A 57,671-nucleotide genomic window follows, 5' to 3' on the forward strand; every position below is an offset into this window, starting at 1 on the left:
AATGTGTCGGGACAGATTCTTCTGGAAGAAAGAAGAAGGCGTATAGCGCATATTTTGCTTCACAAATTTTGGATTGTCAGCCGCATCTGTTGCACTCATCACAAAATACCCGGGTGTTTCCCCTCCTTTCAGCCATTTAAAAAATCCGGAAAACTCCACCGGCGCAATATAAACGTACTTGCCGTTCACTTTCTGGATTTGCAGGTTTCCCAACTGGTAATAACTTGCATTCGGAACCTGGCCGAAAGATTTTTTCATTTTATTGCGCGCAAACTTCGGCGGCACGCTCGCCGGTGTTTCCCGCTCATCAAACGGCTCAATTTCCGTTTTTTGCGCCATTTTCGCTGTATGGTATTTTTCCCCGGCATTCCAAAACGGCGCTGTCAGCATATACCCGGCGATGCCCAGGGAAACGAGCAAAACGAGCCCCTTTGCGAACTGTTCTTTTCCACTGGCGAGAAAAGCACCGGCAAGAGAAGCAAAAAACAGTGCCGGCCAGAAAACGGATGGATTTAAATCCCTTTTCGTCACGTAGAAAAAAACAGCAGAAAGTACCCACAGCAACAGAAATAAAGATAAAAATGTCTTCAATTTTTCTCCACTTTGCGGCTCGCCGGCATGTTTCAATTTTTTATCTGAAAAAGGAAATACCAGCACCGCGGCAACCATCGCAAAAATGGCCGTAAACATGATGAGTAACCCCACATCAACCACCCTTTCTGATCATCTATACGAAAAACCAGAAAAGAAGTTTCATTAAAATAGAAGATGGATGGCATGCGGGGGAGGAATTTCGAGACGGATGTTGTAAATCTCCAGTTTTAAGTCCCTCTGTTTTCCGCTTCTGATCGCAAAATGGATCTCGTGCAGTACAGGCAAAAAACCGACACTCAATCCATGCGGCCCGACAGCAGTAAAACAGCCAGCCAAATCGTCCATAAAAAGACCGGTCCTACCGTAACCGGAATCACGAAATAGCCGAAGTCAAAATGCAGACACGTGATGATGATGCCGAAAAAGGCGAGCAGACCGGACCATCGGGCAGAGGCAGAAAACCATTTCGGAAAGGTGCCGCCAGCCTGTTTCATCGTCATACCGTAGCAGAAAATGCCGATCCAGCTGCAGGCAAAACCGAAATAGCCGGACAACAACCCGAAGGAAAAAACCGCTTCCCACACTTTGACATCTGTGCCTTTGTTTCCGAGGATCGGGAGAATGGTTAATTCCGAAGCAAGGATCAATATCCAGACCGCTAGTGCCACAAATATCATCCCTGCGCCAAAATCAGCAGTTTTATTGTTCCTTGCCATGTATGTTTTACTTTCAGCAAGCCCGGCCAGCCACAAGCTGATCGCAATGAGCATGAGGATATGGTCGCCTATCCAAAACTGTGCATGCTTGAACGCGTGATAAGCTTTTTGAAGGTCATAAGGGTCGACAAGTGGCGGATGCAAAATCGTAGCGACAAGCATCAAAATTGCACCAAGCAAAATGAGCCAACCTTCCGGGTGTGCTTTTTTTAATAGATTCATCGTCAACCTCCACATTCAGGGTACTTTCCATTATTTTCCCCTTCGTGGCTTCGCTTCAAACCCGGCCCACCGTTATATAAATTGAACTTAAGTTTTTACATCAAGCCCGAGCATCCATTTGCATGAGAACTACTTTTGCGGCAGGCAACAGAACGGCAATATTTTGATCATTATTCCTTCACGTAGACGGACTCTACGTGAAGGAAGACCTTCTTTTTCTGCGCTTCCTTAACGTAGAAGCGCTCTAGGTGAAGGACGACCTTCGTTTTTCCACGCTTCCTTAACTTAGACGGGCTCTGTGTTAAGAAAGACCTTCGTTTTTCCACGCTTCCTTGACGTAGAAGCACTCTATGTTAAGAAAGCCTTCGTTTTTTCTTGCTTCCTCAACGTAGACGCACTCTAGGTGAAGGAAGACCTTTGTTTTTGCTTGCTTCCTTAACATAGACGGCCTCTAGGTGAAGAAAGACCGTCATTTTTCCGCGCTTCCTTAACGTAGAGGCGCTCTAGGTGAAGGAAGGCCTTCGTTTTTCTAAGCTTCCTTAACGTAGACAGGCTCTAGGTGAAGAAAGACACTCAATTTTCCAAGCTTCCTTAACATAGACGCGCTCTAGGTGAAGGAAGGCCGTCGTTTTTCCACGCTTCCTTAACGTAGAGCAGAATCGGGTTCGTTCAGCAAGCCCTATTTATAAAGCAGGCGTTGATTTCCCATCAAAGTCAAAAAGGAGGGTGATGCCTGCTCGCGACACCGCCCCTCCTTCAATTCGGATTTTTTAATGGAAGCCTGACATGTTAGCAGCAGTAATTGATCAACTCCCGCTAAACACGGCTTTCTCATCCCTTTTTACTGCGCGATTACAAGTCTATTTTCTTCTCAATCAAATACCCCGTTCCTAAAAATAAAGCGATCATTAACGCCAAGTGATAAACAGAGGATGCGATATTTGTGGCGACATACTTTGAAACTGCATTCAAGTACAACCCGCCGATATGATAATGCATCTGAAGAAGATCATCGTAGGAAGCGGGTGTTACCACATGAAAGGTGCTCAGATCTAAATAATACGGTATCCACTGGCTGATTTCGGTGTCAATATAGCCGAATACACTGCTTAAAATAATAAACAGGACGAACCACAAACCGCCAATCTTTTTATGGCGGAACGTCACTTTGCCAAGTGTCATTGAAAAATAGATAAGCAATAGCACACTGACAACGCTACAAGCCATCGAGAATATCATGTAAATACAGGCTTTTATAGATAGAACTTTTGAGATCATGAAAAAAAGTTGTGATAAATGATAGATATGAAATGGGCTGAAAATCATCATCAACAAGAAATTGATTAGCGCAACAGCGATACCTAGTCCTATAAACCAGATTAAAGCAGCAATAAGTTTAGATCCAAGAATTTGATTTCCTGTCAACGGCAATGTAAAGGTAAGGTAGCCACTGTCTTCATACAATTCTTTTCGAAACGAGCCGACGATGTAGAGGAATGCAGTGAGAGCCGCACCAAATAATAGCATAACGCCAATCGGCATAAAGATTTGCACTGAATGGAACAGCGAGCCTTCCTGATTAGAGGAGGCGTACATGCCGGCCAAGAGGATGAATACCAAAGCCAATATCCCCAGAGCCTCTGCCAAAATAAAAAATTACCCTTGAACGAGGCTCTAGAGAATTAATGATCCTGTTTTTTTCTTTTCTTCCAGGTTTTCAAATTCAGCAGAAATAAAATGGGCATTTTTTTCTCCAAAAAAGGGCATACGTATCCTGCCTTCACAAAATGGGTTTTTCAATGCCCTTTGTGGAAAGGAGACGCTTCATTGGACTTATTCACATATCCACCTGTGAATAACTTAATTTGCTCTTTGTAGTCGATGGCGTGTCCATCCACAATTGGCCTTTCCTGTTTGATGGTACGCCATATTTGCCATGATATGCATAGATATCATACATCGATCTACATGCGCTTCAACTGCCTGTTTTCCACGCTTGTGAACACGACGGAGACTGTATCCGTCTTTTAGAATGCCAAAGATTCGTTCGATGATCGTTCTGGCACTATATAACACTTTAAATTTCCGCCCATGTTGGGGCAACTCGACGTCTACTTGAGGCGTTTGATCAAAGTCCATCCGAAATACTCTTCCTTGTGCTGCTCCATTACAACATTCCACGTGATTCGCCAGAGGGCAGGTGAGTCCTTTTTGCTTGGCATTTGGATGAAATACAGGACAAGTGTAAATATATTGCCCCTTTTCCAAATCAGATCCTCTAAGTTCCATTTTATGTTCACTGATACAGACGGGGATGCCGTACCGATTGATTTTTTCAATTCCCCGGGCGGCAGTTGGTTTATCTTTACGACTCCGTGGGTTGATGGGTGACACCAATTTCGCCTGTAATACGTCCTTTGTCACTTTTTGATTTTCCGGCGTTTGGTAGATTCCATCTGCCAAGATAAAGTCTAACTGCTCAACCATTTCGGGGTTCTCCGCCTTAAACGTCTCCAATGTCGTTTCTAATGTTTTCCCATCAGGTGTATTTCCTTTGAATACTTCCCGTGTCAAAGGCAAGCCGGATTTCACTCCGCATACCATTGATAATTTATGCGCAATATAGGAGACTGCAGTACTTTTACGCATCACCCCTGCGTTATCATCCGTAAGGATTCTAGGGCAATCACAATCTCCTTCGCAAGAACACGTTTTCATTGTTTTATTCAACGTTGCTTCTGCCTCTATATGTGATGTATCCACGGCGGCTGCTTCCTCAACCGTTTCAACCACGCCTTCCCCTTTATTATATTCAACCACCAATAGTCGAGCTTTTTCCCAAAGATCATTTGTTGTCATGATTTGATCAAAGCGAGCAAAGGAACGGTAACTCGGAATTTTCTCCGTAAATCCACACATGGCGGCAAATAGCGGGTTTGATTTCACTTGTAAATAGACACTCTCAACCATCACTTCAATATATTGTAAAGGGGCCAGTTCAAAAGCACGAAAAAAGGGCATGAAAGGATGCGGTTTTCTCCCTGCGGGAGAGGGATGAAATAATAGAGACGCAGACTTATCTTCTTCCTCGGGTATTGAAAATAGTGCTGGCTGGATTTCATCGGAATGATCATGTGCTCTTTCATTTTTTAAGTGCAAGTATAAAAGGGTATAGTAATCTCGTTCAACCGGTTTAAAAATCTCCCATGGAAAACACACGGCTGGAATGACAAAGGGTATATCAGCGTAGTCTTGCCAATTGTGGGGAATCAAATTTTTTTGTATTGATAAATCTCTGGTTTGTGTTAGACTAGAAATAGTCATGAAATCACTCCTAGGATACTTGGATATTTGGTAGTACTTATATCTTAGCAAAGGAGTGGCTTTCATGGCTCTTTTTTTTTCAAAAAAAAATCATTCTTTTCCGTTTTACAATATTTACCATGGGAATGAGTAGCCTAATCTATTAAAACTAGTCTAAAACTGACCGAAATTAAAAAATTTAGATGTTGGTAATAAGCGAATTAATCCATTGAAATCAAAACTCGCCATTTCTTTTTTATATTTATCATAATTTTCTTACCAATATCTGTTTTCTTTAGTGGAATAAATCCACGATATTTAATTGTCTGACTGCCTACTGCTTCAGGGGGTATAGCATTTTGGCAAAGGCTCTTGACAAGTTCATCCATTTGCATGATGATTTTTTGCAGCCGGCAACAAAGTAGCAATGTTTAGTTCATTTTACAAAGGAGCATTAAAATGGAGGTTACCCTCAAACCTTATGTGTCCTATTAAGCATACGGCTTTTGAACAAATATTATTTTGCGGAGGAAGGCAGCAGTATCCGCATATTGGTTTTATGACCAACCAGAACTTGAAAAGTCAGAGGCCGTCTCGTGATCAACATTGGCAAAAAGACGGCCTCTGATTATAACGGTGGAGTAAAAGACGTTGTTAACAATGGATTCTTTGCTCCACTTCCAAAGTCGCTCCCGTTGCAATACGTACATTTGTTGTGTAACCTTTATTAAGAAAATTAATTGTTGTTGCTAATGTTGACGTTGGCGAAATAGGATTTCCATATGAATCATGTTGGACTACGCTAACAGCAGTTGGAGCAACTTCTGAACGAACATTGTCAGTGTTGGTTTCGTTAGTAACTGTTTGGTCTGAAGTCGTGTCATCCTAATGTAAAGGTGTCATCTGTTAAAGCTTGATCAGTTGAAGAACGTTTGATCTTTAGTTGTTGGATCAGTATCGGTATTTCCAATTCCGCTAGCTTTTGCAATTCTTCTTTTCTCCCTTCTTATCTTAGTTCATCCGCATACGTTTCATCGTGCCGCCCTCCCGTTTCAATACCATTCGCCTTATTCTTTTTCCAGCTCCTCCTTTATTTCAAGGATCTTTTTTTCAGAAAAGCCAGTTGCTTTTTTGATAAAATCGAGGGGTATCCCAAGTTTAATAAGGTTTCGGGTAATTTCAATTTTTTCTTCTTGTCTCCCTTCTTCTCTTCCTTCTTGCTTTAGTTCATCTTCATACGTTATCATCGTGCCACCCTCCCGTTTCAAAGCCATCAGCCCTTATTCCTTTTCCAACTTCTCCTTTATTTCAAGGACCTTTTTTTCGGAAAGGCCTGTTGCTTTTTTGATAAAATCGAGGGATGACCCTAGTTTAATGAGGTTTCGGGTAATTTCAATTTTTTCTTCTTGTCTCCCTTCTTCTCTTCCTTCTTTTCTTGCTTCTTGCTTTAGTTCATCCTCATACGTTATCATCGTGCCGCCCTCCCATTTCAAAGCCATCAGCCCTTATTCCTTTTCCAGCTTCTCCTTTATTTCAAGGATCTTTTTTTCGGAAAGGCCTGTTGCTTTTTTGATAAAATCGAGTGGTATCCCAAGTTTAATAAGGTTTCGGGTAATTTCAATTTTTTCTTCTTGTCTTCCTTCTCGTTTACCTTCTTCTCTCCCTTCTTCTCTTCCTTCTTTTCTTGCTTCTTGTTTTAGTTCATCTTCATACGTTATCATCGTGCCGCCCTCCCATTTCAAAGCCATCAGCCCTTATTCCTTTTCCAACTTCTCCTTTATTTCAAGGACCTTTTTTTCGGAAAGGCCTGTTGCTTTTTTGATAAAATCGAGGGATGACCCTAGTTTAATGAGGTTTCGGGTAATTTCAATTTTTTCTTCTTGTCTCCCTTCTTCTCTTCCTTCTTGCTTTAGTTCATCTTCATACGTTATCATCGTGCCACCCTCCCGTTTCAAAGCCATCAGCCCTTATTCCTTTTCCAACTTCTCCTTTATTTCAAGGACCTTTTTTTCGGAAAGGCCTGTTGCTTTTTTGATAAAATCGAGTGGTATCCCAAGTTTAATAAGGTTTCGGGTAATTTCAATTTTTTCTTCTTGTCTTCCTTCTCGTTTACCTTCTTCTCTTCCTTCTTTTCTTGCTTCTTGCTTTAGTTCATCTTCATACGTTATCATCGTGCCGCCCTCCCAATTTTTGATTTCCTGGTTAAACTCCTGTTGGTATTGACTTTCGAGTTTTATCATGTGGTCCATGAAAATGAAAAGTGTCAGTAAATCCTTTTTATCGAGCTGCAAGCGATCTTTCATAACAGCTAAAACCCGGAGCAACTGCTTTTTCAATTCTAATTTGGTTGGCTGTGCAGCTGTTTTTCCATACAGGGCTTTTTTTGTCGCAAGGATTACAAAAGCAAATGGATTAGTCGATTGCAACAATTCATTTTCATCTTGTTCCGCTATTTTATACACATTGTATTCATAACTCAATTTTGTCCCGAAAAAGTTGTATTCATAACGGGGTGGGGTATACGTTTCGGAGTAATCTTCGGTGTAAATCACAAGTGCAAATATCTTTTTATCATACGCGTCAAAAATCCGGTAGAAGTATTGAAACATTCTTTCTGCAAAACCAGTATCTTTCCACCCCTGCACTTCGATATGGACAAGTATCCACTGTTCGCTACCATTTTTCAAATACACTTTAAAAAGCCCGTCTGCTTCCCGGTCACGGCTTTTGCCGTCCGGATTCAGCTTTTGGAACTCCTTATCCAGGTCGTCAGGTGGCTTGTCCCAATCAATCATCTCATACAAGCCTGGTGAAAAAACGCAACAAAATCTTCAAACAGCGAATGAATGACCCGCTTCCAATGACGGTCATATTCATTGCGCCCAGTCCGCTTATCCATCCCATTCCCCCTTTTCAAGTGTTAAAACTATTCTGTTTTTATTATACAACATTTTTGAAATAAAGGGAACACCAATTCGACAAAAATGATGATTTCAAAATTTTTCGTCTTTTGACCCAAAACGTAGATGGGTGTGAAAACGCGACTATATTTCAGAGGTCTCCGCTGATTTCCGTGAAAATAGACGTTACCCATGGAAAACGCCGCAGATTTTATAAACCAGCCTTCTTGAGACCCACTACAAGCCTGTCGAGCATCGATAGCCAAGATTTCTCCTTGCTCAAATTTCATCGGCGAGCGCCAAGCAGCCATGCACGGCGCACCGAAAAACAGGCTGCCTTGTGGGACAGCCTGCGTTAAAAATCAAGATTTATTTTTTCCGGACTGTGATCGTCCATGCTGCTTCATCAAGCTGTTCAAAGTTTGTGACAGTGTGGCCTGCTTCAGCTGCCCAGCGCGGGATGCTTTCCGTTGCTTGCGTGCAGTCAAAGTGGATGACAAGGTCATCTCCCGGCTGAATTTCTTCAATGGCTTTCTTTGCTTCGATTAACGGGAATGGGCAAACCTGGCCCATGACTTCCAATACTTTTTCCATCTTACATTCCTCCTTATGCAGTGGTGACGGCCGTTTTCGCCGCGGTTTTTTGGCGCTTTGTTTGCGGGCGGACAAACATGAAATAGGAAGCCGTCCATGCGCCAAATATCATAAACAGTAGTGCAAACCAGCCCTGCCATGTCATCATTGCCGTTTTGACGAGGCCGTTGCCGATCGAACAGCCGCCTGCGACACTGGCGCCGAATCCCATCAAAATGCCGCCAAAGAAACTGCGGATACCCGTTTTTGCATCCGGCATTCTAAAACGAAATTCGCGGCTCGCTTTTGCGGCGATAAAAGAACCGAGAAAAATGCCAAGCACGAGAAAAACGCCCCAGTTTACAAATGTTTGGTCACCCGTTACAAGGAACTGAAGAAGATTGGCAGTCGGCGTTGTAATCCCGAGGCCATCCATTCTTCCGGTTGCTTCACTTAAAGGCCACGCTAAAATCGCAATAAGTCCGATAAGTACTGCTGTAAAAAACGGGTGCCAGCGTTTTTCAAACAAAAGATGCGCAAGCCCTTTGCGTTTTGCCTTCATCGCCGGAACCGCCACTTTCGGCTTCCGCATTTCCCTGATTAAAATGGTCAGTACAATCAGGGAAAAGACTGCGATAATGATCCAAATGTTAATCCCCAGTGTATCTGCAATCGCGTTTTTCGGAAGCTGTACGGACTGAAGGGAAGTGGTTACCGGTAAAAGCACGCCGGATTTCATCACGGCACTCATGACCATGTAGCCAAAGAGCGCGATCCAGCTGCCCAAAAGCCCTTCGCCGGCACGGTACCATGTCCCGGTTGCGCAGCCGCCGGCCATGACAATCCCTATCCCGAAAATATATGAACCAATGATAGCAGCAACCCACGGGAATGTGCCTGCAGCATATTTGATCATGCCAAGCTGAATAAGTGCGTAAACTCCGATGCTTTGAACGGCGATCGCAATTAACAGCGCATAAAACATGCGATTGTCTTTTGCAATATACATATCACGGAAGCCGCCCGTCAGGCAAAACCTGCCCCTTTGCATCACAAAGCCGAGCAATGCCCCGCAAATTAACCCTGTTAAAAGCATAAAACTCCCCCTTTAATCCTCACTAAATTTATGGGATTAATTATAGTAATATTCCGCCCCATTTTCAAGTGTTAGACACCAAAAAAGGACACCACAAATTTTCCCAGCCCAGGTTTGCTTTTACGGCGTTTACAAAAAGCCCCCTCAAAGTACGCCTCCATATTTTGCGGGTTCCGGCATTAGACCGGCAGCAAAGCCCCTGCTTATTGCCGTTTGCTGCTCTCATATTTGCCGCAAGCGGATCATAAAGTACTTTTTATAAGGAGTGATGCGAAGATGGAGCAAAAATTGCCGGATTTTACATCCACCCGTTTTCTGAAACAGCATATTTTGGATACGGTAAACTTTTATGCACCGCGCTGTATAGACAAAGTGTCCGGCGGATATATCAACTGCTTTCTTGATGACGGCACAGTATGCGATTATGAAACGAGACAACTTGTAGGCCAGGCAAGGTTTGTGTTTATTTTCAGTGTGGCGGCGTTGCTGGAGCCCGGCCAAGCGTACCGGGAACTGGCGGAACATGGCATTTCGTTCTTGCAGCGTCACCAGCGCGACCACAAACACGGCGGGTATTATTGGGAATTAAAGGGCCAGTCTGTATCCCATTCAGTGAAAAGAGCATATGGCCATGCCTTTGTTTTGTTAGCCGCAGCGATGGCAGCGAAAGCAGGCATATCATCTGCTTTTCCGATGATTGCGGAGACGTTTGAAGTATTGGAACGCCATTTTTGGAGGGAAAATGAGGGGCTGTATGTTGATGAAATCTCAGCCGACTGGTCAGAAGTCTCCCCTTATCGCGGACAGAATGCCAATATGCATCTGTGCGAAGCGATGATGACAGCGTATGAAGCAACCGGCAACAAGCGGTATCTTGAAAGAGCAGAACGCATTGCCGAGTCGGTCATGTTTCGCCTTCTCCCCCAGTCAGGTGGGCTGATTTGGGAGCACTATCATGAAGATTGGACGATCGATTGGACGTACAATTACGGCATTACAAAAAGTGAGCTTCATCCTTATGGCTTTATTTTCGGCCATTCGATCGAATGGAGCAAGCTGTTGCTGTTATTAGATCGGCTTGCTCCAGGCAATTGGCGGAAACCGGTGGCACAATCTTTATTTCAATCCGCTATTCACTTGGGCTTGGACCGGAAAAATGGAGGCATTTTTTTCAGCATGGCTCCAGGCGGGCGTATGATCGATTGTGATAAATATTACTGGGTCATGGCTGAAGCGATCGGTGCATCATCCCTGCTAGCCGCATCTGACCGCAATGCCTTGCAACTGTATCGTGATCTGTTTACCTATTGCTGGACCTATTTTGTTGATCAACAAAGAGGCGGCTGGTATCAACTGCTTAATCCGTGCAACCGCCGTTACAGCAATATAAAAAGCCCGCCGCCCAAAACAGATTACCATCCTGTAACGAATTGCCTCATCGCGCTTACGTCTTTTTCCCCATCCGGACTTACCGAATAGGGTTTGGGCACTGGTTCTGCATGTAAAAAAGCTACAGCGTAGCAAAACGGAGGTTAATCCATTTGGCAGCAGGTTTTTTAGGATACGGACAAAAGCTAATCCCGGTTATGAAGCGACAAAACCGCCCCCGTTCACATGAATAGTCTGGCCTGTGATATAAGAACCGTCGCTTGAAGCAAGCAACACATAGACAGGAGCCAGTTCATAAGGCTGGCCTGCGCGTTTCATTGGTACGTTATTTCCAAACGTTTTTACCATATCAGGAGAAAAAGTCGCAGGAATAAGCGGTGTCCAGATTGGGCCCGGGGCTACCGCATTCACCCTAATCCCCTGGTCAACGATGTTATTAGCAAGCGCACGCGTAAAGCTGACGATTGCCCCTTTCGTAGCTGTATAATCAATCAAATCTTTCCGGCCGATATAGGCGTTAATCGATGCAGTGTTGATAATGCTGCTTCCTTCAGCCATATAAGGAAGTGCGGCCTTTGTCATGTAAAAAAACGGATGCAAATTTGTATCAAACGTCATATGCCACTGTTCGTCGCTAATATCCAAAAACCGGTTTTGAACAAATTGAACCGCTAAGTTATTGACAAGAACATCTATTTTTCCGAATGTTTCAAGGGTGCAGGCAATGACATACTGACAGTGATTTTTGTTGCGTAAATCTCCTGGAATCAAAAGGCAACGCTGTCCCAAATGCTCAATGGCCTGCTTCGTTTCCATGGCGTCTTCATGTTCATCAAAATAAGCAATGGCGATATCTGCTCCTTCTTTTGCAAAAGCCACTGCTACAGCCCTGCCAATTCCGCTGTCACCCCCACTAATGATCGCAACCTTGTTGTTCAGTTTCCCGGTTCCAATATAATGGGGGTTGTCATAAACAGGCCGGGGAATCATCAAATATTCAAATCCCGGCTGCCTCGTCTGGTGCTGGGGCGGAAATGTGTTCGAGACTTCTTCACACTTGATTTCTGATCCATAATAAGAAGATTTTGAATCCATGATTACACCTCTTTATCCATTTTCCTTAATGTATTCAGGCGAAAAAATAACGTTAATGCTCTATGCTCGGAACGGCAGAATGGATGGCCCCGATCCGCCGGTATGCGGGAGCTGGGCAAACATGGCCGTGCGGGGGATATAGCACGGTTATATTTCTTAATGGGCAGCTAAAAAATTCTTTTAAAGGGTATAATCAATCATAATGGCACCTTATTGAAGGAGGAATATTATGGAAAATATGACCGTTTACGCCAAAAATGCAACCGATCCATCCCAAATTCAGTTGATCGAGCATGAATTGAAAAAGATGGACGGGATTGAGCGCGTATTGTCTGATACAAATGACGGAGAGATCAAAATTGAATTTAACCCCGGACAATTGACGCAAAGAGAAATCATCACAAAAATGCAGGAACTGAACGTTCATCTGATCCTGGAAGATTAGGGTAATGCCTGGCAGAGTGCAGCAAGGAAAAACCCAATTTGCTTGTATGGATTCAGGCAAATTGGGTTTCATTTTAACGAACTAAAGGTGTTTTTCATACAAATAGTGATTTACCAATTCTTCTATTAGATCATGCTGGGGATAGTCGCCATTAAATTCGAATCGGATTTCTTCAATAAATTTTTCTCCATGATAAACATGAATGGCACCGGTTTGGCTGACCACACTAAACTCCGGTTCGAAGGTATATCCATTATGCTTGATTGCACCCATCCTGTATCGTTTCCTTTCCACCGTCATTTTTGGTTTTACCTATAGGATGCTGGAAATTACAAAATGCATGCATCGTAATCATATGGGCTTATGTTCTTCCCTTGTTTCCCAACTTTTGGTTATGGAGCAAACCCTATTTAAATTGATCAGGGTACATTTCCTTTGCCAGTTGTTCTATTCCATCGAGTGTGTTATAGCTGTAGCCGAAAAGCTCATTATAATCCATCGCGTAAACTTGCTTATTTTTGATTGCTTTCATACTCGATAATTTGGGATTTTCATAAAGAGCCTTTTTGACCTTATCGGCATTGTTTTCCCAATTCAGTACAATCAATACATCGGGATTGGCTTTTACTAATTGCTCTACACTAACAGTCCCCCGCACATTTTGAAATATGTTTTTGAGTTTTAACATGCCAAAAGCATTATTGAAAAAAGTTTCATTATAAGCAGAGTAGATGTTGATTTCTTTCGGATCGGACATGTGTAAATAGGCGAATGTCTTCGTTTCTTGAATGCCTGACAGTTCCGATGTAATCTTCTTCTGGCGCGCCTTTAATTTGTTGGAAAATAGTTTTGCTTTTTCCTGGACATTAAAAATTTTTCCGAGATTGTCAATATCTTTATATATTGAGTCATAGGTCCCGCCCGGAATGGATGATTCAAGAATATAGGTATGAATCCCCATATCATTCAGAGAATCAACCGTTCCGACACCCCAGTCGGCATTATCGAATAAGCCGCCGCGACTGACAATTAAGTCCGGGTTTGTCCCAAGCGCCGCTTCTTTTCCGACATACGAATTACTGAGTATCTTTAATGAAGCATAGTCTTTTTCAACCGATTTGTCCGGGGCGCCAAAATTCCCGCCTACCCCGACAATCTTATCTTTCAGGCCAAGATGAAGGAGCAGTTCCGCCGCCGTTCTTGTCGTAACCATCACCCGTTTCGGGGCTTCCTTGAATACCTGATCCTTTTTCTTATATGTAGTGCCGCCCTCTGCTTTTGTATAGTTATGAATCGTCAGCGGATAATTCGACTTGCTTTTCATATTTTTTTCCGACCCGGTCGTTTCCCTGTTCCCGCAACCCGCAAGGACAAGCAGTGCGATGAGGCAACCGGCAAAGATTCCTTTTTTCATGTCTGTCCATCCTCCTTAAAGTTCGTATGCAAATCCAAGCCGCTTGGTCACAGGATTCACATAAGTTTGACATTTGATTTCATACAATTCCTCAATTAATTCCGAGGTCAGCACTTCTTCCGGTTTTCCATGTGCATATACTTCTCCGCCTTTCACGGCATATAAATAATCGCAATAGGCGACAGCCAGATCCAAATCATGGAGAGCCGCCAGCACACTAATGCCAAACTGCTTGACACAGGAAAGAATTTCGATTTGATGGCGAATATCCAAATGGTTGGTCGGTTCATCGAGAATCATTAAGTCCGGCTGTTGGGCTATGGCACGGGCAAGAATCACCCGTTGCTTTTCCCCGCCTGATAATGACAAATAGCTGCGTGTTTTATATTCAAGCAATTGCGTTTTCCTTAATGCCTCTTCAACAATTTTGTAATCGTCCGGCTGGTCCGATTCCAGTAACTTCTTGTGCGGTGTCCGCCCCAACAGCACCATTTGCTCGACTGTTAAATCAAAATTCATTTCATTGAACTGCCCTACTACGCCTAAATGCCTTGAAACTTTTTTTGCCGAGCTTTTCAGTACATTAAGGTCATCTAAAAAAACGCTCCCATTTTGCGGCACAAGACTTTTATAGATACTTTTGAGCAAAGTTGACTTCCCGCATCCATTCGGGCCTACTAAACCGACAAACTGTTTATCTTTGACAAACACGGACATGTTTTTGATGATCTCTTTCCTGCCTCTTTTTACTTGCAGCTTTTCCGCCGTTAATTCCACTTCCCTCAACCTCCAAATTGATAGCCTTTTTTCACAATCATATAGATAAAGAGTGGGGAGCCGATCACTGATGTAATGATGCCGATGGGCAATTCTACATTTTGGATTAGAATTCGGGACAAAATGTCCGCCCATATTAAAAAGAGCCCCCCTGAAAGGATTGTTGCCGGAAGCAGCTGTTTGTGATCTGCGCCGAAAATACCCCGGCAAATATGCGGAATGATCAGACCAACAAATCCGATTGTGCCGGCATAAGCAACCATCGTACCCGTTATCAATGCTGTGACCACCATGTAGAGCTTGCGGAATAAACTTAAATGAATGCCCAATGTGACGGCAGACTCATCACCGAGTAGCATCGTATTTAACACACGGTGCTGAAAAAGAAAAATCAAAGAGCCGATCAGGACCACAACAGACAAAACCGGCACCTTTTCCCAGCTCGCCGATGCAAGGCTTCCCATTGTCCAGAACGTAACGTCTTTAATCCCTTCTGCATTGTTGGCAAAGTAAATCACAAGGCTGGAAAAAGAACTGCACAATGCTCCGACAACGACGCCTGACAATACCAGTTTTACAGATGTTGCTTTTCCGCCAACACTTGACAAAAGCAATACTGCTACGGATGTTGCCATCGCACCCATAAAAGCGCCAAATGCAATGCTAAATGTGCCAAACAAGGCATTGCTTCCAAACCCGATCAAAATGACAATGGTCGCACCAAGCGTTCCTCCTGAAGAAATCCCGATAATATATGGATCAGCGAGCGGGTTTTGCACAACTGCTTGCATCACAATCCCGCACAAAGAAAGGCCCATCCCAATCAATAAAGCAAAAATAACTCTGGGCATTCTGATTTGATAAATGATATTAAAATAGGAGGAGTTTTCCATCCCTTTAATGTGCCCCATTTTGCCATTTGTCAGGACGTGCAGCAAAACATTCATTGATTTTTCAATTGGTATGTGGACCGTTCCAATTGAAACCGAATAAATGGCGGAAAACGCAATCATACAGATAAGGAGAAAGATAACAGGATAATAAATTTTCCCGATTACACCGTTGCTCGTCCCTTTCAAAAAAACACCTCCTTTTTGCTTCTAATGATAATGAAAATCATTATCATTTATACATCCATTTATCATTATAAATGCTTCCTTGTAAACGTCAAGCAGATTTTTGTGTATTCATAAAACTTTTTAGGTGCCTAAATTGCAACATTAAATGCAATACTTAATGAAATACCCGTAAACCTGAGATATAATAAACTGTGTTATGAAGCAATAAAACTAAATAGGTAGGGGATATAATGAAAAAGCAAATTATTCATGTCACAGTTGCGAGTTCTATTTTGTTTAGTGTGTCTGTTCCTTTTACAACTCATATAAAAGCAGCAGAAGTATCTAATCAGCAAGAAAATGTTCATTTAACAAATACTGAAACTCAAAACTTATTAAAGTTACAAAATGAATTGCAAGCTCATGGAATTGCTGAGACAGACATTGTAAATGGGATTCAATCAAGTTTATCTGGAGAAGACACTGAAAACCATGTTGTTACAACATTTGGCGTGAAATCGAAAGCAGCTAAAGTAGCGGCAAAGTCCATGATAAAAAAACTCAAAAAAATTGGTAGAATCTCATGGGATAGAACTGTAAGGAATTATGTTAATAAACTGCCTATTTCAAAAGGCTCGAAAAGTACCCTGAAAAAATATTTAAGTTACGAATTTGTAATGAAGACCCTTAATATTGTGGTAGACTTTGAGGGCACAATAACGAATGCACTAACAACTCAATTAAAAAATATGGGTGTACCTAGTTGGTTAGCTGGAACAGCTGCAAGAGCATTGGTAACCTTATTACTTTGAGAGAATAAGGATATAGGAGTGGGTATTCTATGGAGTGGTTCTTAAAATCATTGATAATCATAACAGGAGTATATGTTATTGCCAATATCCTTTTTGATTTAAATTTCAATCCTGAAATACATATTGTAACAAAAATCATTCAAGCTTTGTTCTTTCTATTGTTATTAATCTATGTTGTTTTTTTTAAGACCGGATCAAAAAATAAATAATTGGAGCTTGCTGAACGAATCAGATACAAGCCCAGTTTTAAAATATAAAATAGTAAAGTGCAAATATTTCAAAAATATCCCTGAGGTTTCCCTCCAGATTCATTTTGAGAAACTGAAGGGCTACTACTGTTTCACTGGTCTCCTGAAAGCATGTTCGAATAAGGCTTAACCCGCACCTGTGCTTACCTTCGCAAAAATCTTCCTTCAGCGGCGCTACGTTCAGAGGTATCCTGTCCTGCAACACGTTCTAAGTTTTTTCTTCCGTTTTGTATGGACGCCCCAACTTTGGCCCCCCAAAGAAACAAAAACAGGTGAACCGCACCCTCAGTGGGTTAAAATAGTTTTAGGATTAACATCTCACACTGGGAGGTTCACCTATACATAGCATAATTAAATATAAAGAAAATTTATTTTATTTCGTTGGTTGAAAGTCGCTTTGCATTCTTTCGTACAAAAGCGCATGCTATACAAGCCAAAGCAATAGCAGCCATCGGCAATAATAAACTTTCACGCAATGCTGTTAAATAACCACTTAAATGGCCGCCAAATTTTGTTGAAATATCAAAGACCGATTCAAATTCCGAACCATGATTCATGGCAGAAATTCTATTTTGTAATAAAGCCCCAACAGCCGCACTGCCTCCAACTGTTCCCAATTGGCGGACAGTATTCATCACCCCGGATGCTGCACCTGCAACTTCATCCTTCACTTCTTTCACGGCAACTGCTGCCGTCGGTGAAATTAATAACCCGTTTCCAAACCCAGTAATCACCATCGACAACATAAATTGCACCCAATAGTTATGGCCATTCATGATAAAAATAACCCATATCATCCCGATCAGGGTCAGCGCTAATCCTGCAAGCACAAGGTATTTCCCACCTATTTTATTTGAAAATTTTCCGGCAAATGGAGATACACACATGGAAATAAGTGATGCAGGAACTAACGTAAGTCCCGCCCTAAATGCATCATATCCCAAAATGGACTGAAAATATATCGAGAGAAGCAGCATTAACCCAAGGACGCCAATAGAAAAAAAGACTCCTACCACATTCATTAACGTGTAATTACGATCTTCAAACAAAGCAAATGGAATTAACGGATCCCGCTTATGACGCAATTTTTGTTGAACATAGAATATGATAAAGATAACTACGGAAATAATAAGAATGCCGACAATGTACATGGACCATTTAAAGTGTTGGCCTTCAATTAATCCATAGGTTAAAAATAAACACGATAAAGAAACCAAGAGAACCCCCATCAAGTCAAGCTGTTGTTTTGCTAAATTTCGTATTTCCGGAACAAATAGATAAGTGAATATAAAAATCAATACTCCGATTGGAACATTTATATAAAAAATCCAGCGCCAGCCTAACACACTGACTATGAATCCGCCTAAACTCGGACCTGCAACAGCAGCAACTCCACCTACCATTCCCCATATTCCAAGGGCCGTTCCACGACGCTCTATAATGGACCCATAAAACTAGACACAAAATGAGGAGCTGTTAAAGTAGGTTTATGAGAAAAAGTTATACGCCTGAATTTAAAACTCAAGTCGTGCTAGAGGTCTTAAAAGAAGAAAAAACGATGAACGAAATTGCTTCTGCTCATGGAATCCATGTGAATCAAATTCGCCAATGGAGAAATGCTTTTCTTGAACAGATGCCAAAAGTCTTTGAAAAAGGCAACAAAAAAGTTGAAAAAATGAAAGCCGAGTATGAACAGACCATTGAAAGTCTCTATGCGGAAGTCGGCCGCCTAACCACGCAGTTGTCGTGGCTTAAAAAAAAATCTGGAATTAAGGAGTAGAGCAGAACGAGTTGAAATGGTCGACTGGGATGACGAAGCAAAACTGCCAATTTCCATCCAGGCCGATCTTTTGAGCCTGAACCGTTCAAGCCTGTACTACAAGCCAGTCGGGCCGTCTCCTGAAGAATTGTTTATCAAACATCGGATTGATGAAATCTACACCAAACATCCCTATTACGGCTCCAGGCGCATTGCTGCTTTACTGAATGCCGAAGGTTTGGTCATCAACCGAAAGGCTGTACAGCGCCACATGAGGGAAATGGGAATCGCCGGGATCACACCTGGTCCAAACCTGAGTAAGCGCAGTCTTGAACACCGAATATACCCGTACCTTCTTAGAAACTTGAAGATTACACACCCTAATCACGTGTGGGGTATTGACATTACTTATATCCGGCTTCAAAAAAGTTGGATGTACCTGGTGGCGCTCATTGACTGGTATTCCCGCTATGTCGTTAGCTGGGAGATAGACCAAACCCTTGAGATCGACTTTGTGCTGGAAGCAGTGAAACGGGCATTCTTAGTCGCCAGGCCAGAGATCTTAAACAGTGATCAGGGCGGCCATTTTACCAGTCCCAAATACACGGATCTGGTGCTTGAGAACACGATTAAAATCAGCATGGACGGCAAAAAAAGAGCCCTTGACAATATCATTACCGAAAGGCTTTGGCGAACCATCAAGTATGAGGAAGTATATTTAAAAGAATACAATTCCCCTAGAGAAGCAAGGAAAGAGATTGGTAACTTTATACAATTCTATAATCACGAAAGACTCCATCAGGCCCTGGGCTATAAGACTCCTGCCTCCGTTTATGGCCTTTGAGTGATTCATCCTTCGGGTAGAGGATACTTCTCCGGGGGTGTTGTGTCAAGGGTTCGGCAAAGCCCTCGCTACACTCGCCCTTGACACAACACCCCCGGAGAAGGAAAAATAAAGCAGGATGAATCCCTCCAAAAAATGTGAACTGTCCACTAACTGCCTCCAATGAGCATCCTCACGCTCTATTAGTCAGTATCTGTTTTTCAGATTCTGACCCACCTTAAAAATTTTAAATTTGTGTCTTGACGATGGGGTCCACCTTAATGGTGCAGGCTACTTTTTCATCCTCGTAGTCTTTGAAAAAGTCGCTCAAAAATTTAATTTGGACGCATGAAACTTTTATTTTATGTACATTCATTGTGAATCCGTCCTTTTCGTTTACGATATTTGCTGCACTTTTATCGTAAACGAAAAGCGCTTACATTTGCAGATGCAGTTTTTCCTTTGCCAACGGAAAAAGGAACTATACTCATTGGAGACAGCCGAAGAGAAGCAGCACTGCAAGCCATATCGTCCACAAAAAACAGGCCCGGCTGTAAGCGGAACGGTAACATAACTGATCTAGTGCGGCGACGCCGAAAAAGGCAAGAAGCCCGGTCCAAATCGATGCAGCGGGAACCATTTTGGGAACGGGGCTTCATTTTGTTTCATAGCCACGACGTAGCAGAAAATGCCGATCCAGCTGCACGCAAAAGCAAAGGAGACGAAAACACTGCTTCCCAAACTTTGATATAAAAATTTCCAAACAAAAAGCAAATGCCCAAACTGCATTTGCTCAACTAATATTTATTCTTTCAACTGATAAATCACTGCTTCAAACGGCCTTAACTGGAGATGATTAATATTCTTAGATGAATCTTTATAATTACTTAGCAAAATTTGAATTTCAAGCGGTGCTTTCCGCTGATACTCAAACAAGGCCGGTTTGCTGTAAAAATTACAAACAACCAACAGTGCTTGGCGGCCGAGCACACGCTTATAAGCGTAAACATTCGGATGATCACGGTCAATCAGTTGATAAGTTCCCTCAATAAAAAGATTGTTTTCTTTTCTTAGGCGTATGAGTTTTTGGTAATGATAAAAGACCGATTCAGTATCTTTTAAATCTTTTTCTACGTTTATTTCTTTATAATTTGGATTAATTTTCATCCATGGCTCTCCTTGCGTAAAACCTGCATGTTTGCTTGCTTCCCACTGCATCGGGGTTCTCGCATTATCCCTTGCCTTCTTCTGGACGGAAGCCATGATGTCTTTTTCAGGATACCCTTTGCTGATTCTTTCTTTATACATATTCTGTGTTTCAATATCAGGATAATCGTGAATGGAATCAAAATATGCATTTGTCATACCGATTTCCTCACCCTGATAAATAAAAGGAGTTCCTTTCATGCCATGAAGCAAAGTAGCCAGCATTTTTGCCGACAATTTACGATACACCTTGTCGTCCCCCCATCGCGAGACAATTCTAGGTAAATCATGATTGTTCCAGAATAAACTGTTCCATCCGTCTTCAGCAAAAGTATCCTGCCATTTCGACAAAACATCTTTTAAATCGATTAAATTCAGTTCTTTTAAATCCCATTTATGCATACCCGGCTGCTTATCGAGCTGCATATGTTCAAATTGAAACACCATATTCAACTCGCATCGGGATTCATCTGTAAAAAGATGCGCATTATCCACTGTGGCTCCCCAAGTCTCACCTACTGTCATTGTATTTCTTGTACCAAAGGTAGCTTGATGCATTTCCTGTAAATACTCATGCAGATGAGGACCATTTTCTTTTATCATTTGATCAGGAACTTTCCCCAATAAATCAATCACATCCATGCGAAAGCCGCTAATTCCCTTATCCAGCCAAAAATTCATCATTTTCCATATTTCTTGACGCATCTTCGGATTTTCCCAATTCAAATCCGGCTGTTCCTTGCTAAAGAGATGCAGGTAATACTGCTTTGTCGTTTCATCGAAGGTCCATGCAGAACCGCCAAAATTGGATTGTAATTCGTTCGGATGATCTCTCCAAATATAGTAATCACGATAAGGGCTATTTTTGGATTTTCTTGCTTCTTGAAACCATCGATGCTGGTCAGAAGTATGGTTGACAACTAAGTCCATGATAATCTTGATTCCGAGCGCACTGCTTTCTTCAATCAAATTTTCCATATCTGACATGGAGCCGTATAATTCGGAGATCTGATAATAGTCACTGATGTCATAGCCATTATCAATTTGGGGAGATTCATAAACCGGGCAGAGCCAAATCACATCCACCCCCAATTTTTTTATATACGGCAATTTTTGAATAATGCCGTTTAAGTCCCCAATCCCATCGCCATTGCTGTCCATAAAACTTTTAGGATAAATTTGATATACAACACTTTTTTTCCACCAGTCTTTTCCCATCATCTGCCGCACCTTTCCACTTTAAAGGACAAAATTCGTTTTTGACGCTTCCTCTTTTGCAAGCAATAAACCGCCGATAATTCCAGCTTTATTTTGTAAACCCACAGGCTGAATATACTTTTCTATATCTGGAACATCCACATAACCATTCAGCATTTCCTTAAATTGCTGCCGGATGAATTGGAAAATCTGCTTCTGATTCATGATACCGCCGCCTAAAATAATTCTTTCCGGCCGGAGCACAAGTGTATAACTGACAAGTGCCTGGGCAATATAATAAGCCTCCAGTTCCCAAACTTTTGGATTGGTTGAAAGCTCAACCCCTTTCTTTCCCCAGCGCTTTTCCACGGCAGGTCCGGATGCCAGGCCTTCCAAGCAATCATGATGATACAGGCACATCCCTTCAAATTGGTCATCAGGATGGCGCTTCACTAAAAGATGCCCCATTTCCGGATGGCCGTATGCATTTAATATTTTGCCACTTTGGATAAACCCCCCGCCGATCCCTGTTCCGATCGTAAGATAAAGACAGCTTTCGGTTCCTTTAGCATTCCCTAATTTATATTCACCGTATCCTGCAACATTTACATCTGTTGTCCATGCAACCGGAACGGAAAATTTTTCCTTCAGTGCTCCTACAAAGTTATAATGGCGCCACGATAGTTTAGGTGTAGTTGTAATAAAGCCGTATGTGGGAGACTGACGGTTCACATCGATCGGTCCGAATGATCCTACACCAATCCCCTCTATTTTATATTGATTTAAAAATTGCAAAATTTTTGGCATAGTTTCATCAGGCGTGGTTGTTGGTATTGTAATTTCTTCTATTACTTCGCCATGTTCATTTCCTACGGCGGCAACAAATTTCGTACCCCCGGTTTCAATTGCCCCAAGTAGCATTTCGATCCCCCTTATCAAACGTTTTAAATTAAAGAGTAGCTTTCGGTGTTAAAGTGATGAACTGGCTCCCCTGTTTTACCTTATCATGATTAAATCCTTCAACAGCCGCATAATCTTGTGTGTTGGTCACGACTGTGATCACGGTTGGATCATAACCAAGTTCTTTAATTTTCTCCAGATCAAAACTGCATAGTTTGTCGCCTTGGTTTACCGTCTGACCTTTTTCTACGTAACTTGTAAAATATTCGCCTTTCAGATTAACCGTGTCAATACCAATGTGAATTAAAATTTCTGCTCCATCTTCTGTTTTAATGCCGTATGCATGATGTGTATCAAATACCGTGGTCAAAATTCCGTCACAAGGAGCATAGACATCGCCGTTTTTCGGCATGATGGCTGCCCCTTTACCCATTAATTCAGATGAAAATAATTTATCCTTCACATTTTTTAAGCTAATTGTTTCACCTTCAACCGGGGCAAAAATGATGCTATTACCAGCAGGGGCCGTAGCCGAAGCAGCCGTTTCTCCTATTTGTTCTTTTCCAGATACCCGTTCATTCGTAATCGTATTATGTTCCTTTGCCGCCGCCCGTCTTCCATATATATACGTTGTTGTGAAGGCGATAACAAAACTTATTGCGCCACTCATGACAAAAGGCAAGATAGATTGTGAGCGAATGCAAATAAAACCAATTACACTTGCAGGTCCCATTGAAACTGATAACACATGGAACATGCCAATAAATATAGAAGCAATACCGGAAGCAACCATTGCACAAAAGAACGGATACCTTAATTTCAAGTTAATCCCGAAAATAGCCGGTTCTGTAATCCCCAAAAGAGCTGAAATACTTGCTGAAGAAGATAAGCTTTTTTGTTTTTTACTTTTTGTAATAAAGAATACGGCAAGACAAGCAGCACCTTGCGCAATATTAGCCATAGAGGCGATTGGGAATACAAACGATCCGCCGGTTTTTGCAATATCAGCCAAAAGTGTGGTTTCAATTGCAGGAAAACTTTGATGCAAACCGGTAATGACAATCGGTGAATAAAACAGTCCAAAGATTGCAGTTCCAACCGCGCCTGTTGCATTATATAACCACATAATTCCATTGGTTAACCCATCACTCACATCACGCATAACAGGCCCAACAAATGTAAACGTTAGAAATCCTGTAATGATAATGGCAAGCATCGGTGTGAACGTAAAATCAAATGCATTTGAAATATATTTATGGAAAAATTTCTCTAATTTAGCTAAAATCCATGAAACTACCAATACCGGCAAGACAGACCCTTGGTAACCGGCCTGCGCGACTTTTAATCCAAAAATGTGCCAATAAGCCAACTCCCCTGATGCTTTTGCGCTAACAACATCATACCCGCTTGTCAATGCAGGAGATACCATGATCATCCCCATAGCAGCTCCTAAATACGGATTCCCACCAAACCGTTTGGTTGCGGAATATCCGATTAAAACCGGCAAGAAAGTAAATGGGGCAGCCGACATGGTATTGATAAATGACGCTATATCTTTCAGTCCCGGGTACAATTCCACTATTGCCTTCTTTGTGAATAGGTGTTCCGCTGTCAATACATTGTTTAAAGCCATCAGCAAACCGCCGGCAACAAGTGCAGGAATAATTGGAACAAAAATATCAGATAATACCTTGATTAATCTTAATAATACATTTCCCTGCTTTTCATTCGAAGTTTTTTTCACATCCTCCGTTGTCATATCCGGAAGGCCGGTTAATTTGATCAACTCAGCATAAACTTTATCGACATCCCCCGGTCCTATAATAATTTGGTACTGTCCGTTTGTTTTAAATGTACCTTTTACATCCGGATGCACATCCAATGCTTTTTGGTCTATTTTTGATTCATCATTGATAACTAAGCGCAGCCTTGTCGCGCAGTGGGCTGCAGCTTTTATATTATCTTTGCCATTTAAAGCGTTTAACACGTCTTTTGCAACCTTTGCATGGTTCATCGTGTACACCCTTTCATATTTTTGTAACCGTTTCACATACTAATATACTATCTTTTTATTATATGTCAATCGTTTATCATATTTTTTATTATTTTTTTATGTTTTACCATCATTTAAGATATTTTGTATGTTATACGGTTGACATATCACTTTGTTTACAGTACATTAAATCCAGGAGAACGCTTTCCTTGAATTTGGGGTGGTTTTATATATATGGAATGGAATCGAGCATTACGTTATAAAAATCTAAATGAGTGGTCTGAGGAAGAAAAAAAGCATTTACTTCTTCAAATAGAAAATTCTCCGTGGCGGCTGCATTACCATATTCAACCTGAAAGCGGATTGTTGAATGATCCAAACGGATTTTCTTTTTTTAATGATGAATGGCATCTATTTTATCAAAATTATCCGATGGGGCCTGTCCATGGTTTAAAATGCTGGTATCATCTTAGTTCAAAAGATCTTATCCATTGGAAAGGGAAGGGGCTGGCCATATTGCCGGATACAGAGTATGACAGTCACGGCTGCTACTCCGGATCTGCAATCCCGGTTGAAGACCGTTTATTTATCATGTATACAGGAAACGTCCGAGATAAAAACTGGAACAGATTCTCTTACCAGCTTGGAGCGTGGATGGATAAAAAAGGTCGGATTTCCAAATTAAAAACTCCATTAATTGCAAAACAGCCAGAAAATTACACGGACCATTTCAGGGATCCGCAAATTATCCGTTATCATAATTCTTACTATGCTTTGATCGGTGCCCAGACGAAACAAAAAGAGGGGAATATCTTGGTTTACCAATCCAAAGACCTGAAAAACTGGGAATTCAACGGACCGCTTGAATTACCGTTAAAGAATTTGGGATATATGATTGAATGCCCGAATATCGTATGGGTGGATCAAAAGCCGGTCCTTATATTCTGCCCGCAAGGCCTCGACCAAAATATTTTACACTATCAAAATATTTATCCCAACACTTACTTAATTGGGGATACGTTCGACCCTGAGAAAAACCGTTTTGAATCTAAATATCTCCTGCATAATTTGGATGAAGGATTCGATATTTACGCTACGCAGGCCTTTAACGCACCGGACGGGCGCACACTTGCAGTCAGCTGGATCGGCCTTCCTGAAATCGATTATCCGACAGATCAGTACGGTTGGGCGCATTGCTTGAGTTTAATCAAAGAATTGAAAATACAGGACGGCCATCTTTATCAATTTCCTGTAAAAGAAACAGAGAGCCTTCGCGGAAGGAAAATTGAATTGGACGGGGTCTTAACAGAACAGACCCAGCTGATATTGAATCAAAATGAGACAGCTTATGAATTGGAAATCATTCTGAAAGGGAACGGGGAAGGTAAATTACAATTGGCTTCGGACGGGCATCAAGCGTTAAATCTTATTTTCAACTTTGCTGATGGAACATTGGTCCTGGACCGCAGCCATGCGGGTATCCCTTTTGCACAACAATACGGAACTTCCAGAACCGTCCAAATTCCAAAAAATACCCCGCTGAACCTGCATATTTTTATGGATGCTTCTGTCGTTGAAATTTTTTTAAACCATGGACACGATGTGTTAACATCTCGTCTCTTTCCAAGCAAAAAACAAACAAAGATCTTCTTGGAAACAAACCATCATTTAGCTTATAATGGGAACTACTGGAGTCTTCATTCTATTAATAAATAGAGAAGGATAATGAAAATTGAGACCAAAATTAACAGATGTAGCTAAAGAAGCAGGAGTTTCCCCAACAACAGTATCCCGGGTCATCAATAATTATGGATATTTAAGCGAAGAAACGAAAAATAAAGTGTTCCAGGCTATGAAAAAACTGAACTATCAGCCGAACACTGTTGCACGTTCGCTTCACGGTAAGCAGACCAATCTGATTGGCGCCATTTTTCCTTCCGTCAGCAACCCCTTTTTCGGGGAACTGATTGAAAAAATAGAAAATAGGCTTTTCCTTTCCGGATATAAAACAATTTTATGTAATAGTGCAGATAATAGAGAAAAGGAACGTTCCTATATTAATATGCTTATTGCCAATCAAGTGGACGGCATTATTGCGGGTGCCCATAATTTAGGGATAAAGGAATATGACCAGTTTGGGCTGCCCATTATCTCTTTCGACCGATATTTATCCGATAATATTCCAATTGTAAGTTCCGATAATCATCAAGGCGGTGAGCTTGCAGTTCAGGAACTCTATCAAAATGGTGCAAGAAATATTTATTTATTTGCAAGCAGCAATAAGCCGAACAGCCCGACACACAGACGGAGAACCGGTTACTTGGAGGCAATGGCCCAATTATCTTTAGAGCCCCATGTAAAAGATATCCCTTTTGAAATGCTACCAAGTGTAAAATCGCTAACCATCAGGCAAATTTTGAGCTCAGAAAAAATCGATGGCATATTTTGTACAGATGATTTGACTGCCCTTATTGTATTGCAGCAGGCAAAAGAGTTGGGAATAAAAGTTCCACAAGAATTAAAAGTTATCGGGTATGACGGAACAAAATTTATTCAAAATTATCATCCTGAACTTTCCACAATTGAACAACCGATCGAAGACATTGCGCAACTATTGGTTGAATTACTCCTTAAAAGAATTACGGACAAAAAAGTGCAATTAGAAAAACACTATATGCTACCGGTAAAATTAATCCGCAGCAAGTCCACATCACAATTTGTCGACTGAATTAATTTGAAGAGCTATTCCGCTGGGGACTAAGCTGTTTAAAGAGGGAAAGACCAGATCACAGAGAAAAACCCGTTAAGAAAAATTCTTTTTCTCAACGGGTTTTCCTATTTAAGTTGCATTTGGGGAAAGCTCTAACTCTCATTTAGAGTAAAATCAATATCGGTCAGGCAACTTTTTGGCAAATTCTTTAAAAAAGAATTTGCCAAAATTGTTGTTACAAACAATTGTCCCGCGCTTCCTACTCCCACTCAATCGTTGCCGGCGGTTTGCTCGTGATGTCGTACACGACGCGGTTGACGTGCGGGACTTCGTTCACGATGCGAGTTGAAATTTTTTCAAGTACTTCCCACGGGATGCGCGCCCAGTCGGAAGTCATGCCGTCGATGGACGTGACGGCGCGGATGCCGATCGTATAATCGTATGTGCGGGCATCACCCATAACGCCGACGCTGCGGATATTCGGCAGCACCGTAAAGTATTGCCAAATGTCGCGATCCAGACCGGCCTTTTTGATTTCTTCACGCAAAATATAGTCGGATTCGCGCACCATCTCGAGTTTTTCTTCCGTAATCTCGCCCAGCACGCGGATGCCGAGACCCGGGCCCGGGAACGGCTGGCGCCAGACAATTTCGTCCGGAATGCCGAGTTTGGTCCCGACCGCACGCACTTCATCTTTAAACAATGTATTGAGCGGCTCGATTAAGGTGAACTGCATATCTTCCGGAAGGCCGCCGACATTGTGGTGCGATTTGATTGTCTGAGCGGTTTTTGTCCCACTTTCGATAATATCCGTATAAAGCGTGCCCTGGGCAAGGAACTCAATCCCTTCCAATTTCGCCGCTTCATCATCAAACACATAAATGAACTCGTTACCGATAGTCTTCCGCTTTTGCTCAGGGTCTGAGACGCCTTCCAATTTTTTCAAGAACCGTTCTTTTGCATCGACTTTGATGACGTTCATATGGAAGCCTTCCGAGAAAGTTTTCATGACGCTATCGGCTTCCCCTTTCCGGAGCAGGCCGTGGTCAACGAAGATGCAAGTAAGCTGGTCGCCGATCGCTTTATGGATCAAAACTGCGACAACTGATGAATCGACGCCGCCGCTCAGCGCACAAAGCACCTTTTTATCGCCAACCGTTTGGCGGATTTTCTCGATTTCCATTTCGATGAAGTTTTCCATCGACCATGTCCCCGCACAGCCGCAAATTTTAAACGCAAAGTTGCGCAAAAGGTCATTGCCGTACACAGAGTGGCGTACTTCAGGATGGAACTGGACGGCATATAGCTGCTTATCCACATTGCTCATTGCCGAAATCGGGCAGGCGGGGCTGCTGGCATCAACCGTAAATCCTTCCGGCACTTCTGTCACCAGATCCCCGTGGCTCATCCAGACAACTTGATCATCTGGAAGCCCGTCAAACAGCCGGCTGGCAGTTTTAACATGAATCGTTGCTTTCCCATATTCACGCTGGTTTGCCGGTTCCACTTTGCCACCGAAGGCTTTTGTTATGAGCTGCATGCCGTAGCAGATGCCCAAAATCGGCACGCCAAGGTTGAAAATTTCTTCGTCAACATGGAAGGCATTTTCATCATAGACGCTGTTCGGGCCACCGGAGAAAATAATGCCTTTCGGGTTCATTGCCTTGATTTCTTCAGCTGTCAAAGTGTGCGGGTGCAGCTCGCTGAACACGCCAAACTCACGGATTCGGCGCGTAATCAGCTGGTTGTATTGGCTGCCAAAATCCAAAACGATAATTTTTTCCAAATCTTTTACATCTAATGCTTTTGCCATTGTTTTTCCCCCAAAAACTTTGATCCAAATAAAAAACCGGAATCCGATCTTCAAAGCTGAAGGCAGAATTCCGGAGCGGTTTTTACGGTACACGAAACTGCCTTCATAGTCCGGCCATTTACGGTGGCCGGGTAGAAACTTTCGAACCTTATTATCGAAATTATATGAAGAAAGTATTGGTTTGCCTTTGACGCGGGAAGTATTTAAAGGAAATACACCCGATGGGAAAACATTAGAACCGACATTGGAAACGTTTAAGGCAGAGCACCCCGAGATGGCTGAGCAGTTGAGCTTTATCCTGGCAGATGGAATCTACCAAACGCCGGAAAATCAAAAAGTGACAAAGGATGTATTACAGGCGAAATTGGTGGCACCGATCAATCCACGGAACCGTAAAGATAAACCAACTACCGCCCGGGGGATTGAAAAAATCAACCGGTACGGCACTCCCATCTGTATCAGTGGACATAAAATGGAACTTAGAGGATCTGATCGGGAAAAGGGGCAATATATTTACACTTGTCCTGTATTTCATCCAAATGCCAAGCAAGAAGGTCTCACCTGCCCGCTAGCGAATCACGCGGAATGTTGTAATGGGGCAGCACAAGGAAGAGTATTTAGGATGGACTTTGATCAAACGCCTCAAGTAGATGTCGAGTTGCCGCAACATGGGCGCACATTTGAAGTGTTATATAGTGCCAGAACGATCATCGAACGAATCTTTGGCATTCTAAAAGACGGATACAGTCTCCGTCGTGTTCACAAGCGTGGGAAACAGGCAGTTGAAGCTCATGTAGATCGATGCATGATATCTATGCACATCATGGCAAATATGGCGTACCATCAGACAGGAAAGGCCAATTGTGGATGGACACGCAATCGGCTGCAAAGAGCAAATTAAGTTATTCACAGGTGGATATGTGAATAACTCAAATGAACGTTTTCTTTCCACAAAGGGTAGTGAAAAAAACCATTTTGTGAAGGCGGGATACGTATGCCCTTTTTTTGAAGAAAAATGACCGTTTTACTTCTATTGAATTAAAAATCTGGATGTAAATTGAAAATCTGGATGAAAAGGCAAAAAAAAATCGGGATAATTAATTTTCCAGAGCCTCGCTCAAGGGTATATTTTTATTTTGGCAGAGGCTCTTACAGAAAAAAAGGATAGAAATATAATGATGATATATAGAAGTATATGGTAAATTTTATTTTGCATAAAAACACTTCCTCTAGTAAAGTTTACTTGAATCCGTGATAAGAATAATATACTGTATTAATAGTAAATTTTATTCAAGGGGATGTTCTATCCCGAAAATTTACGCCAACTGATTTTCATTCTTTCGCTAGTGTCACATGCATTTCGGCATGATATGCCTGATTAATAATTCTTTAAATCAACTCTAATTATAAAAGGGCGAAAACTTACTATATTAATTATGGAAACTATTGTTAAAAGTGGGGTTGTAGTTTCCTATTGGGTTGTTATGGTCACATTGGCAGGCGTTCCAACTCCCAGTATTCTGTTTCAGTCTTAATACACAGTTAATCAGCCATACACTCGAATCATTTAATGGAATGCCTATTTATGGGCGTATGTTTCACAAATGTATAAGATGACACTTTGGCTATGATATACAAGCAAGACAGCCACGGAGATGAATTCTCTCCGAAACCATTTGATCGTATAGGAGCAATACATTGGCAGACAATGTTCTTTTTTAAACATCTCGATTAACTCGATTAAATTGTATAATTGTATGTAACAGTTTGATCAGCAAATTCATTTGGTTGGCGCCCAAATGAATACGTTTAAATCTTTTCCGTCTGAAATCTATATTTTGACTATTTGTAGTTTTCCATACAGGTTCTTTAATTTTAGAGTCTCCAAATATTAATAGGTTCCCAGCCCATACTTGGTACAATCGCTTCATATTCCATATGAGACTCACAAGCTTGAGGCTGATTTCCTCATATATTTGTTTGATTTACGAATCACTGCAACTCTTCTGAAATTTTTTCAGAACCAGCCTGATCATAAACGGCTTTTCCATCTATCACGGTCAATTCGTCGTCAACATAGCTGATCCGCAGTGAATCACGTCATCAACTCTTTTTTTAGTCAAAAAATCCATCTCAGTTTACCGGTATAACAAATCCCGTAATTTTCCCAGAAATTGTAAAATCTAGGTAATGCTACTAAAAATTTGTACTCTTTTTTAAATGAAACGCATATTTGATTTTTGAAACAGAGACGATATCATTTACCTTAAAGGTGCCCTACTTTTATTTGGGGGTTCTTGTTAAACCCAATTATACAGCTGTTAGGGGCACCTAGAGGATTTCATTTAATAGTATTTCCCAAGAGATAGATATGATTATCCCTCACTTATCATTTAAGAAACAAGCATGAAAATAAATGATTGACTCGTTAATTTTCTAACAGACTGAATGGTTTTCTGGATTAAATCTGGTGAACCTTTTTGGCAGTATACACTTCATTATTCAGGTAGTAACATCTTGACCGATATTCAAACCTATGTGGCGTAAACGTGCACCCTTTATAGGTTCTTTACATGAATTCTTCTTTGTTTTGGGTTTTTGAAAAGTTTAAGTATTTACATCTATCGTTATATATACCTTTCTTTGGCTTTCAAAATTCGTATTTATACGCATCCAGATCCTCAGCAATATTTTATATGAAAGACCGCTTTTGTCCTGCTGCTAATACAATCGCTGCTTTAATATTGGGCTAGGAGTGCCATTTTGATATCCAAAGTTAACGAAAAAACACTTCACCGTATCGACTGGGTAAATTTCAGTTGAAACAGTCAATATACTTTATAGTAAAGAAACTCTTTTTATGCAGAACTCAAATTCACTTGATTACAGAAATGCTAATTTTGAAAAGCAAGCCTAAAATAGAGTTTTAAATTTTTAGGCTTGCTTTAAAATACCTATTTTCCGCTTGGTCCATAAAAGCTCGTATGTTTATGATATCGAGTTGAATGGTTTGTAATTTTTGAGCACTTTCCATAATGGGAGGAGCTTACTAAACTACAGTATCTTAATTTAGCCGGGCCATGATCTCTCAAACATTGCGAACTCAGTACCAATGCCTCCGAACAATCACTCTGATAAAAGTTTTTTAATGCTTGCTTAGATGATTCATTTGAATAATATCTTCCATTTCCTTGATAACCGTTAAATCTATTACAAGCAACAATATCACCTTTATGTGGGAGATCGCCATTTTTCTGACCTAATGAAGTAGTTCCACTGTTATCATTACTTGCATTAGCTTGTGAGCTACTAGAAGAATCGTAAGAATCATCAGATGAATTATCTGAATCGCTAGAAGATCCGTTAAAATCATTAGTTGTAGCCGGTGAATCGTTAGAAGATCTGTTTGTATCTTCGTAGTTCATTTGGGCATCCATATTATTTTGTAGCAGGTTAACATCAATAACAGACTCTATGATTATAACTTGGTTTTTTTGTAGGTTTACAGTCCTATCTTCGTAATTTACCCCATCATTCTTGACCCCAATGGTTTTTTCAGCTGAGTCTCCATCAATGTGTATCTCAAATGTTCCGGATTCATTTGGAGTAAGTTCCTTACCATCTACTTTAATTTTATCGTCCGGATATGTCACTTTTTTTATAAATTCATTTCCATCATATGTCCAACCATCCGCTGTATACATTTGAAGTATTTCATTAGTGACATTTTTTGGATCAACGTGATATTTAAGAACTCTAATAAGTTTTACTTGTGCTATCTGATCTTGAGAAGTTTCTGCGGATGCTGGCATAACAGCAATTGAAAATATTAGAAAAGCTAAGACAAATATAGTGAATAGACATTTGAAACGATGCCACCTACTCATTTTTTAATTCCCTCCCCCATATTTTTAACAAATATTTGTAAAAACCTAGCGCTTTTCATGTTTTGATAGGTCTTTTTACCCATCTTCCTCCAAAAAAATTTCTTTCAGTTTATGATTAAGAAACCAAAATTCCAAGTTCACTTTATTCTTTTTATCAGGGTATCCAATAATATTAAAACCTTGTTCTTCCCGCTTGTAATATTTCTGACCGTATTTTTTCGTGATATCTTGAAGGGAAGAAGATAAATTAATGTTTCTTTGAGTATTTACATGGTCAACTTCACAAGAAATGGCTGTAATTTCTTTGTTCTTAATTTTTACTTTGACACCATTCTTAGTATGAAACCAATCATTAGACCTGTACCGTTTGTCTATAAGAATATGTTTAACTTTGTTATCATCCCTCTCCCCAAGAGATATACCCCCAATATTTTCATGGGACAAATCTATACTATTTGCCCTATAGTAAGAAAAATGTTCAACTTGTTGTTTTGCCATTACACTAATGAAAACGACTGAATAGGGAAAAGTCAACAATAAAAGCATTACAATTATGAGGCCGATGATAAAAACAAACTTTTTTGTTCGAATACAAGCTCCCTCCCTTAAATTCGTCCATTAAGAATACATTTTAATAGCCAATCATTCTAAGCCTTATCAAATATTCAAATACAGGCTATCTTGACGGAACATTCATATTTTACCAAAGAAATACAATATGTGCAACAAAAAATTAAAAAAATAATTTGTTTTTTTCAGTCTAAATTACAATATTAAATGCAACACTTAATGAAATACCAGTAAACCTGTGATTAAATAGACTGGGAAACTTTGGGCAACTTTACATGGAGTGGCAGGCATGGTAGCCTTGTCGGCTCAGTCAAATTTCATTCCGACCTGGCTTCCTGGCTGGGGGTCCATACCTGCAGAGATTCTATGTCAAGTTGCTAAACACCTTGTAAATGTTTTCCACTATCTCGCTTAAAAGGTCCAATCGTGCCAACTCTTCCTTGAATCACTCTTCTGGTGTCCCCGAATCAGGACCATGTTAACATTGTTATAAAGGGGCTTGGTGCAAACACGCTCGCCTTCAAAAAGATCCTCAAGTTTGGACCACCCGTAGACAGCGTCAGGTGACCTGCTTCTTCTAGGATTTTCTTTTCGGCATACGTGATGAATTTGGCAGCCTAATCCAACTTAAACTGGCGGCCACAGGTTTTCCTGTTCTGCTCGTAAATCAGTCGGCCAGTGTCCGGGAAATAGACTTCAACAAACTTGCCGTTCGATTTCATTTGGATGATGGTACCCGCTTCAGCTTGCGAGATATTGTACTCTTATTACAGCCAACCGTATCGGTGATTGCTTTCATAGATTTTCCTTCTACACGAAGCGGCAATTTTCCCCTTTCAAAAGCTTTGAACTCGTTTGACGTCATATTTGTAAGGGGATACAATAATGTCAGCACAGATGTAAAAAATTTTTTACACTAATTGGTGATTGTATGCAAAATAACATTAAAAAATACAGGAAAAAGAAGCAGATGTCGCAGGAAGAGTTGGCAAAAAAATGTAATGTCACACGACAAACCATAAATGCTATTGAGAACAGCAAATATGACCCTTCTCTTCGTTTAGCTGTACTCATCTCACAAATTTTAGAAGTAAGGATAGACGAATTATTTATTTTTGATTCGATAAATGAAACGATTGAAAGGAAAGATGGAAATGAGAAAAATGGATGAAATGGAAAAGGATCATTCCGGAAAAGCAGCAAGACTAGCATTTAGCTACTATACTCTGGTTTTACTCATATGGTCCCTTGTGGATTGGTTTAAAACCAAAAGCACTGGAATAGAATTTCCAATTCTTATGATTGGTTGTGCCATTTATGCTGGAGTACAAGTATATTTGCTTCGAAAAACAAAATAAATCATTTATTACAAATTTCAGGAAGAATAATGTACCGTTATAAATTTATTAAGATAAAAATCAATCGGTGGAAAGGACAACCGGAAGTCGACTACAGACAAATTATAAAGGAAAATGCATCGGAAGGTTGGGGGTTGGTTCAAATATTTGCCCCTCCTATTTCCGGGTTTGGGGCAGCAGACCATTTTGAATTAATTTTGGAGAAATATATTGAAAACCCCAACTGAAAAAGTATAGTGAAATAACTGGTGGTGAAATCAAGTTAAAAGAATGCTATCGCTATTTAATTGAGCTGACATAGAAAAAAACAGCGATCCCTTAATATTCCTAGGATCGCCGTTTTCCTGTTCCTACTCCCACTCAATCGTAGCGGGCGGTTTGCTTGTAATATCGTACACGACGCGGTTGACGTGCGGGACTTCGTTCACGATGCGAGTTGAAATTTTTTCAAGTACTTCCCACGGGATGCGCGCCCAGTCGGAAGTCATGCCGTCGATGGACGTGACGGCGCGGATGCCGATCGTATAATCGTATGTGCGGGCATCACCCATAACGCCGACGCTGCGGATATTCGGCAGCACCGTAAAGTATTGCCAAATGTCGCGATCCAGACCGGCCTTTTTGATTTCTTCACGCAAAATATAGTCAGATTCGCGCACCATCTCGAGTTTTTCTTCCGTAATCTCGCCCAGCACGCGGATGCCGAGACCCGGGCCCGGGAACGGCTGGCGCCAGACAATTTCGTCCGGAATGCCGAGTTCAGTGCCGACTGCGCGCACTTCGTCTTTAAATAATGTATTCAGCGGTTCAATTAACGTAAACTGCATGTCTTCCGGCAGACCGCCGACATTGTGGTGCGACTTGATTGTCTGGGCAGTCGTTGTCCCGCTTTCGATGACATCGGTATACAACGTTCCCTGGGCAAGAAAATCAATCCCTTCGAGTTTTGCCGCTTCATCATCAAAGACATAAATAAATTCATTTCCGATGATTTTCCGCTTTTGTTCCGGGTCGGAAACACCTTTCAATTTTTTCAGGAACCGTTCTTTCGCGTCGACTTTAATGACGTTCATATTAAAGCCTTCTGAGAAAGTTTTCATCACACTCTCTGCTTCGCCTTTACGCAAAAGACCGTGGTCCACAAAAATACACGTGAGCTGGTCGCCGATCGCTTTATGGATCAATACCGCGACAACGGAAGAGTCAACCCCGCCGCTTAAGGCGCACAGCACTTTCTTGTTCCCTACCGTTTGCCGGATTTTTTCAATTTCCATTTCGATGTAGTTTTCCATTGACCACGTTCCGCTGCAGCCGCAAATTTTAAAAGCAAAATTGCGTAAAAGTTCATTGCCGTAAACAGAATGGCGTACTTCCGGATGGAACTGGACGGCATACAAATGTTTGTCCGTGTTGCTCATTGCAGAAATCGGGCAGTGGTCACTGCTTGCATCTACCGTAAATCCGGCCGGTACTTCCGTCACAAGATCCCCGTGGCTCATCCAAACCACCTGATCTTCCGGAAGCCCGTCAAATAACCGGCCCCCGTTTTCGACATGAATCGTTGCTTTTCCGTATTCACGCTGACTGGCGGGTTCAACTTTGCCGCCATATTTTTTTGCCATAAGCTGCATGCCGTAGCAGATGCCCAAAATCGGCACGCCAAGGTTGAAAATTTCTTCGTCAACATGGAAGGCATTTTCATCATAGACGCTGTTCGGGCCGCCCGAGAAAATAATGCCTTTCGGGTTCATGGCCTTGATCTCTGCCGCTGTCAAAGTGTGCGGATGGAGTTCGCTGAATACGCCAAATTCGCGGATCCGGCGCGTAATCAGCTGGTTATATTGGCTGCCAAAATCCAAAACCACAATTTTTTCTATATCTTTCACATCGAATGCTTTTGCCATTGAATTTCCCCCATGTACTTTTATCCAAAAAACGGAACCTGATCTTTCAAGCAGGATTCCGGCCTGATTTTTTTAAATAGGTGAGACTCCTCAGCCGGGTCCCTGTGCTCCCTTCCCGGCGGAATTTTCCCGCTTCCTTCATCTGGAAGCCCTCTATATTCACTTTTCACAGAAATTTTGCTTCCTTCGCCTGGAAGCCGGCTGCTTTCACTCGCGGCCAAAAATTTTGCCGGGTTCCTGCACTTGGAACCGCTTTTGGAGGCCGGCTTTATCATGATTTCCAGAAATCATCAAAAATCGTAATCGGCATATGGCGTTTATGCTGCCCTTTTAAATACCACGATTCAATCTTCGCTTTTGCTTCCGGCGAAACTTTTTTTCCTTCCAAATAATCGTCGATATCGTTGTATGACACACCAAGTGCAGCCTCATCGGAAAGCTGCGGGCGCTCGTCTTCGAGGTCGGCAGTCGGCGTCTTCATATAAAGGCGTTCCGGGCAGCCGAGTTCTTTTAACAGCATTTTCCCCTGGCGCTTATTCAGCCTGAAAATCGGCACAAGATCTGAACCGCCGTCACCGTATTTCGTGAAAAATCCGGTTACATTTTCCGCAGAATGGTCCGTCCCAAGCACAACGCAATTTTCCATCGCGGCAATGCTGTACTGGACTTTCATTCTTTCACGCGCTTTTTCATTTCCTTTTGCATAGTCGGAAAGGACGATGCCCGCTTTTGCCAGGGAAGCTTCACTTGCATCGACAGCCGGTTTAATATTAACGGTAATGTCCTTGTCCGGCTGAATAAACTGGACGGCCAATTCAACATCGTCCGCATCTTTCTGTTCGCCGTATGGCAGCCGCACCGCAATAAATTTATATTCCTGGTTGCCGATTTCTTCTTTCATTTCATTGATGGCGATCTGCGCGAGCTTCCCTGTCAAAGTGGAATCCTGGCCGCCCGATAAACCAAGCACGAATCCTTTCAGGAACGGGTATTTTTTTAAATAGCTTTTCAAAAAATCAACACTTTTACGGATTTCTTCTTTCGGGTCAATGACCGGTTTTACTTTCATTTCTTCCACAATTCTTTTTTGCATTGCGTCCATTTTTTATCCTCCTTATCCGCATCTACTGTCTTATTGCCACAAAACAGATGGGAAAAACCGCCATCATCATTTAATCTTCTTCAAACCGCATCACTTTTTGCCGCACTTCTTCTATATTGCGCATTTTGTTGTCCCAGCATTTCTGGCTCAAATCGACCGGGTATTCTTCTGGATTGAGAATGCGTTTATATTCGTCCCACAACAGGTCCAAATTATCTCTCGCATATTGTTTGATCGCATCCAGCGGCGGAAGTTCGTATACGAGCCGCCCCTTTTCATAGATGGTTTCATGGATATTGATGGCTTCAAAGTTTGTGACATATTTGCTGATAAAGGTATGGACAGGATGAAACATCTTCAGCCGCTTTTCCGCTGCCGGATTTTCGTCCTGCATGGCAATATAGTCGCCCTCCAGCTTGTTTGTCCGTTTGTTTAAAATGCGGAATACTTTTTTCAGCCCCGGTGTTGTCACTTTTTCGGCATTGCTTGAAATTTTAATCGTATCCTGCATTTCCCCGTTCCCGTCTTCGATGGATACCATTTTATATACCGCACCGAGCGCCGGCTGGTCAAATGCGGTAATCAGTTTCGTCCCGACGCCCCATGCATCAATCTTCGCGCCCTGGGCTTTTAAATGGAAAATCGTATATTCATCCAAATCACTGGATGCAAAAATTTTCGCATCCGTAAACCCCGCTTCGTCGAGCATTTCCCGCGCCTTTTTCGATAAAAAAGCCATGTCGCCGCTGTCCAGGCGGATACCGAGAAAATTGATTTTATCGCCAAATTCTTTTGCCACTTTGATGGCGTTCGGTACGCCCGAACCCAGTGTATCATATGTATCGACAAGAAAAATGCAGTTCTTATACGTTTCCGCGTATTTTTTAAAAGCGGTGTAGTCATCCCGGTATGCCTGCACCATCGCATGGGCGTGCGTGCCGCTCGTCGGCATGCCGAACACTTTCCCGGCCCGGACATTACTTGTTCCGTCAAATCCGCCAATGTAGGCCGCCCGCGTTCCCCACACGGAAGCATCCAATTCATGGGCGCGCCGTGAACCGAATTCGAACAAGGCAGCATCATCGCCGGCCACCGACCGGATTCTCGCAGCCTTTGTCGCAATCAGCGTCTGGTAATTGATGATATTTAAAATGGCGGTTTCGATGATTTGCGCTTCAGCCAGAGACGTTTCTACCTGGATCAGCGGTTCGTTGCCAAAAACGAGCTCCCCTTCGCGGACGGAGCGCAATGTTCCGGTGAAGCGCATTTCCGACAAGTACCGCAAAAAATCCTCGCTGTAATGGCCGGTGCTGCGCAAATAGGCGATATCTTCTTCAGTGAAGTGAAAGTGGTTCAAATAATCCACAATTCGCTCAAGCCCCGCAAAGATGGCGTAGCCGTTCCCGAACGGTATTTTTCTGAAAAATGCTTCGAACACCGCCTTCCGGTTGTGGATGCCGTCTTTCCAATAGGCCTGCGCCATGTTGATTTGGTATAAATCTGTGTGAAGCGCTAAACTGTCATCTTTATAACGCATGCTTTCGAATCACTCCTACCTAATGGGTTTACCGCACTTCCGCTCCGAGCGAACCTTTAAAATGGCTTAATGCCCATTTGTGCCCGTCCGGATTAAAACTTGCCACCGCGTTTTCGTGGACCACCAGCTTGAACCCTTTATTGTAAGCATCCACTGCCGTATGCAGGACGCAAATGTCAGTGCACACCCCGCATAAATGGATTTCTTCTATCCCCCGATCCCGCAGCCTGAGCTCCAGATCCGTCCCGCAAAAAGCGCTGTAACGGGTTTTATCGATGACATGCACATTTTTCTTTCCTTTCCACGCTGTAAAAAGCGGCTGCAGTTTCCCGTACAGCTCGCGGCCGGGCGTGCCATTGAGATTATGGGGAGGGAACAATTTCGTTTCCGGATGATAAGGATCGTCTTGCTCATGGCAGTCGATCGCGAAGACCACATAATCGCCGTTTTCAAGAAATGACTTCGTAAGCGCCACAATGTTTTCTTCAATCTGCTGCCCCGGTTTGCCGCATGTCAACCGGCCGCCGTCAGCTACAAAGTCATTTGTATAATCAATATTGATTAACGCTTTTCGGGCACCCATTGCATCGCATCCTCCGTTCATTTTAAATTATCCTTATTGTACACGAAAGATGGCTTCCGGCAAAATGTTTCATGCCGGAAGTTTATGGACAACCATTACACAGGCTGGACGATGCCGATGCCGGGCTGGTCAGAGAGCAGGACGTCCTCGCCGTCATAGGTTAAATGATCCGGTTCTTCGGACAACCAAAGCGGCGCGTCCAGATCCATATAGGCCACATTCGGATGGGCGGCCGCAAAGTGGGCAGCTGCCGCCACAGAAAGAGAAGGCTCCATCATGCTGCCGACCATGCATTTCACGCCGTTTGCTTCTGCAATGTCCGCGATTTTCCACGCTTCAGAAATCCCGCCGCATTTCATCAGTTTAATATTAATCAGGTCGGCAAATCGGCCCGCGATCAATTTCAGCGCGTCTTTTGCCGAAAACAGGCTTTCATCTGCCATGACCGGCAGCTTTGTTCTTTCCGTTACAAACTTTAACCCTTCCCAGTCATCGGCACGTACCGGCTGTTCGACAAACTCAATTCCGAAATCCTTTTTTTCCAACTCTTGTAAAATTTGCACCGCTTGCTTCGGTTCCCACGCCTGATTGGCATCAAGGCGCAGTTTGACATCAGGCGGAACAGCACGCCGGACCGCTTCAATCCGTTCGAGATCGATTTCCGGATATGTGCCGACCTTGATTTTCAACAGATGAAACCCGGCTTCCACGCTTTTTTCCGCATCCCACGCCATTTTTTCGGGCGTATCCACCCCGATTGTCATGGAAGTCCGGAGATTTTTCTGCCCGCCAAGATAGGCATACAGCGGAATGTTCAACCATTTGCTGTATGCATCGTAAAGTGCAATGTCGGCAGCAGCTTTTGCGCTTGTGTTGCCCGTACAGCACCGCTGCACTTTTTTCAGGGCGCCCTGGAAATCACGCAAGTCATGCCCGGACAGTGCCTCTTTGACAGGCCCTGCCGCAACAGACATGATGCTTTCGGTTGAATCGCCTGTAATGACAACGGTTGGCGCAGCTGCCCCTGTGCCCTTTATGCCATTGTCCAGTGTGATTTCCACTTCAATGCTGTCAATTTCATTGGCTTGCCGCAATGCTGTTTTAAACGGAACGAGCAGCGGAATGTTCCGGTAATGCACTTGCACATCATTTATGATCATGGCAGCTTCTTCCCTTCATCCTGGCATCGAATGCCATTTTATGCTGGTTTTATTATATCATTAATAACGGGCCGATGATTTAACCCCCGCATCATTTTTGCCTGTATTTTTTATGTGAACTTTTCCCTGGTTGCCCGCGTCTATTTAAACGTGTTTATGGAGAGAAGGAACAATACATCCAAAAATAGAAACGGGATGGTGTCAGACCGGAATGAAGATCAGTAAAGAAAGAAAGGCTTTATGGCTGGCCGTATGGATGCTGGCCGTCTATCTTGCGCCAATGTTTATACTTGGCGGCAATATGCATATCCGAGTCCACGACAACCTGGATTCGAATATCGCCTGGTACCGGGTGCTCGACCGCAGCGGGGAGCTGTTCGGCCCTCTGAATGCGACGATTCCACAAATTATGAACGGGCTGCCGCGAAATGCGTTCGGGACAGAATTCAGCGGAATCCAGTGGCTTTACGCCATGTTCCCTTCGGTTGTGGCTTATACATTCAGCCAGACGATTACAAGGGTCTTCGCTTTTTTAGGAATGTACCTGTTGCTAAAACGGCATTTTGTTCAAGAGCAGGACGGGTACTTTATCAGGGTATGGGTTTCTCTCGCCTTTGCGATAACCCCGTTTTGGCCGTCCGGCATGTTAAGCACATTGGGGATGCCGCTTGCGCTTTGGGCTTTTTTAAATATCCGGAACCGGCAGGCCACATGGAAAGAGTGGCTGGCGCTGACCCTTTTGCCTTTTTATTCCAGCTTTGTGCTCGGGTTCTTCTTTTTTCTGGCGGCGATGGGGCTTTTGTGGATACGGGATATGTTTGTGAAACGGGAGCGCAACTGGAAGTTCTTTTTTGCAATCGGCTGGATGCTGGTGCTGTATTTAGGGATTGAATACCGGCTTGTGTATTCCCTTGTCTTTTCCCATGAGCCGACAAGCCGGAATGATTTTGTCAGCTCAAAACTCGGCTTTTGGCACACGCTCCGGCTTGCGTTAAAAAATTATGTGTTCGGGCATACACATGATATGACCGTGCACACATTTGTCATTCTGCCGTTCTCTTTTATCGCCATGTGGCTGATTTATAAAACAAAAGCATGGAGAAAGGAAAAACGGTATGTGCAGCTTTTTATTCTGAATGCCGTTTTATCGCTCTGGTATGCTTTCTGGTTCAACAAGGCATGGGAACCGTTAAAAGAAAAGATCAGCCTGCTGAATACGTTTAACTTTGCACGGTTTCATTTTTTGCGGCCGCTTATCATTTATACGATGTTTGCAGTGGGGGCATGGTTTCTTTGGAAACGCGGCAGAAAGTGGAAGGCATTCGTAAAATTTTGCCTCATCGCCCAGGTGGTTGTCCTGTTTGCGTTTAATCCTGAAATTTATTATCGTGTTGCCGGGAAACCTTCGTTCAACCAGTTTTACGCGACGGGCCAGTTTCACGAAATCGGCCGCTATATCGGCAAACCGAAAAGCGCTTACCGCGTCGCCAGCATCGGGATCCATCCGGCCATTGCCCAGTACAACGGTTTCTACACCTTAGATTCTTACAATAATTATTATCCGTTGTCTTATAAAAGGAAATTCCGAAAAATCATTGCCGGGGAACTGGAGAAAAGCCCGCAATTAAAAACGTATTTTGACCAGTGGGGGAACCGCTGTTATATTTTTGTCAGCGAACTGGGCAAGCATTATGAATTCCGGAAAAACAGCGGCGTCAAAATCCATCATCTTGCCATCGATACAAAAGCGTTTGAAAAGCTTGGCGGGCGGTATATTTTCTCGGCTGTCCCGATCCAAAACGCAGAAGAAGAGCATTTGCGGTTTTTAAAAACTTTCCGAAATGCCGACTCGGCGTGGACCATTTATTTATACGAAGCAAAATAAGCATCATGCTGGTAAAGGAGATGCTGTAGAATGAGTCAATATCCGAAATTAACGATTGTTGTTCCTTGTTATAATGAAGAAGCCGTATTGCATGAAACGATGAAGCAGCTGTCCGGGGTGCTCGAATCCCTGATCCAGTCCAAACTGATTGCAAAAGACAGCACGCTCTTGTTCGTCGATGACGGGAGCCGCGACAAAACCTGGCAGATCATTGAATCCGCTTCGGCCCGCCATCCGTTTGTAAAAGGCATCAAACTGTCGCGCAATGCCGGGCACCAGAATGCGCTGCTTGCAGGGCTAACGGTCGCCAGTGAGCATTCCGACTGCGTCATCTCCATTGATGCCGATTTGCAGGATGATATCCGGGCGATCCGGGCATTTATGGAAAAATACTGGCAAGGCTATGATATTGTATACGGCGTCCGCGACAGCCGGGAAACGGACACTTGGTTCAAACGGACAAGTGCGGAAGGGTTCTACTGGCTGATGGGAAAAATGGGGATTCAGCTGGTGCCGAACCATGCTGATTTCCGGCTGATGAGCAAGAGGGCATTGGAGGAACTTTTAAAATATAAAGAAGCGAATCTGTTTTTGCGCGGGATTATCCCTTTGCTCGGGTTTCCTTCCGCAAAAGTGTATTACGACCGGAAAGAGCGGATGGCCGGGGAATCAAAATATCCGTTAAAGAAAATGCTCGCTTTTGCCCTGGATGGCATTACGTCTTTCAGCATAACCCCGGTCCGTTTTGTGACGGCCCTCGGGTTTATCACGTTTATTTTAAGTGCTTTTGTCGGCCTTTATGCCCTTATAGAGGAACTTGCCGGCCATACCGTCTCCGGCTGGGCTTCCCTGATCATCTCTATCTGGCTCCTTGGCGGCCTGGAGTTGATGGCGGTAGGGCTGATCGGGGAATACATCGGCAAAATTTTTAAAGAAGTCAAAAGGCGCCCGCGCTATACTATTGAAACGAATTTATATAAAGACGGGAAATCTTCTTTCGCCTTAAGCCAAAACAGTGATACAATGAAAACTTGAAAACACAACTTACGAAAGGTTTGCTGGACCCATGCTCAAACAATATGCCGCTTTTCTTAAGTTTTGCATTGTCGGCGCCGGAAATACGCTTGTTGATTTTCTCGTATTTTTTCTGCTCACATCATTCCATGTGCCTTATCTTGTTGCACAGGCCTGCTCTTATACGGCCGGCATGGTAAACAGTTATTTGCTGAACCGGTTCTGGACGTTTCAAGTAAGAAAAAAAGCAACATGGGGCGAGGCTTCACGGTTTATTGCCGTCAATTTAATCGTCTATGCGCTGACTTCCCTTCTGCTTTTCCTCTTTCACCAGCAGTGGGGCTGGCCGCTTTTATATGCGAAGATCATCGCCACGCTGGCAGGGATGGCCGTCAATTTTCTTGGCACAAGGCTCTGGGTATTCCGTGAACACGCGGAATAACCGGGCCTGTTTATTGCAAAATTAAAGTGCAGAGATGTGCAAAATTCCTATGCAAATGGTTATGCAGAGGGGCTTTACATGGAGGGGTAGCCATGATAACCTGTTTTGGTTTGCCAAATCTGTTACAGCTGGCCGCTTGGCAAAAGAATCATGGCTGCAGAGGCTCCATGTCAAGCCCTTAATAGCGAGAATTCAGATTGAATTTTTATGCGGTATAAACGAATTTATATACTGCAATACTCTGCACTTTTTTCTTGCAAAAAACACGGGCCGACATGCCTAAGCCTTCGTTTTCCTGTAAACCCGCCCAGACCCTTCATTCCGCGGCCGCCACGCTCACGTTTGCCGCTTGCCTCTCCCCCCATCATCACGGCTTACGGGTATGCCTCCATTTCGCAATCACTTTACTCACGGTTTATACACTCCCTTCATTCCGCGATCACCACGCTTACATCTTATGCCGCTTTCTTTGCGGCTCTTGATAGGCCAACATTCTATCCGCATGCAAACATTCGCAAAAAGGGTATAAAAAAAGAGGCGCCCGGTCACTTCACGGGAGCCTCTTTGAAAACAGATGGTCTAAAACATGAACCGAAACATGGACATGGTACAAGGATTGAACGTCTGTAAAGGTTGTTATGCCAGCATTTTCAGGCACTTATTACATCATGCCGCCCATGCCGCCCATGTCAGGTGCGCCGCCGCCTGCAGGTGCCGGCGGTTCAGGTTTGTCGGCAACAACCGCTTCTGTTGTAAGCAGCATTGCAGCAACAGATGCAGCATTTTGAAGAGCGGAACGGGTTACTTTCGTCGGGTCCACGATACCTGCTTCAATCATGTTGACCCATTCGCCATTGGCTGCATTGTAACCAATGCCGACTTTTTCTTTTTTCAGGCGTTCCACAATGACCGAACCTTCAAGGCCGGCATTTTCCGCGATTTGGCGTACAGGTTCTTCCAAAGCGCGTGCAACGATATTGATGCCTGTTTTAACGTCGCCTTCTGCCTCAATGGAAGCGACTTTCTTGATGACATTGATAAGCGCCGTGCCACCGCCTGCTACAATGCCTTCCTCAACAGCAGCACGCGTAGAGTTCAAAGCATCTTCAATACGCAGTTTGCGTTCTTTCAATTCGGTTTCTGTCGCAGCACCGACTTTGATGACTGCTACGCCGCCAGCCAGTTTTGCAAGGCGTTCTTGTAATTTTTCGCGGTCAAATTCGGAAGTTGTTTCTTCCAATTGCATGCGGATTTGGTTTACACGTGCAGAAATTGCAGCAGAGTCGCCTGCCCCTTCCACGATTGTCGTTGTTTCTTTTGTAACAACCACTTTTCCGGCACGGCCGAGCTGGTCAATTGTTGCAGATTTCAAATCAAGACCGAGTTCTTCTGTGATCACTTCGCCGCCTGTCAGGGTTGCAATATCTTCGAGCATCGCTTTGCGGCGGTCACCGAAGCCAGGCGCTTTCACCGCAACTGCATTGAATGTGCCACGCAGTTTGTTGACAACGAGTGTTGCAAGAGCTTCCCCTTCAACATCTTCCGCAATCAGCAACAGCGGTTTGCCTTGTTGGACAACTTGTTCGAGAACAGGGAGGATTTCCTGGATATTGGAAATCTTCTTGTCTGTAATTAAGATATAAGGGTTATCCAGAACAGCTTCCATTTTGTCGGAATCCGTTACCATGTAAGGCGATGCATAGCCACGGTCAAACTGCATCCCTTCCACAACGTCCAATTCCGTTGAGAAGCCTTTTGATTCTTCAATGGTAATGACGCCGTCGTTGCCCACGCGTTCCATTGCTTCAGCGATCAATTCGCCAACTTCTTCGTCAGCAGAGGAAATTGCAGCAACTTGGGCGATGGAAGCTTTGCCTTCGATTGGTTTCGAAATGGCTTTTAATTCTTCAACAGCAGCCGCAACCGCTTTTTCAATCCCTTTGCGGATGCCAACCGGGTTTGCGCCTGCTGTTACGTTTTTCAGGCCTTCACGGATCATTGCCTGGGCCAGAACGGTCGCAGTGGTTGTACCGTCACCAGCTACATCGTTCGTTTTGCTGGCCACTTCGGAGACAAGTTTGGCGCCCATGTTTTCAAACGCGTCTTCGAGTTCAATTTCTTTTGCGATCGTGACACCGTCATTTGTAATCAGCGGAGAACCGAATTTCTTTTCCAGAACGACGTTGCGTCCTTTCGGGCCCAATGTCACTTTTACAGCATCTGCCAGTTTATCCACACCACGAAGCATACCGCGGCGGGCTTCTTCGCCGAATTTAATTTCTTTTGCCATTTATAAAACCTCCTCATGTCATATCGTTATTTCTATGTTTCAACAAGCCAGGCTTATTCCACAACCGCCAGAATATCGCTTTCACGAAGGATTAAGTATTCTTTTCCGTCATATTTCACTTCAGTGCCGGCATATTTCGAGAAGATGATGCGGTCGCCTGCTGCTACATCGATGGCAACACGTTCACCGTTATCAAGGGTACGCCCGGAACCGACAGCCACTACTTTGCCTTCCTGCGGCTTTTCTTTTGCCGTGTCAGGCAGGACAATACCGCTTGCTGTTTTTTCTTCCGATTCAACTAATTCAATGACAACGCGATCACCCAGTGGTTTTAACACGTGAAACAACCTCCTTAATTCGTATTATGTAAAATTTTGGCCAATATTAGCACTCACATAAGTTGAGTGCTAACACATTTATTATAATAAATAATTCCTTGCTTTTTTGCAAGTCTTCTCATCCAACTTTTTTTATTTTTTTCGGGTCCTGCACTCTTTAAAGAGCCCTGTCAAAGGATGCCGGTTGCGCGCCTCCGTTTCAGCCGCTTGCCCCTTTATAAGTATGCTTGATCACCATCCGGATATGCAACTGAAAAGACTGGCCCGGCGCACGGCATTTGAACCCCGCCCGGTTCAATAGTACAATGAACATATTGGACGAATTTGCGATCCTTTAAACTTTGAACTGGCAAGAAAGGAAAAGAGCGCGTGAAAAAAGAGTATGTGTATATTCTCGTGACGTACATCCTTATGCTGCTGTCCGGCGCCATCGGGTATCCGTTGCTCTACTATGCCGGGGTGAACGTTTTCCACGAACCGGCAGACAGCATGCGGACATTGACGCCCCCGCTTTGGACCGTCATCAGCTTTATCATCGGGCTGATCATCGTCCTGTATCTTTTAAGAAAAGCCGCAAAGAAAGAAACAGACCGGGCCGAACCGCTTCCGGCCGCACCATCCGCCATATGGGCAATAAGCGGCGTCTTTCTTTGTTTCTTTGCCCAGACTGCAGCCGCTATCATTGAATCATTGTTCGGTGCCCCGGCTGCCTCCAACAATACGCAGCAAATCATGGCGCTGATTGAAAGATTTCCGCTTGTCATCCTCATCAGCTCGATCGCCGGGCCGATTCTCGAGGAAATCGTCTTTCGGAAAATCATTTTCGGCACGCTGCGCAGGCGCTTTTCTTTTCTTTTGTCCGGTATTGTCAGCTCGGTTATTTTTGGGCTCGCGCATACCGAACCGAGCCACTTGTTTTTATATTCCCTTTTAGGGCTGACGCTCGCTTATTTATATGAGAAAACAAACCGGATCACCGTTTCCATGTTTGCGCATGTTTCCATGAACACAATTGTGGTCGTTAGGCTGCTTTTGCACCCGTCCGTTCTGCAGACATCCGTACATGAAATTTACAGCTCAATTGGAGGACTTCTATGATGAGACCACTTTTTTCAGGAATTGTAAACTGCCTGCTCGGGGCCTTGTTCACTTATTTTGCCATTCAGCAGGTACAAGTGGGCGGCTGGGGCTTTTTTTCTTATTTACTGCTGTTGATTGCAACATTGGATCTGGGTTCCGGAATCAGGCTGATCTTTCTCCATTTCAAGCTGAAAAACTCAGTGAAAAAATAAAAGCCGTTTTTCCGGTTCCGTCCGGAAAACGGCTTTCTTATTCAGAAGGAATCGTCTGTTCATCCATTGGCATTTCTTTTGCCGCTTTTTGGGCATTGCGGTACGCCATTTTCGAAATCAGCGTGCTCGCTTCATACAGCAAAACGAGCGGGACAAAGGTAATCAGCTGCGAAAACACGTCCGGCGGGGTAATGATGCCGGCTGCTGCAATCAGAGCAAGATACGCATATTTTCTTGCCTTTTTCAACAGCCTCGGCGTAATGATGCCAAGCTGGGTCAGAAACAGGACCACGACCGGCATTTGGAACACAAAGCCAAACGGAAGCGTGATTTCCAGCAGAAACTGAATATATTCCCTGATCCCGATCACCGCACGAATGCCCATTTCATTTGACAAGCCCATCATAAACTTCACCATCAGCGGACAAAGCACGAAATAGGAAAAAGAAACGCCGGCTATAAAAAGCAGGATGGAAACAGGAATGTAACTTAATGTCAGTTTCTTTTCTTTCTCATACAGCCCCGGGCTTATAAACGCCCAAAGCTGGTACAAAATCACCGGCAGGGTCAACAGGCATGCGATCACAACCGAAACTTCCATAAAAACCTTAATGGGATCGGTTACCCTGAAGGCATTCATCGTGAACATGCCGGCATTTTCGGCGTGCTGCAAATAACGTATAACAGGCTTTGCGGTAAAAAAGCCAACAACCAGGGCGAACAGAAAGAAAATGAGAACGGTGATTAACCGCTTTCTCAATTCCTGGATATGTCCGGTAACCGGCATTTTTTTCGCATTCATCGCCGTTCTCCTTTAAGTGCCGGCGTGGAATCCGCCCTTTTCCCTTTGCACGCCAGAGCCAAACCCGGCCATTTCCATTTGCGCCTGCATTCCGTTTTCAAACGGGCCACCCCCTGTACCCATTATGATAACGGAAAAAAAGCTTTTTGGCTATGGCTTCGCAACCGGCTCTTTTGTTTCTTTCAAATTTTCTTCATCATTTGAATAATGTTTTAAAAAGTAGATCAGTGCCTGCAGTTCCACGGCCAGGTCAATATGATGGACACGGATATCCGGCGGCACGTTCAGCCGGGCAGGCGTAAAGTTTAAAACGCCTTTTACATTCGTACTGGCAAGCTCGTCTGTCACCGCCTGCGCACTGGAAGCGGGGACCGTTAGAATCACGACCGTTACATCTTCCGCGCAAAGCCGTTCTCTTAATTCGTCCATGCTGTAAACAGGCACATTGCCAACATGGCTCCCCACCTTCCCGGGGTCATTGTCAAATGCCATAACAATCCGCGCGCTGTTATTCTTCGAAAAATTGTAATTCAAAAGGGCTGTACCGAGGTTCCCCACGCCAATCAGCGCTACATTTGTGATCTCATCCTGGTTCAGCGTCTTGCCGAAGAAAGACAATAAATATTTTACATTATAACCATAACCTTTTTTCCCAAGTGCCCCGAAGTAGGAAAAATCCCTGCGTATCGTGGCGGAGTCGACTTTCACCGCTTCACTCAGTTCCGCCGATGATACCCTTTGCTTGCCGAGTGTATATAAATTTCTCAGGTACCGGTAATATAATGGAAGCCGTTTTGCGGTGGCTTGCGGTATTTTTACTGATTCATCCTTCATGTGAAATCCCCCAAGTTGAAAGCTTAAATTTTTCGTGCTGCTGGTTCCAATCGTGCGTCCATTCCGGAATGGCAGCGCTGCCATTCCTCATTATAATATTACTCCTATCTGAACAAAGAAAAAATATGTTTTAAAAAATGCCTGCATGTGTCTTTTTCTCTCTCCAACTATGTTAAATATATCACAAATGAGCATTTTTTTCATGGGTTTTTACGGATTTATGTGAAAAGTTTTTTGACAAATTTCGATCACGCCGGTTGAGTTGCAGTTCGCCTTCCTGTACACTTACAATGATATAGAGGTGAACATAACGATGATGTTGCTGCAAGTTCAACAAGTCACAAAATATTATGGCGCTGAACTTATTTTATCGGATATAAAATTAGAAATCCAAACAAAAGACCGGATCGCTTTGGTCGGGAGAAACGGGGCCGGAAAATCGACCCTGCTGAAAATCATTGCCGGCCAGCTTTCTTATGACGAAGGTTCCATCATTGTGCCGAATGGTGTCGAAATCGGTTATCTTGCCCAAAATGCCGGGCTCGAATCAGATTTGTCCATTTGGGACGAAATGATGTCGGTTTTTAAAGATTTGCTGGATATGGAAAAACAGCTCCGCGAATATGAACAAAAAATGGCCGACCCCGCGATTTATAACCGCCGGGCGGAGTATGAAAAAGTGCTGCACGCTTATGATACTTTGCAGACACGCTTTAAAGATGGAGGCGGATATCAGATCGAAGCGGATATCCGGTCCGTTCTGCATGGCTTCCGTTTTGACCAGTACGACTACAGCACCCCGATCCGGACGTTAAGCGGCGGGCAAAAAACACGCCTTGCATTGGCGAAGTTGCTGCTCACAAAGCCGGATATCTTAATTTTGGATGAACCGACAAACCATCTCGATATCGAAACGCTCACCTGGCTGGAGCAGTATTTACAAGGATATGAAGGCGCCATTCTGATCGTGTCCCACGACCGTTATTTTCTGGATAAAGTCGTCAACCAGGTCTATGAAATCTCAAGGCATTCCATCAAAAAATACCACGGCAACTACAGCCGGTACCTGGAACAAAAGGCCGCCCAGTACGAACGGGAAGTCAAGCAATATGAAAAGCAGCAGGAAGAAGTTGCGAAATTGCAAGCATTCATCCAGAAAAACATTGCCCGGGCCACCACGACAAAGCGGGCACAAAGCCGGCGGAAACAGCTGGAAAAAATGGAATTGATGGACAAGCCGCTTGGCGATGAAAAATCCGCCCGGTTTTCGTTTGAAATTGCCAAACAAAGCGGGAACGAAGTCCTTCATGTCCGGGATGCTGCCATCGGCTACGGTGGGGAGCCGGTTGCCAAAAACATCCATCTTTCAGTTAAAAAACAAGACAGCGTTGCCCTTGTCGGCCCGAACGGCATCGGCAAATCAACGCTTTTGAAGTCGATTATACGGAGAATCCCGCTGATATCCGGCACGATCGAATACGGCTCAGGCGTTATGACCGGCTATTACGATCAAGAACTGGCCGACCTATCTTCCAATAAAACGGTCCTCCGGGAATTATGGGATGCATACCCGCTGAAAACAGAAAAAGAAATCCGCACGGCACTCGGGAATTTTCTTTTTTCCGGCGATGACGTTTTAAAAACCGTCTCATCCTTAAGCGGCGGCGAAAAAGCCCGGCTTGCCCTCGCCAAATTGATGCTGGAAAAGGCGAACTTTCTGATTTTAGATGAACCGACAAACCATCTTGATTTGGACAGTAAAGAAGTGCTGGAAAATGCGCTAATTGATTACCCGGGAACCATTCTGTTCATTTCCCACGACCGCTATTTCATTAACCGGATCGCCACAAAAGTGGTGGAGCTCTCGCCGGAAGGCACCCGTGAATTTCTCGGTGACTATGATTATTATGTGCAAAAAAAAGAAGAAATGCTGGAAATTGCGCGCCTGGAAAACGCGAAACAAGAAAAGGTAAAAGCGGAACAGCCGGCGAAAAACAACTATCGGCAGGATAAAGAAGCAAAAAAACGCGAGCGGCAAAAAAAGCGGAGGATTGAAGAAATTGAAACTAGAATTGAAACGTTGGAAACAGAAATTCATGACAGGGAAGAAAAAATGGCCGACCCGGAAATCTTCCAGGACCATATTAAAATCCGCGAGCTGACAGAAGAACTGGAGCAGCGGAAAACGGAGCTGGACGCGCTGATGGAAGAGTGGGCCGAACTGGCGGAGTAATGTTGGACCTGTGCGGAAATGTTCTGCACAGGTTTTTATTTTTGGCATCGCGTGCCATGCACAGATTTATACACAGGCGGTATTTTGATTTCTTGCTTTTTAAAACGTTTTTCCACAAAATCCACAATTATCAACAGATTTATTCACAATACCCACAACCTGTCCGGAAAAAAATTTAAAAGTTTTGCACAAGCCCAATCATTTATCAACAACTTTTCCACAGATTGTGCACAATTCCCCTGCATATCTCCAAAAAAAACCGGTGTATGGGCGATTCCCATACACCGGTTTTTCACAACCCTTTTTAAAAGTTTTCAATGTCCAGCCCGGGATAAGCATTTAAATCAAGGGCGCTTCTTTTTCCCTTTTCAAAAAGCACCGTCCCGCATGCGGCAATCATCGCCGCATTGTCTGTGCATAACTGGACCGGCGGGATGCGCAAGTCCACTTCAGGAAGATCCCGGAATGCTTCTGAAAGGGCAGCGCGCAATCCTTTGTTCGCGGCAACACCGCCGGCGACCAGCACTTCTTTGACGCCGAACGTTTTTGCCGCCTCCACAGTTTTACCGACCAATACATCAATCACACTTTGCTGGAAGCTTGCAGCCATATCTTCAGGCCGAATGCTTTCCCCGCGCTGCGCGGCATTATGGAGGGTATTAATGACGGCTGATTTAAGCCCGCTGAAACTGAAATCATAAGTCCCTTCCAGCCAGGATCGCGGCAAATCAACATCCGGCTTTCCTTCATGGGCAAGCCGGTCAATCTGCGGACCGCCCGGATAAGGAAGGTTCAACGTCCGCGCCACTTTGTCATAAGCTTCCCCTGCCGCGTCATCTCTCGTTTCGCCGATTACTTCAAACTCGGCATGGCCCTTCATCAGCACAAGCTCCGTGTGCCCGCCTGAAACGACGAGCGCAAGCAGCGGAAATTTCATCTCATGCCCGATCCGGTTCGCATAAATATGGCCGGCAATATGGTGGACGCCGACAAGTGGAATCTGATGCGCAAAACTGAGCGCCTTTGCAGCATTGACGCCAACAAGCAGCGCACCCACAAGCCCGGGCCCTTCTGTCACGGCAATCGCATCCAGGTCTTTAAAAGCCGCGCCTGCCTGCTGCATCGCTTCCTCAATGACAATGGTAATCTGCTCGACATGGTGGCGGGATGCAAGCTCTGGCACCACCCCGCCGAACCGTTTGTGGCTTTCAATCTGGGAAGCGACCACATTGGAAACAATTTCCGTCCCGTTTTTAATGACAGCTGCAGCCGTTTCATCGCAGCTCGTTTCTATGCCTAATACCAACAAATCTTTTTCCATTTATAAATTCACCCACATCACAATTGCGTCTTCATAATTATCCGTGTAATAGCCTTTCCGGATGCCGCCTTCCCGAAATCCGAGCTTCCTGTATAAGGAGCGCGCAACTATATTGCTGACGCGTACCTCCAGGCTGAGCGTTTTGGCATGGTTCAATGCGGCATAAGCCATCACATTTTTTAACAGCGTCTCTCCCAGTTTCCGGCCCCGGTACTCCGGGAGCACCGCAAGATTGGTCACGTGCGCCTCATCGACAATGACCCACACGCCGCAATAACCGATGACCTTTTCATTCTCGACAAGCACAAGATACGTGGCAAAGTGATTGTGAACCAGTTCGTTGTAAAATGCTTCACGTGTCCACGGCATCGTAAAAGATCGCATCTCTACATTATATATTCCGTCCAAATCTTTAAGCGTGGCTTTCCGCAGCGTTATTTTCCCCGTTTTTTCCATTTTTAATGACTCTCCCGTTTATGCTTTTCAAGCCATTTGGCTTCTGCCTCTACTAACCGTATGTAATTTGGAACGAAAGTGTGTATCTCCGCGCCCGGTTCATCCATCCCGAGCCTGGCCAGTTCGCCCGGCCTCGGGTTATGCAGGGTCCAATCCGCTACCGTCATTTTGTCTCCCAGTTTTTCCGCAAGAACGGCTTGATGAAGGGCAACATGCTGGCCGATCAATAACACAGGCGCCCCCAGCGCACTTAACCGGGTGCCCCATTCAGCGGATGATATATTGCAATCTTCCACTGCCGTTTGCAAAATCCCGTTTTCATAGCGGTACAAACCGGTATAAATCCGCCCTCTGCGCGCATCAAAAAGCGGGGAAATATACCCGTCAAAATAACGGCCGGACGCCGCCAACAACTTCAGGCTGGAAACCCCCGCCAATGGAATTTGAAGGCTCCAGGCCAGCGTCTTTGCGATCGTGACGCCAATCCGTATGCCGGTGTAAGATCCGGGCCCCTTTGCCACCACAATCTTATCCAGCTCAGCCGGCTTTATCCCGCACGCCACCATGACCTCCTGCACAGCCGGCATCACGCGAACACTGTGATTTTTTTTCAAGTTTGTCATATATTCGGCCAGCACAACATGATCATCGGCCAATGAAACGCCCAGCACTTCATTTGAAGTATCGATTGCCAAAACTTTCATCCAAAAATCTCCTCACATAATGATACATAACGGACCCCAAACGGTTCCGCTTCAATAAGCCTGCGGTCTCCTTCAAAGCGGAAAATGCGGATTTCCAAATAGCTCTCAGGCAGCAAATCTTTGATAAAATGTGCCCACTCCACAACCGTCACGCCATCACCTTCAAAATATTCATCAAAACCAAGGTCCTCCTGTGCATCCTCCAAACGGTATACGTCCATATGATACAGCGGCAGTTTCCCCCGGTACTCCTTTATAATGGTAAAAGTCGGGCTGTTCACGGTACGGCGAATGCCCAGCCCGTTCGCAATCCCTTTTGTAAAAACCGTTTTTCCTGCCCCCAGGTCACCCTCCAGCAGAAGGACATCCCCCGGTTTCAGATGGGCAGCCATTTTTTCCGCGAAAGAAAAAGTCTCTTCAGGGCTGTTGGAAATGAAACGATAATTTCCCATTTGCCGCCTCTCCTCTACAACTTTATCGCAAATTGCCGTCAATCCCAAGTACGGCACCCCTTATAAAAAAAACCTTAGGAATGTTCCTAAGGATGCTTCAATCCAATTCTAGTTTAACCGATTTTGGGCAATTACGCAAAAACACGATAAAAAAATATAAAGAACAAGCAGGCAAACCGCTGCTTGTTCTGGATCGATTGCGGGGGCAGGATTTGAACCTGCGACCTTCGGGTTATGAGCCCGACGAGCTACCAGACTGCTCCACCCCGCGATAATAATATATTCAGGCCCGGCAGCGTCCTACTCTCGCAGGGGGAGACCCCCAACTACCATCGGCGCTGGAAAGCTTAACTTCCGTGTTCGGGATGGGAACGGGTGTGACCTTTCCGCCATCGCCACCGGACCTTAATGACAAGAGATAGTATAACACAGTTGCTGTTATTTATCAAGAGAAATAATTGTATTCCCTGAAAACCGGATGGGAGAAAAAACTGTAAACTGAGAATGCGTTTCTGCTTCTAACTTTGAGAATTGTCCAGCTCCAGCGCCTATCGGCTAGTGAACTTCCCGTCCCCCTTTCCTACGATAAGCGGGCATCGACTCGCCTTTAGGGCTCGTCGTGTTTCCTTTATCTCAGGCGGGGGCCTTGAAGTTCATACGCCGATGACCAAGGCGCTTCCGCTTTTCTATTGTCTAGCTCCGGTGCCTAGCCCCTCGAGGTCGAATCACCTGCCCGTCACGGAGCCAAAAGACGGCTCCATGCCGGTCAGAACATTCGCTTGTCGGGGCTAAACAAGGCACCTTCGCTTTTCTATTTGGTTAAGTCCTCGATCGATTAGTATCCGTCAGCTGCACGCGTCACCGCGCTTCCACCCCGGACCTATCAACCTGATCATCTTTCAGGGATCTTACCAGTTAAACTGTGGGAAATCTCATCTTGAGGGGGGCTTCATGCTTAGATGCTTTCAGCACTTATCCCTTCCGCACATAGCTACCCAGCGATGCCTTTGGCAAGACAACTGGTACACCAGCGGTGCGTCCATCCCGGTCCTCTCGTACTAAGGACAGCTCCTCTCAAATTTCCTGCGCCCGCGACGGATAGGGACCGAACTGTCTCACGACGTTCTGAACCCAGCTCGCGTACCGCTTTAATGGGCGAACAGCCCAACCCTTGGGACCGACTACAGCCCCAGGATGCGATGAGCCGACATCGAGGTGCCAAACCTCCCCGTCGATGTGGACTCTTGGGGGAGATCAGCCTGTTATCCCCAGGGTAGCTTTTATCCGTTGAGCGATGGCCCTTCCATGCGGAACCACCGGATCACTAAGCCCGACTTTCGTCCCTGCCCGACTTGTAAGTCTCGCAGTCAAGCTCCCTTATGCCTTTACACTCTGCGAATGATTTCCAACCATTCTGAGGGAACCTTTGGGCGCCTCCGTTACCTTTTAGGAGGCGACCGCCCCAGTCAAACTGCCTGCCTGACACTGTCTCCCACCCCGGTAAGGGGTGCGGGTTAGAATTTCAATACAGCCAGGGTAGTATCCCACCGATGCCTCCGCCGAAGCTGGCGCTCCGGTTTCCAAGGCTCCTACCTATCCTGTACAAGCTGTACCAAAATTCAATATCAGGCTGCAGTAAAGCTCCATGGGGTCTTTCCGTCCTGTCGCGGGTAACCTGCATCTTCACAGGTACTATAATTTCACCGAGTCTCTCGTTGAGACAGTGCCCAGATCGTTACACCTTTCGTGCGGGTCAGAACTTACCTGACAAGGAATTTCGCTACCTTAGGACCGTTATAGTTACGGCCGCCGTTTACTGGGGCTTCAGTTCAGAGCTTCGCCTTGCGGCTAACCCCTCTCCTTAACCTTCCAGCACCGGGCAGGTGTCAGCCCCTATACTTCGCCTTGCGGCTTCGCAGAGACCTGTGTTTTTGCTAAACAGTCGCCTGGGCCTATTCACTGCGGCTTCCCGGGGCATACACCCCAAAAAGCACCCCTTCTCCCGAAGTTACGGGGTCATTTTGCCGAGTTCCTTAACGAGAGTTCTCTCGCTCACCTTAGGATTCTCTCCTCGCCTACCTGTGTCGGTTTGCGGTACGGGCGCCTTTCACCTCACTAGAGGCTTTTCTTGGCAGTGTGGAATCAGGAACTTCGGTACTTTAATTTCCCTCGCCATCACAGCTCCGCCTTGGCGCGAAGGATTTGCCTCCGCACCGGCCTAACTGCTTGGACGCGATCAACCAGTGTCGCGCTTGCCCTATCCTCCTGCGTCCCCCCATCGTTCAAACGGTGAAGAGGCGGTACAGGAATATCAACCTGTTGTCCATCGCCTACGCCTTTCGGCCTCGGCTTAGGCCCCGACTAACCCTGAGCGGACGAGCCTTCCTCAGGAAACCTTAGGCATTCGGTGGAAGGGATTCTCACCCTTCTTTCGCTACTCATACCGGCATTCTCACTTCTAAGC

At 44.1% G+C, this 57,671-nt stretch carries 52 protein-coding genes, 1 tRNA gene, 2 rRNA genes, 2 pseudogenes and 1 riboswitch (2 of these 58 only partly in view); of the genes and pseudogenes, 16 read left to right on the forward strand and 41 right to left on the reverse strand.

Features of this window, described 5'->3' with window-relative positions; translation table 11 throughout:
• The 11 genes from NSU00_RS14210 to NSU00_RS14260 all read right to left on the reverse strand — a co-directional run.
• Positions 1-705, reverse strand: partial view of a hypothetical protein gene (locus NSU00_RS14210; RefSeq protein WP_340703849.1) — the 5' end (the start) only. It extends 984 nt beyond the left edge of the window; 705 of the gene's 1,689 nt are visible here — the first part of the coding sequence; its start codon is at positions 703-705; its stop codon lies beyond the left edge, outside the window.
• Positions 706-890: 185 nt separating this feature from the next.
• Positions 891-1,532, reverse strand: a complete 642-nt coding sequence (locus tag NSU00_RS14215; protein WP_340703850.1) for a hypothetical protein — start codon at positions 1,530-1,532, stop codon at positions 891-893.
• An 852-nt stretch (positions 1,533-2,384) separates the two neighbouring features.
• On the reverse strand, positions 2,385-3,179 hold the full coding sequence (locus NSU00_RS14220; protein ID WP_340703851.1) for a hypothetical protein: 795 nt from the start codon (positions 3,177-3,179) through the stop codon (positions 2,385-2,387).
• Between the two features lie 213 nt (positions 3,180-3,392).
• Entirely contained in the window at positions 3,393-4,856 is a 1,464-nt protein-coding gene (locus tag NSU00_RS14225; RefSeq protein WP_013860842.1) for a transposase, read from the reverse strand.
• Between the two features lie 1,046 nt (positions 4,857-5,902).
• A complete protein-coding gene (locus tag NSU00_RS14230) occupies positions 5,903-6,082 on the reverse strand; it encodes a hypothetical protein (protein ID WP_340703852.1) in 180 nt (59 codons plus the stop codon).
• Positions 6,083-6,115: 33 nt separating this feature from the next.
• Positions 6,116-6,334: a hypothetical protein gene (locus tag NSU00_RS14235; protein ID WP_046721780.1), complete on the reverse strand. Its 219-nt coding sequence runs from the start codon at positions 6,332-6,334 to the stop codon at positions 6,116-6,118.
• Between the two features lie 6 nt (positions 6,335-6,340).
• On the reverse strand, positions 6,341-6,583 hold the full coding sequence (locus NSU00_RS14240) for a hypothetical protein (protein ID WP_340703853.1): 243 nt from the start codon (positions 6,581-6,583) through the stop codon (positions 6,341-6,343).
• 6 nt (positions 6,584-6,589) lie between these two features.
• Positions 6,590-6,769 (reverse strand): hypothetical protein, encoded by a 180-nt coding sequence (locus tag NSU00_RS14245; RefSeq protein WP_326241547.1) that lies wholly within the window; start codon positions 6,767-6,769, stop codon positions 6,590-6,592.
• A gap of 33 nt (positions 6,770-6,802) precedes the next feature.
• A complete protein-coding gene (locus tag NSU00_RS14250) occupies positions 6,803-7,528 on the reverse strand; it encodes a hypothetical protein (RefSeq protein WP_340703854.1) in 726 nt (241 codons plus the stop codon).
• Between the two features lie 576 nt (positions 7,529-8,104).
• On the reverse strand, positions 8,105-8,329 hold the full coding sequence (locus NSU00_RS14255) for a sulfurtransferase TusA family protein (RefSeq protein ID WP_014096852.1): 225 nt from the start codon (positions 8,327-8,329) through the stop codon (positions 8,105-8,107).
• Between the two features lie 13 nt (positions 8,330-8,342).
• A complete protein-coding gene (locus NSU00_RS14260) occupies positions 8,343-9,404 on the reverse strand; it encodes a YeeE/YedE family protein (protein WP_046721781.1) in 1,062 nt (353 codons plus the stop codon).
• A gap of 276 nt (positions 9,405-9,680) precedes the next feature.
• Here NSU00_RS14260 and NSU00_RS14265 point away from each other — a divergent pair, with 276 nt between their 5' ends.
• On the forward strand, positions 9,681-10,883 hold the full coding sequence (locus tag NSU00_RS14265; protein WP_046721782.1) for an AGE family epimerase/isomerase: 1,203 nt from the start codon (positions 9,681-9,683) through the stop codon (positions 10,881-10,883).
• A gap of 105 nt (positions 10,884-10,988) precedes the next feature.
• Here the strand turns inward: NSU00_RS14265 and NSU00_RS14270 are convergent, their stop codons facing one another.
• Entirely contained in the window at positions 10,989-11,888 is a 900-nt protein-coding gene (locus NSU00_RS14270; RefSeq protein WP_046721783.1) for an SDR family oxidoreductase, read from the reverse strand.
• Positions 11,889-12,117: 229 nt separating this feature from the next.
• Between NSU00_RS14270 and NSU00_RS14275 the strand changes: the two genes are divergently transcribed.
• Positions 12,118-12,333, forward strand: coding sequence for a DNA-binding protein (locus NSU00_RS14275; protein ID WP_013860637.1), 216 nt, complete (start codon positions 12,118-12,120; stop codon positions 12,331-12,333).
• Between the two features lie 81 nt (positions 12,334-12,414).
• Here NSU00_RS14275 and NSU00_RS14280 read toward each other — a convergent pair whose 3' ends face one another.
• From NSU00_RS14280 to NSU00_RS14295, 4 genes are all read right to left on the reverse strand, one after another.
• A complete protein-coding gene (locus NSU00_RS14280; protein WP_013860638.1) occupies positions 12,415-12,606 on the reverse strand; it encodes a YbxH family protein in 192 nt (63 codons plus the stop codon).
• 133 nt (positions 12,607-12,739) lie between these two features.
• On the reverse strand, positions 12,740-13,747 hold the full coding sequence (locus NSU00_RS14285; protein WP_014096845.1) for an ABC transporter substrate-binding protein: 1,008 nt from the start codon (positions 13,745-13,747) through the stop codon (positions 12,740-12,742).
• A 15-nt stretch (positions 13,748-13,762) separates the two neighbouring features.
• Positions 13,763-14,464 carry an ABC transporter ATP-binding protein gene (locus NSU00_RS14290; protein ID WP_445684505.1) on the reverse strand — a complete coding sequence of 234 codons (702 nt, stop codon included), beginning with the start codon at positions 14,462-14,464 and terminating at the stop codon, positions 13,763-13,765.
• Positions 14,465-14,529: 65 nt separating this feature from the next.
• Positions 14,530-15,603, reverse strand: a complete 1,074-nt coding sequence (locus NSU00_RS14295) for a FecCD family ABC transporter permease (RefSeq protein WP_014096843.1) — start codon at positions 15,601-15,603, stop codon at positions 14,530-14,532.
• A gap of 230 nt (positions 15,604-15,833) precedes the next feature.
• Between NSU00_RS14295 and NSU00_RS14300 the strand changes: the two genes are divergently transcribed.
• Positions 15,834-16,394: a hypothetical protein gene (locus NSU00_RS14300; protein WP_013860643.1), complete on the forward strand. Its 561-nt coding sequence runs from the start codon at positions 15,834-15,836 to the stop codon at positions 16,392-16,394.
• Positions 16,395-16,588: 194 nt separating this feature from the next.
• On the opposite strand, the pseudogene NSU00_RS14305 reads toward NSU00_RS14300, so the two are convergent.
• Both NSU00_RS14305 and NSU00_RS14310 read right to left on the reverse strand, forming a co-directional pair.
• Positions 16,589-16,895: pseudogene (locus NSU00_RS14305) on the reverse strand (transposase); the annotation flags it as partial.
• Between the two features lie 115 nt (positions 16,896-17,010).
• Positions 17,011-18,084 carry an MFS transporter gene (locus tag NSU00_RS14310; RefSeq protein WP_340703930.1) on the reverse strand — a complete coding sequence of 358 codons (1,074 nt, stop codon included), beginning with the start codon at positions 18,082-18,084 and terminating at the stop codon, positions 17,011-17,013.
• 47 nt (positions 18,085-18,131) lie between these two features.
• On the opposite strand from NSU00_RS14310, the gene NSU00_RS14315 reads away from it, so the two are divergent.
• Positions 18,132-19,245, forward strand: a protein-coding gene (locus NSU00_RS14315) for an IS3 family transposase (protein ID WP_340703855.1) whose coding sequence is annotated in 2 segments (ribosomal slippage) — positions 18,132-18,397 and positions 18,396-19,245 — 1,116 coding nt in all. Because the reading frame shifts where the segments join, the coding sequence is not laid out codon by codon here.
• Positions 19,246-20,028: 783 nt separating this feature from the next.
• Here the strand turns inward: NSU00_RS14315 and NSU00_RS14320 are convergent.
• The 4 genes and pseudogenes from NSU00_RS14320 to NSU00_RS14335 all read right to left on the reverse strand — a co-directional run.
• Positions 20,029-21,648, reverse strand: coding sequence for a glycoside hydrolase family 13 protein (locus NSU00_RS14320; protein ID WP_340703931.1), 1,620 nt, complete (start codon positions 21,646-21,648; stop codon positions 20,029-20,031).
• 21 nt (positions 21,649-21,669) lie between these two features.
• Complete coding sequence (locus NSU00_RS14325) at positions 21,670-22,548, reverse strand: ROK family protein (protein ID WP_340703856.1); 879 nt, start codon at positions 22,546-22,548, stop codon at positions 21,670-21,672.
• A 28-nt stretch (positions 22,549-22,576) separates the two neighbouring features.
• A complete protein-coding gene (locus tag NSU00_RS14330) occupies positions 22,577-23,113 on the reverse strand; it encodes a PTS sugar transporter subunit IIA (RefSeq protein ID WP_340703932.1) in 537 nt (178 codons plus the stop codon).
• 9 nt (positions 23,114-23,122) lie between these two features.
• Positions 23,123-24,541: pseudogene (locus tag NSU00_RS14335) on the reverse strand (sucrose-specific PTS transporter subunit IIBC); the annotation flags it as partial.
• Between the two features lie 213 nt (positions 24,542-24,754).
• Here NSU00_RS14335 and NSU00_RS14340 point away from each other — a divergent pair.
• Positions 24,755-26,236: a sucrose-6-phosphate hydrolase gene (locus NSU00_RS14340; protein ID WP_017552458.1), complete on the forward strand. Its 1,482-nt coding sequence runs from the start codon at positions 24,755-24,757 to the stop codon at positions 26,234-26,236.
• 16 nt (positions 26,237-26,252) lie between these two features.
• Complete coding sequence (locus NSU00_RS14345) at positions 26,253-27,248, forward strand: LacI family DNA-binding transcriptional regulator (RefSeq protein WP_151681014.1); 996 nt, start codon at positions 26,253-26,255, stop codon at positions 27,246-27,248.
• A gap of 241 nt (positions 27,249-27,489) precedes the next feature.
• Here NSU00_RS14345 and guaA (NSU00_RS14350) read toward each other — a convergent pair whose 3' ends face one another.
• Positions 27,490-29,043: a glutamine-hydrolyzing GMP synthase gene (gene guaA / locus NSU00_RS14350; protein ID WP_151681013.1), complete on the reverse strand. Its 1,554-nt coding sequence runs from the start codon at positions 29,041-29,043 to the stop codon at positions 27,490-27,492.
• A gap of 86 nt (positions 29,044-29,129) precedes the next feature.
• Positions 29,130-29,231, reverse strand: a riboswitch (purine riboswitch).
• Between guaA (NSU00_RS14350) and NSU00_RS14355 the strand changes: the two genes are divergently transcribed.
• Positions 29,225-29,944, forward strand: a complete 720-nt coding sequence (locus tag NSU00_RS14355) for a transposase (protein WP_340703857.1) — start codon at positions 29,225-29,227, stop codon at positions 29,942-29,944. It overlaps the preceding riboswitch by 7 nt.
• Before the next feature lie 2,053 nt (positions 29,945-31,997).
• Here the strand turns inward: NSU00_RS14355 and NSU00_RS14360 are convergent.
• Positions 31,998-32,930 carry a hypothetical protein gene (locus NSU00_RS14360; RefSeq protein ID WP_340703858.1) on the reverse strand — a complete coding sequence of 311 codons (933 nt, stop codon included), beginning with the start codon at positions 32,928-32,930 and terminating at the stop codon, positions 31,998-32,000.
• A gap of 75 nt (positions 32,931-33,005) precedes the next feature.
• Positions 33,006-33,428, reverse strand: coding sequence for a hypothetical protein (locus NSU00_RS14365; protein ID WP_237348651.1), 423 nt, complete (start codon positions 33,426-33,428; stop codon positions 33,006-33,008).
• Between the two features lie 1,003 nt (positions 33,429-34,431).
• On the opposite strand from NSU00_RS14365, the gene NSU00_RS14370 reads away from it, so the two are divergent.
• From NSU00_RS14370 to NSU00_RS14380, 3 genes are read left to right on the forward strand one after another with little or no spacing between them, the layout of a single operon-like run.
• Positions 34,432-34,671: a helix-turn-helix transcriptional regulator gene (locus NSU00_RS14370; protein ID WP_019720783.1), complete on the forward strand. Its 240-nt coding sequence runs from the start codon at positions 34,432-34,434 to the stop codon at positions 34,669-34,671.
• Entirely contained in the window at positions 34,655-34,858 is a 204-nt protein-coding gene (locus NSU00_RS14375) for a hypothetical protein (RefSeq protein ID WP_014096839.1), read from the forward strand. Before NSU00_RS14370 ends, NSU00_RS14375 begins: the two co-directional genes overlap by 17 nt.
• A gap of 29 nt (positions 34,859-34,887) precedes the next feature.
• A complete protein-coding gene (locus NSU00_RS14380; RefSeq protein ID WP_340703859.1) occupies positions 34,888-35,085 on the forward strand; it encodes a DUF4177 domain-containing protein in 198 nt (65 codons plus the stop codon).
• A gap of 123 nt (positions 35,086-35,208) precedes the next feature.
• On the opposite strand, the gene guaA (NSU00_RS14385) is transcribed toward NSU00_RS14380, so the two are convergent.
• The 5 genes from guaA (NSU00_RS14385) to NSU00_RS14405 form a co-directional block, all read right to left on the reverse strand.
• Complete coding sequence (gene guaA, locus NSU00_RS14385) at positions 35,209-36,762, reverse strand: glutamine-hydrolyzing GMP synthase (RefSeq protein WP_340703068.1); 1,554 nt, start codon at positions 36,760-36,762, stop codon at positions 35,209-35,211.
• Between the two features lie 271 nt (positions 36,763-37,033).
• Positions 37,034-37,864, reverse strand: a complete 831-nt coding sequence (gene nadE / locus NSU00_RS14390; RefSeq protein ID WP_340703069.1) for an ammonia-dependent NAD(+) synthetase — start codon at positions 37,862-37,864, stop codon at positions 37,034-37,036.
• A gap of 70 nt (positions 37,865-37,934) precedes the next feature.
• Positions 37,935-39,401, reverse strand: a complete 1,467-nt coding sequence (locus NSU00_RS14395; protein ID WP_340703070.1) for a nicotinate phosphoribosyltransferase — start codon at positions 39,399-39,401, stop codon at positions 37,935-37,937.
• Between the two features lie 28 nt (positions 39,402-39,429).
• Positions 39,430-39,984, reverse strand: a complete 555-nt coding sequence (locus NSU00_RS14400) for a cysteine hydrolase family protein (protein ID WP_340703071.1) — start codon at positions 39,982-39,984, stop codon at positions 39,430-39,432.
• A 95-nt stretch (positions 39,985-40,079) separates the two neighbouring features.
• Entirely contained in the window at positions 40,080-41,144 is a 1,065-nt protein-coding gene (locus tag NSU00_RS14405; protein WP_340703072.1) for a dipeptide epimerase, read from the reverse strand.
• Between the two features lie 211 nt (positions 41,145-41,355).
• On the opposite strand from NSU00_RS14405, the gene NSU00_RS14410 reads away from it, so the two are divergent.
• From NSU00_RS14410 to NSU00_RS14420, 3 genes are read left to right on the forward strand one after another with little or no spacing between them, the layout of a single operon-like run.
• A complete protein-coding gene (locus NSU00_RS14410; protein ID WP_340703860.1) occupies positions 41,356-43,029 on the forward strand; it encodes a DUF6044 family protein in 1,674 nt (557 codons plus the stop codon).
• Between the two features lie 30 nt (positions 43,030-43,059).
• On the forward strand, positions 43,060-44,064 hold the full coding sequence (locus NSU00_RS14415; RefSeq protein ID WP_013860656.1) for a glycosyltransferase family 2 protein: 1,005 nt from the start codon (positions 43,060-43,062) through the stop codon (positions 44,062-44,064).
• A gap of 31 nt (positions 44,065-44,095) precedes the next feature.
• Positions 44,096-44,485 carry a GtrA family protein gene (locus NSU00_RS14420; RefSeq protein ID WP_340703861.1) on the forward strand — a complete coding sequence of 130 codons (390 nt, stop codon included), beginning with the start codon at positions 44,096-44,098 and terminating at the stop codon, positions 44,483-44,485.
• A gap of 661 nt (positions 44,486-45,146) precedes the next feature.
• On the opposite strand, the gene groL is transcribed toward NSU00_RS14420, so the two are convergent.
• Together groL and groES are read right to left on the reverse strand one after the other, a co-directional pair.
• Positions 45,147-46,775: a chaperonin GroEL gene (groL, locus tag NSU00_RS14425; RefSeq protein WP_207369323.1), complete on the reverse strand. Its 1,629-nt coding sequence runs from the start codon at positions 46,773-46,775 to the stop codon at positions 45,147-45,149.
• 53 nt (positions 46,776-46,828) lie between these two features.
• The gene (gene groES, locus NSU00_RS14430; protein WP_017552449.1) at positions 46,829-47,113 is read right to left on the reverse strand and encodes a co-chaperone GroES; all 285 of its coding nucleotides are present in this window, start codon (positions 47,111-47,113) and stop codon (positions 46,829-46,831) included.
• Between the two features lie 369 nt (positions 47,114-47,482).
• Here groES and NSU00_RS14435 point away from each other — a divergent pair, with 369 nt between their 5' ends.
• Together NSU00_RS14435 and NSU00_RS14440 are read left to right on the forward strand one after the other, a co-directional pair.
• Positions 47,483-48,211: a CPBP family intramembrane glutamic endopeptidase gene (locus NSU00_RS14435; protein ID WP_029142761.1), complete on the forward strand. Its 729-nt coding sequence runs from the start codon at positions 47,483-47,485 to the stop codon at positions 48,209-48,211.
• On the forward strand, positions 48,208-48,405 hold the full coding sequence (locus tag NSU00_RS14440) for a YdiK family protein (protein WP_013860661.1): 198 nt from the start codon (positions 48,208-48,210) through the stop codon (positions 48,403-48,405). The genes NSU00_RS14435 and NSU00_RS14440 overlap by 4 nt, the downstream gene beginning before the upstream one ends.
• Before the next feature lie 37 nt (positions 48,406-48,442).
• Here NSU00_RS14440 and tatC read toward each other — a convergent pair whose 3' ends face one another.
• Positions 48,443-49,207, reverse strand: a complete 765-nt coding sequence (gene tatC, locus NSU00_RS14445; protein WP_061567072.1) for a twin-arginine translocase subunit TatC — start codon at positions 49,205-49,207, stop codon at positions 48,443-48,445.
• A gap of 150 nt (positions 49,208-49,357) precedes the next feature.
• Positions 49,358-50,041 (reverse strand): redox-sensing transcriptional repressor Rex, encoded by a 684-nt coding sequence (locus tag NSU00_RS14450; RefSeq protein WP_019720794.1) that lies wholly within the window; start codon positions 50,039-50,041, stop codon positions 49,358-49,360.
• A 313-nt stretch (positions 50,042-50,354) separates the two neighbouring features.
• Here NSU00_RS14450 and NSU00_RS14455 point away from each other — a divergent pair, with 313 nt between their 5' ends.
• Positions 50,355-52,274 carry an ABC-F family ATP-binding cassette domain-containing protein gene (locus tag NSU00_RS14455; RefSeq protein ID WP_029142999.1) on the forward strand — a complete coding sequence of 640 codons (1,920 nt, stop codon included), beginning with the start codon at positions 50,355-50,357 and terminating at the stop codon, positions 52,272-52,274.
• 304 nt (positions 52,275-52,578) lie between these two features.
• Here NSU00_RS14455 and tsaD read toward each other — a convergent pair whose 3' ends face one another.
• The 7 genes from tsaD to NSU00_RS14490 all read right to left on the reverse strand — a co-directional run.
• Positions 52,579-53,595, reverse strand: coding sequence for a tRNA (adenosine(37)-N6)-threonylcarbamoyltransferase complex transferase subunit TsaD (gene tsaD, locus NSU00_RS14460; protein WP_013860665.1), 1,017 nt, complete (start codon positions 53,593-53,595; stop codon positions 52,579-52,581).
• Positions 53,596-54,051 (reverse strand): ribosomal protein S18-alanine N-acetyltransferase, encoded by a 456-nt coding sequence (gene rimI / locus NSU00_RS14465; RefSeq protein ID WP_013860666.1) that lies wholly within the window; start codon positions 54,049-54,051, stop codon positions 53,596-53,598.
• Positions 54,052-54,053: 2 nt separating this feature from the next.
• Positions 54,054-54,755, reverse strand: a complete 702-nt coding sequence (tsaB, locus tag NSU00_RS14470; RefSeq protein ID WP_061567074.1) for a tRNA (adenosine(37)-N6)-threonylcarbamoyltransferase complex dimerization subunit type 1 TsaB — start codon at positions 54,753-54,755, stop codon at positions 54,054-54,056.
• Positions 54,752-55,207, reverse strand: a complete 456-nt coding sequence (gene tsaE, locus NSU00_RS14475; protein WP_013860668.1) for a tRNA (adenosine(37)-N6)-threonylcarbamoyltransferase complex ATPase subunit type 1 TsaE — start codon at positions 55,205-55,207, stop codon at positions 54,752-54,754. The genes tsaB and tsaE overlap by 4 nt, the downstream gene beginning before the upstream one ends.
• A gap of 197 nt (positions 55,208-55,404) precedes the next feature.
• A tRNA-Met gene (locus NSU00_RS14480) sits at positions 55,405-55,478 on the reverse strand.
• A 16-nt stretch (positions 55,479-55,494) separates the two neighbouring features.
• Positions 55,495-55,610, reverse strand: a 5S ribosomal RNA gene (rrf, locus tag NSU00_RS14485).
• A 412-nt stretch (positions 55,611-56,022) separates the two neighbouring features.
• Positions 56,023-57,671: ribosomal RNA gene (locus NSU00_RS14490) — 23S ribosomal RNA — on the reverse strand (it continues 1,283 nt past the right edge of the window).

It is taken from the genome of Weizmannia sp. FSL W8-0401 (genome assembly GCF_038009125.1).
Taxonomy (GTDB): domain Bacteria; phylum Bacillota; class Bacilli; order Bacillales; family Bacillaceae_C; genus Weizmannia; species Weizmannia coagulans.

Coding starts and splice junctions, on each gene's coding strand:
- NSU00_RS14215 (WP_340703850.1), bottom strand. CDS start 1,532: ATGAATCTATTAAAAAAAGCACACCCGGAAGGTTGGCTCATTTTGCTT.
- NSU00_RS14225 (WP_013860842.1), bottom strand. CDS start 4,856: ATGACTATTTCTAGTCTAACACAAACCAGAGATTTATCAATACAAAAA.
- NSU00_RS14230 (WP_340703852.1), bottom strand. CDS start 6,082: ATGATAACGTATGAAGATGAACTAAAGCAAGAAGGAAGAGAAGAAGGG.
- NSU00_RS14235 (WP_046721780.1), bottom strand. CDS start 6,334: ATGGCTTTGAAATGGGAGGGCGGCACGATGATAACGTATGAGGATGAA.
- NSU00_RS14240 (WP_340703853.1), bottom strand. CDS start 6,583: ATGGCTTTGAAATGGGAGGGCGGCACGATGATAACGTATGAAGATGAA.
- NSU00_RS14245 (WP_326241547.1), bottom strand. CDS start 6,769: ATGATAACGTATGAAGATGAACTAAAGCAAGAAGGAAGAGAAGAAGGG.
- NSU00_RS14255 (WP_014096852.1), bottom strand. CDS start 8,329: ATGGAAAAAGTATTGGAAGTCATGGGCCAGGTTTGCCCATTCCCGTTA.
- NSU00_RS14260 (WP_046721781.1), bottom strand. CDS start 9,404: ATGCTTTTAACAGGGTTAATTTGCGGGGCATTGCTCGGCTTTGTGATG.
- NSU00_RS14265 (WP_046721782.1), top strand. CDS start 9,681: ATGGAGCAAAAATTGCCGGATTTTACATCCACCCGTTTTCTGAAACAG.
- NSU00_RS14270 (WP_046721783.1), bottom strand. CDS start 11,888: ATGGATTCAAAATCTTCTTATTATGGATCAGAAATCAAGTGTGAAGAA.
- NSU00_RS14275 (WP_013860637.1), top strand. CDS start 12,118: ATGGAAAATATGACCGTTTACGCCAAAAATGCAACCGATCCATCCCAA.
- NSU00_RS14280 (WP_013860638.1), bottom strand. CDS start 12,606: ATGGGTGCAATCAAGCATAATGGATATACCTTCGAACCGGAGTTTAGT.
- NSU00_RS14285 (WP_014096845.1), bottom strand. CDS start 13,747: ATGAAAAAAGGAATCTTTGCCGGTTGCCTCATCGCACTGCTTGTCCTT.
- NSU00_RS14290 (WP_445684505.1), bottom strand. CDS start 14,464: ATGTCCGTGTTTGTCAAAGATAAACAGTTTGTCGGTTTAGTAGGCCCG.
- NSU00_RS14300 (WP_013860643.1), top strand. CDS start 15,834: ATGAAAAAGCAAATTATTCATGTCACAGTTGCGAGTTCTATTTTGTTT.
- NSU00_RS14320 (WP_340703931.1), bottom strand. CDS start 21,648: ATGGGAAAAGACTGGTGGAAAAAAAGTGTTGTATATCAAATTTATCCT.
- NSU00_RS14325 (WP_340703856.1), bottom strand. CDS start 22,548: ATGCTACTTGGGGCAATTGAAACCGGGGGTACGAAATTTGTTGCCGCC.
- NSU00_RS14340 (WP_017552458.1), top strand. CDS start 24,755: ATGGAATGGAATCGAGCATTACGTTATAAAAATCTAAATGAGTGGTCT.
- guaA (WP_151681013.1), bottom strand. CDS start 29,043: ATGGCAAAAGCATTAGATGTAAAAGATTTGGAAAAAATTATCGTTTTG.
- NSU00_RS14360 (WP_340703858.1), bottom strand. CDS start 32,930: ATGAGTAGGTGGCATCGTTTCAAATGTCTATTCACTATATTTGTCTTA.
- NSU00_RS14365 (WP_237348651.1), bottom strand. CDS start 33,428: ATGGCAAAACAACAAGTTGAACATTTTTCTTACTATAGGGCAAATAGT.
- NSU00_RS14370 (WP_019720783.1), top strand. CDS start 34,432: ATGCAAAATAACATTAAAAAATACAGGAAAAAGAAGCAGATGTCGCAG.
- NSU00_RS14375 (WP_014096839.1), top strand. CDS start 34,655: ATGAGAAAAATGGATGAAATGGAAAAGGATCATTCCGGAAAAGCAGCA.
- NSU00_RS14380 (WP_340703859.1), top strand. CDS start 34,888: ATGTACCGTTATAAATTTATTAAGATAAAAATCAATCGGTGGAAAGGA.
- guaA (WP_340703068.1), bottom strand. CDS start 36,762: ATGGCAAAAGCATTCGATGTGAAAGATATAGAAAAAATTGTGGTTTTG.
- nadE (WP_340703069.1), bottom strand. CDS start 37,864: ATGGACGCAATGCAAAAAAGAATTGTGGAAGAAATGAAAGTAAAACCG.
- NSU00_RS14395 (WP_340703070.1), bottom strand. CDS start 39,401: ATGCGTTATAAAGATGACAGTTTAGCGCTTCACACAGATTTATACCAA.
- NSU00_RS14400 (WP_340703071.1), bottom strand. CDS start 39,984: ATGGGTGCCCGAAAAGCGTTAATCAATATTGATTATACAAATGACTTT.
- NSU00_RS14405 (WP_340703072.1), bottom strand. CDS start 41,144: ATGATCATAAATGATGTGCAAGTGCATTACCGGAACATTCCGCTGCTC.
- NSU00_RS14410 (WP_340703860.1), top strand. CDS start 41,356: ATGAAGATCAGTAAAGAAAGAAAGGCTTTATGGCTGGCCGTATGGATG.
- NSU00_RS14415 (WP_013860656.1), top strand. CDS start 43,060: ATGAGTCAATATCCGAAATTAACGATTGTTGTTCCTTGTTATAATGAA.
- NSU00_RS14420 (WP_340703861.1), top strand. CDS start 44,096: ATGCTCAAACAATATGCCGCTTTTCTTAAGTTTTGCATTGTCGGCGCC.
- groL (WP_207369323.1), bottom strand. CDS start 46,775: ATGGCAAAAGAAATTAAATTCGGCGAAGAAGCCCGCCGCGGTATGCTT.
- NSU00_RS14440 (WP_013860661.1), top strand. CDS start 48,208: ATGATGAGACCACTTTTTTCAGGAATTGTAAACTGCCTGCTCGGGGCC.
- tatC (WP_061567072.1), bottom strand. CDS start 49,207: ATGAATGCGAAAAAAATGCCGGTTACCGGACATATCCAGGAATTGAGA.
- NSU00_RS14450 (WP_019720794.1), bottom strand. CDS start 50,041: ATGAAGGATGAATCAGTAAAAATACCGCAAGCCACCGCAAAACGGCTT.
- NSU00_RS14455 (WP_029142999.1), top strand. CDS start 50,355: ATGATGTTGCTGCAAGTTCAACAAGTCACAAAATATTATGGCGCTGAA.
- tsaD (WP_013860665.1), bottom strand. CDS start 53,595: ATGGAAAAAGATTTGTTGGTATTAGGCATAGAAACGAGCTGCGATGAA.
- rimI (WP_013860666.1), bottom strand. CDS start 54,051: ATGGAAAAAACGGGGAAAATAACGCTGCGGAAAGCCACGCTTAAAGAT.
- tsaB (WP_061567074.1), bottom strand. CDS start 54,755: ATGAAAGTTTTGGCAATCGATACTTCAAATGAAGTGCTGGGCGTTTCA.
- tsaE (WP_013860668.1), bottom strand. CDS start 55,207: ATGGGAAATTATCGTTTCATTTCCAACAGCCCTGAAGAGACTTTTTCT.